This is a genomic window from Moorena sp. SIO4A1, from assembly GCF_010672065.1.
GTDB lineage: Bacteria > Cyanobacteriota > Cyanobacteriia > Cyanobacteriales > Coleofasciculaceae > Moorena.
This window is the reverse complement of the sequence record NZ_JAAHHX010000011.1, coordinates 1-57671: the sequence shown is the minus strand read 5'-3', so window position 1 is coordinate 57671 and position 57671 is coordinate 1. Positions and strand designations below refer to the sequence as shown.

The window sequence follows — 57671 nt, the reverse complement described above, 5'->3', positions numbered from 1 at the left end:
TGACCCACTAGCAACCCTGGAGCAATCAGCGGAGCGGTCGGGTTAGTAAGTAAAGCTACAGGTAATCCCCAACATTAGCCACAAACAGGTGATTGTGGAATCGGTGTTGTGCCCTTCTTCAGGCTTAGAAAACAAGCCTAGATGGGTTGTTTGTTCTCTTAGCTAGGAGCAACACACAACACTAAGAAAAGAAAATCTATTCTAGCGATAGCAACATTCAGTAGTTCCTAAGGAAGCAACGCATGTCTTACTCATCAACCAGTACTCAGACAAAAGCTGGCTACGATGCCGGTGTAAAAGACTATAAATTAACCTATTATACGCCAGATTATACTCCAAAAGATACGGATATTTTGGCAGCGTTTCGCGTAACACCGCAGCCTGGTGTACCTCCGGAAGAAGCCGGTGCAGCGGTTGCAGCTGAGTCTTCTACGGGTACCTGGACAACAGTTTGGACTGACTTGCTGACTGACCTAGACCGTTACAAAGGTCGTTGCTACGACATCGAACCAGTACGTGGGGAAGACAACCAGTTCATCTGCTTTATTGCCTACCCACTGGATCTGTTTGAAGAAGGCTCAGTCACCAACATGCTGACCTCCATCGTGGGTAACGTGTTTGGTTTCAAAGCTCTGCGAGCACTGCGCTTAGAAGACTTGCGGATTCCCATTGCTTACCTCAAGACCTTCCAAGGACCTCCCCACGGAATTGTTGTAGAGCGGGACAAGCTGAATAAGTATGGTCGTCCTTTGCTTGGTTGTACCATTAAGCCCAAGCTAGGTCTATCCGCTAAGAACTACGGTCGTGCAGTATATGAGTGCTTGCGCGGTGGTCTGGACTTCACCAAAGACGACGAAAACATTAACTCCCAGCCCTTCATGCGCTGGCGCGATCGCTTCCTGTTCGTAGCAGAAGCAATCCACAAATCCCAAGCTGAAACTGGGGAAATCAAAGGTCACTACCTCAACGTCACTGCTCCCACCTGTGAGGAGATGATGAAGCGGGCTGAGTTTGCTAAGTCCCTGGACATGCCCATCATCATGCACGACTACCTCACTGGTGGCTTTACCGCCAACACCACTCTGGCTCGTTGGTGCCGTGATAATGGGGTTCTGCTGCACATCCACCGCGCTATGCACGCTGTGATTGACCGTCAGAAACACCACGGTATGCACTTCCGCGTCTTGGCTAAGTGCTTACGCATGTCCGGTGGTGACCACCTCCACTCCGGTACTGTAGTCGGTAAGCTTGAAGGTGAAAAAGGTATCACCATGGGCTTCGTTGACCTGATGCGGGAAGACCACATTGAGCAAGACCGCGAACGGGGTATTTACTTCACTCAAGACTGGGCTTCCATGCCTGGTGTAATGCCAGTAGCTTCTGGTGGTATTCACGTTTGGCACATGCCTGCGCTAGTGGAAATCTTTGGTGATGATTCCTGCCTACAATTCGGTGGTGGTACTCTAGGTCACCCATGGGGTAATGCTCCTGGTGCTACTGCAAACCGGGTAGCTCTAGAAGCTTGTATCCAAGCTCGTAACGAAGGTCGTAACCTGATGCGTGAAGGTGGTGACATTATCCGGGAAGCTGCTAAGTGGAGTCCTGAGTTGGCAGTTGCTTGCGAACTGTGGAAGGAAATCAAGTTCGAGTTCGAGGCAATGGATACCGTCTGATGCAGTTTGAGGTGTGAAGTTTGAAGTATGAAACGTCATACTTTAGACTTCATAACTTTTTCTAAAAGACTGGGTTCAACCATGGATTTAAAACGAGTTGCGAAAGATACAGCCAAGGTGCTGGCTAGCTATATGACCTATCAAGCACTGCGGACAGTGGTAAACCAGTTAAGAGAAACCGACCCTCCCCGAGCGCTTTGGCTACAGTCTTTTTCCTCACAACAAAGTATCCAAGATGGAGACGCTTATCTTGAGGAATTACTGCGGGCTAAACCTGAATTAGCGTTGCGGATTATGACTGTGCGGCAACATATCGCAGACGAAGTGGCCGAGTTCTTACCTGAAATGGTTTGCACCACTATCCAGCAGTCGAATATAGAACATCGGCGTCGGCATCTTGAGCGCATCACGCAATTCACTCTTCCAGATAACCCAACTAATTCTGAGCAGAAAACTGATTCGGACACCTAATTGGTTCAACCGATGAAGTGATCTACTATCCCCCAAATTTCATACCTATACTTCAACAGAGAATCAAACAAAGAATCAAAATCTATGAAAACATTACCAAAAGAGCGTCGTTACGAAACCCTTTCCTACTTACCCCCCCTGAGTGACGCTCAGATTATGCGGCAAGTGGAGTACATCTTAGCGGAAGGTTACATCCCTGCGATTGAGTTCAACGAAACCTCTGAACCAGAGACTTACTACTGGACATTATGGAAACTGCCTTTGTTCAAGGCTACCTCACCTAAAGATGTGCTAGCGGAAGTGGATGAGTGTCGCTCTGAATACCGCGAGTGCTATATCCGAGTTGTAGGTTTTGATAACGTTAAGCAGTGCCAAGTTCTCAGCTTCATCATTCACAAGCCCAATGACGGTGTTAGCCGCAGCCGTTACTACTAAAGGCTAAGGCATTGATGCTTGCCTGAAATATTATTATTAGCCCCCCGAGCTTGATCGGGGGGCTGTTTCATTCTTGACCCTAAAATTCAGGGGTGAGGGAGCCAAATCCCGTTCTGGTTAGGAAATTGCCGTTTTTTTTACAGGGTTTGATTTTAAAAACGTGATTTCGACAGAGTTAAAAAAGGGCAGGAGGTAATCTACACTCGATAGCAATCCTGGTTGAGTTGAGAACTAAATATTAGATTATGAAATTGATGATATAAGCAAAAATAATTATATCATCAATTTCATAATCTTTTCTAAGTAATGCTTCTATAATTTAGATGCATTTGCCCTAGTTTTTATCCCATTCTTCCAAAGCAGCAATAAAAAAACTAGATGTGGGATGATTGAGGAGTTGTGCCAAAGCTTGAAGGCTTCCTGCTTTTAAGGCACTAAGTATCTTCTGGGACAGTTTTGGGTTGCTTTCAATATGTTCTATGGCTTTAGTTGTAATTTTCAACTTTCCACTAATTGTCTCGGTGGAATATGACTTTTCTAGCTGCTCTAGAAGTTGTTGAATCTCGCTTGCAGCTTCAGCAAGATTCCTTTTCTGTTCTGAATTATTATATGTATTACTTGATACATTACCTGATACATTACCTGATACATTACCTGATACATTACCTGATACATTACCTGATAAATTACCTGATACATTAATGGCATTATTCTTATTATTATTATTATCAAGATTTTTAATCGACTTATCTTCCACCTTTGAGCTCCTTAATCCATTGAATAGATTGACAATAATCAGAGTGTGATAATTTTTAAACCCGGCTCACAACATCTCCTTCAACATTACCTGATACATTACCTGATACATTACCTGATACATTACCTGATACATTACCTGATACATTACCTGATACATTACCTGATACTATAGTATAAGCAATATCTCCCATGTCCAAAGTTTCAATTTTATTATTATCAAAGTTATAATTAATAGCTTTGGGTTCATTGCTATTCATCACACCATACAAACTCAAAATAACGTTTTTAATAAATTCTTTATCCCTACTTACTAAAATTTTATTCAGGCCATTATTTGTATAAATAGTCATTCCATATTTTTTTATTTTTTTATTTATAGTTTTCTTAGAGTCATAAATTAACCAAGCTCCAATAGCTATAACTACAATTATGTTTGAAGAAAATCCATACAATACAGTAGCCAAAGCTATTATCATTATAATAAATAAAACAATAGAAAGCTTGGTCATTGGCTTTTTATATGTAGCATTCCTGCTCAAATCAACTAATCCAATACTTGTAATATTATGAATTTGGTACACAACATTACCAAATATTAAACTTTTCCCTCTAATCTTTAAAAAAGATGTTTGAACTTCAGTTTGCTCACTAACGTCATCTGGCAGAAAATTACTCAACATACTTTTTTAATTGAACTCAAAATTATGGCTTGATAAAGATTACTGGCGTTGCTGGATTGAAGTTTTAAAGGGTGCATCTCATTAAACCTGTTTGACCCGTTGGGTGGAACCGGCATCTTGCCGGTTACAATCGGACGCACTGTCCTAACACTGGCTACCGAGAAAATGAGGGCGAACTCGTCCCTAAAGCACCCTACGCAACATTTAGGTGCGACTAGATCCTAGTATTTTTCTAAAGCAACATTTAAGGTGTGCCAGTCCACTACGCAACTACGCACCTTTACAAAAGTGAGATGCACCAAGTTTTAAATGCCTACTAGAGCTGGAATTAATCTGATTTTTGGTTTAGGTATGAATTGGAATTTATTTCTGAGTAAGGCTTTTGTAATTTAGATGCATTGACCCTGTCAATAATTGGTGTACTTTGAAACAAGATTTGCACACTTCAACTACTATAACTATGGAGATTATTTCTTAGTGATTAACTCTATAGACTTCTATTTAGAGTTACCCATACCTATAATCAAATTTTAGGATCATCCAAGACCCTAGACAGTTTCAAGCAGCGTGTTTAACTTGACCACCTGAAAATCAACACCTTTTATAGAATATCAGATCTAACCTTAGCTTGGCAGTACCCTTAAGGGTACTTTTTCTGAGCTGATCATATGATATAATTTATAATTTGTATTACTGGTGCATAAAACTCCTGAAAGTATTACTACGAGAGACATCTCAGTAAAATAGAGCTGACAAGCATAGGGGTGACATGGTATTGCTCAAATTTCCCGTCAACCCCGTACTCGATAGTCAACTGTATACTCAACGGAGCCAATGGATTACCCCCAAGATAAACCCAGGGCTGTTTCATTCTCTATTGTTCGATTCGCTGAACCGACCAAAATGAAACAGCCCTGAGGGTGGTGGCATAATAACAATGGCAATTAATAATCAAAAATTGCCCGTTTTGTAGTGAGTAATAACTTGACACTCCCCGTCCTGGAAGAACGGGGATTCCTAGATCAACGAGCCGCCTTAAACCACTATGTCCCAATCTTTGACGCCGCCAAAAAAGTAGGCAATATCTAAACCAAAAACCCGTCAAGACCAAGAATGTAGTTTAGTTCATAGTAGACCCAGAGGGCGATTCTCACTATAGCGTTTGGCTACTTAATTAGGAAGTGCCTTAAAAAGTCCGTTTCCCTTCCTTTTCGCCTGGTTCCGGTGTGCCCCACCGTACCATTTTTCTCTCAAGTTGTGATTTTCCTGGGTTCACACACCGATTGGTAGTCGTTCGCGTAGCGTGGCCTACGGCCAATGATTGGGTTTTTAAGGAGGATTTTCCCTGCCCTGGGAGCATTACTTCTTTCAGGTCGATAAGTTACGGGTCTCTCTCCCGGCTCAGCCTGCGGTTTTTCAGCCTGTACTCATACTACCTACTAGTATACTCTGGCGCTAGAAAAGTGTCAATTAAAAAGCCGTCCTAGAAGGACGGGGCTTTAAACCCAAAATTTTTGGTAAGCATATGCGCTACGCGCACGCTGCGCGAACAGCCGTCAGCCGTCAGCCAAAGGCTCACGCTACGCGAACAGCTTAAAATAAACCCAGCGTAGCGTGCGCAATGCGCAAACGGTCAAATTTAATAGTTCGAGATTAATGAGAATTGAAAGTCTGGGTAAAAGCTGATCAGGAGACGTAACTCAGCATTATTCGAATGCTTACCTGTTTTATTCTTAACGGTTTCCTCCTCAACCCTGCCCATAGCGCATCAGCTGATAGCTGATAGCTGTTCGCGTAGCGTGCGCGTAGCGCTTAAGCTGATAGCTGATAGCTTACCTAATCACTAATTCTCCGCTTCACAGGACTTAATCAGTTTATTGAAATCTTCAGGAGGTTCCGCACCACCAGTAATTTCCAGACCAATACTTAGAAACTCTTCATAGGGGTATTTTTCTTGTATTTTATCAATGGTACACTGACAAAAAGCCTGAGCCTCTGAGCCCTTAGTGCCAACACATTGCCCCATGTAAAAATTGACAAACTCAGGTGTATAACCAATCTCAGCGTTTTGGAGGATAGTCTCAGCCTCTTCAGGAATAGTCAATGGTTTTTGAGGAATAGTCTCAGCCTCTTCAGGGATAGTTTCAGTTTCTTGGGAATAACCCACCGTTGGGCTGACGAGAGCAAACAAACAGGCACTGATAATTGATAGCTGGTATCGTTTGATGTTCATGCTTTTAACCTCTACAGAAAATAGCAGATTCGGACTATTTTAACAATTGCACACTATTAGGTTTCCCATCTTTTCTCTGAAAGAAACATTAGGCAAAAATATTGCATGCAAAAGGCAAAACAGCTCATTAACAATTAAAAATTAACTGTTTTTAATTAACAATTAACTGTTAGCAATTTTTAAAATACTAAGAGACTAGCCAAGAAACACAATACCAGCTTTTAGCTTGTAGGGTAGGCCAAAAAAGTTTGGTTTTGTTGAGTATTCTAGATTAGATTAACTTAAGTGGCTAGTTATCAGTAGCTAGTTAAAAAAATACCTCAAAATCCCTTCCACACACCAAAGCTTAGTATCACTAGATACTCAATTCTCGATTATTGCTATCAAGAGCTAATCTTTCTAAGAATAACTAGCAACTTTCTTGAGATTACTTCGCCCACCCCACTTTAATTGAATTGGTATTTTTTTTTGACGCAAGTCCCTAATGACTACCAATAATCATCCCCGCCAGTAGCAAAAAGCCAATCCAGACATTTTGGCGAAAAATCTCTCCATAGACAGATGTGGGATGATTGGGCTTTCGTAGTCTAGTATAGTGCCAAATCCAGACTACTGTCGCTATCACTAGGGTTAACCAAAAGCCCAGTTGGAGATCCATCACAACCCCGAGGCCAGCAAGCAAGCTAGCAGTACCAGCAAAGAACACACCTACGGCATCAGCAGCATACTTACCGAAAAACAAGGCACTAGAGCGCACCCCAATCCTCTGGTCATCCTCCCGGTCTGGCATGGCATAGACTGTGTCAAATCCCAATGCCCAAAGTACCGTTGCTCCCCAGAGTAACCAGGTAGCTGGTTCTAGAGTAGTAGTAATGGCACTCCAACTAATCAGTACAGCAAAACCCCAAGCAATTGCCATAACCAGTTGCGGTACAGCAAACACTCGCTTGGCAGATGGGTAAAACACAATTACTGGTACAGCGGCCACGCAAAGCCCAAAGGTGAAAGGATTAAGATACAGAGCAATCACCCCAGCGCAGACCATAGCAACTAAGGCAACTACTACGCCAACTTTGACCGATAGGGCTTTGGATGCCAAAGGGCGTGAGCGAGTTCGCGCCACTTGGGAATCAATATTGTGATCCCAAACGTCATTAATTACACAGCCAGCAGCACTGGTGGCTAAGCTTCCAAGAATAATCACCGCAACCAGGGGAATGGGTGGTTTCCCTTGGGCTGCTAAAAAAACTGCCCACAGTGCTGGCACCATTAAAATGAATCGTCCAGTTGGCTTATCCCATCGCAACAGTCGCATAATGGCTAGCCAGGTGGGTATGGGATTGGGGTTTGGCTGGGTAAGCATAGCAGGAATGGTTACTTGTTTGTTGGTAATTTTGTTTGTAGGTAATTTTCCGCATTGTTCCCTCGAATCAGAGGAATTTCACTATAGGAGATAGTGCCTATTTTTTGTTATTCTCCTTAAAGATATCGTTATTCATAGGTTTCGGGCTGATATATGTAAGCAGGATACATCAATATGGTTAACTCACTGACCCAAGACATTTTCCTACATGTTTCCACTCCTGACAAAGAGCAAGAGCGCATTATTGCTGCAATCGATATTGGTACCAATTCCATTCACATGGTGGTGGTGCGAATTGATCCCAAACTCCCGGCATTCACGATTATTGGTAAAGAAAAGGACACGGTCAGGTTAGGAAATTGCAACCCCCGGACCGGTGAGTTGACCCCCGAAGCCATGGATAGAGCGATCGCAACTCTACAACGCTGCAAGGAAATGGCAGCCAGCCTCAATGCTGAAAACATCGTTGCTGTAGCAACCAGTGCTGTGCGGGAAGCTCCAAATGGCCAGGCTTTTTTACATCAGGTATATACAGAATTGGGTTTATTGGTCAACCTAATTTCTGGTCAGGAGGAAGCACGACGCATCTACCTAGGTGTGTTGTCAGCTATGGAATTCAACAACCAGCCCCATATCATTATTGATATTGGTGGTGGTTCAACGGAATTGATCCTCGGGGATCGTCATAACCCCCGTTCCCTAAGTAGCACAAAGATAGGAGCCGTTCGTCTTACAAAGGAGTTTGTCACTACAGACCCGATCAGCCAAAGTGAGTTTCTCTATTTGCAAGCCTATGTCAGGGGAATGTTAGAGCGAGCTGTTGACGACATCCAGGGTAACTTGAAACTCAGTGAACAGCCTCGTTTAGTGGGGACATCTGGCACTATTGAGACCCTAGCCAAGATGCACGCCTATGAGAATCTGGGTATGTTACCTAATCCCCTAACGGGTTATGAGCTGACTCGTCAAGATTTGGAAAAAATGCTCAAGCGCTTAGCTGCTATGAGTTTGGCTGAACGCTCAACCCTGCCAGAGATGTCCGAGAGGCGTTCAGAAATTATTGTTGCTGGGGCAATCATTTTATTAGAAGCTATGAAGCTTCTGGGAATGGAGTCGATCGTAATTTGTGGACAATCACTCCGGGAAGGCTTAATCGTTGACTGGATGCTCACCCATGGCTTGATTGAAGACCGACTACGCTACCAAGATGAGGTCAGGGAAAGGAGTGTGCTCGCAGTGGCCGGGAAATATCAGGTCAACCTGGACTATAGTCAGCGGGTGGCTAACTTTGCCCTGAGCTTATTTGACCAAACCCAAGGAAAACTGCACAATTGGGGAACACAGGCACGGGAATTACTTTGGGCAGCAGCAATTTTACACAACTGTGGGGTGTATATTAGTCATTCGGCCCACCACAAGCATTCTTATTACTTAATTCGCAATGCTGAACTGTTGGGCTTTCTGGAGCCAGAAATTGAAATCATTGCTAATCTGGCTCGTTACCATCGCAAGAGTCCTCCCAAGAAAAAGCATGAGAATTACAATAATCTGGCCAATCAAGAGCATCGCCTGTTGGTGAGTCAGCTTAGTGCTTTGTTACGGTTAGCTATTGCTTTAGACCGTAGACATATTGGTGCAATTCGGCAAGTTAAGTCGGATTATCGATCCGATGATAAAGCACTTCATCTAGATCTAGTGCCAGCTTTTGCTAATGATGATTGTGCTTTGGAACTGTGGAATTTGGATTATAAAAAATCGGTATTTGAAGAGGAATTTGGAGTTAAAGTGGTGGCGAGTTTGGCATCCAAGACTAGCCTGGCCGCTTATTAAGGCTAAGGCTTCAGCTCTGGGCTCTGAGCTATTGATATAGCTGAAGGATCACAAAAAGATTGACAGATCAAGCCTTCCAGTAGCAAGTTTTCTGTCAATCTTTATCAATTTCAGTTACACGATTTTGCTTTTACCTAATCGTTAGCCAGAAAAATCCGCTGATAAAACTAGCAATTTATCGGCTAACTGTTATCAATCTATCAACGCCGAAAAGGTCTTGGAGTTCGTTTCCCTTCCTAAACCATTAGGATAATTTCCGTACAGATATAAATAATAGATAATTTCAATCTCAACCATATCCCCAATACCTCAGGGGAATTTTAACGAATTTGATTACGATTCTACTTAGTTATCATTCAGATTTTGGTAGCGGGCGCAGGCGTAGAGGTCAAATAATGCTCCGACTAGGCTACAGGTAAAGGCAATCACTAATACTCCCTGAATTGGGGATCCGTTACCAAAAATAGTCAGAAATTTCAATAGCTCAGTTGTGGCAGTAAGACCAAACCCTGTCAAGCCAGGAATGTATCCTATTATACCAAAAACTGCCAGTAAACCAATAACTAGTGCCACTGGAGCCATAAAGCTCAGAAGGATTGTTATTACCAAAGAACGGAGAAAGTTTGGCAAAATGCTCATAAAATTTAACCGCATAAGCAGGTGAGTTAAAAGCCAGAGCCAAAGTATGACTTGGCACTTTCTACCATAGGCGAAATCCCTGTCGATAACCGAAAATGTCAAAAATCTTAAATTTTCATTAAAAATCTTGGTAAAGGTCTGTGAATCTGGATCATAAAGCCGGGTTGTTGGTGGCTTCTCTTTTGGGCTACCGGTAGTCGGTTAAATTGATCGGCCTCAAGGTCCCTGCCTTGATATATCAGTGATTTCGGCTCAGTGGCAGGGGACTTCCAACCCTAAAAGACCCTACCCAATTCCTGAGAAGCTGTGGATCAAAAGTTATCATTCCTGTTAAGATTCTTCGTTGATTGCGGATAGGTTAACTCGTCCCACCACTAAAGTAGGTGGGATGATCTAGTACGTAACTCCCTGTCTTAATAACAAAGCACTAATGACTAACGGCGATCGAATCAGTTACCAATTCCCAGACAACTTCTTATGGGGAGTAGCCACCGCTTCCTATCAGATTGAAGGAGCAGTAAGTGAAGGAGGACGTAAACCTAGTGTGTGGGATACCTTCAGTGCTACCCCTGGAAAAATACTTAACGATGATACCGGTGCGGTCGCTTGTGACCACTACCATCGCTACAAAGAAGATATAGAGCTGATGGTCAAACTAGGGATCAAGGATTATCGCTTTAGCATTGCTTGGCCTCGGATTATTCCTGACGGGCGTGGGAAAGTCAATCAGGAAGGGGTTGATTTCTATAAGCGCTTGGTGGATTGCTTGTTAGATCATGGCATTACTCCCCATGCCACTCTATTTCATTGGGACTCTCCCCAAGCCCTAGAAGACAAATACAAGTCTTGGCTTTCTCGCCAGATGGCCTTTGACTTTGCGGATTATGTTACTGCTGTGGTCACTCAATTAGGCGATCGCATTACTAATTGGATGACCATTAATGAGATCATGTGTTTTACTCACTTAGGCTATGGGTTTGAGCACGACCCGATCCATGCTCCGGGTAGGCGTGTTACATCCATCAAACAGGTATGGCAAACCTCCCATCATGCCCTTTTAGCTCATGGTTTGGGCTGTCAAGCCATCCGTAGTGCTTCCCGGGTTCCCTGTTCTATAGCCTTAGTGGATAACTTGTCCGTCACGGTGCCAATCAATGAGTCACCGTACCATGTGGCAGCAGCAAAAAAGGCATTCCCTTTATGTGGGCAAAATGGCGGTATCATTATCCCTGCTCTGACTGGTGCTTATAGTCCTGAATTACTTGAGGTGTTAGGAGACAATGCCCCAGACATCGGACCATGTGACCTACAAATTATTCATCAGCCTCTGGATGGGATTTGTCTTAATATTTACACTGGTACCTATGTCCGGGCTGCTGACAATCCACAGGGGTACGAGTTCCTTGGTATGCCCAAAGGCTACCCTCGCATGAATCTGCCTTGGCTGAATATCCTACCAGATTCCATTTATTGGGGGATTCGTCATGTCAGTGAAACCCTGGGGCGACAGGATTTGCCGATGTTTATCACTGAGAATGGCTGTGCGGCACAGGATGAATTGAATGGTAGGGGTGAGGTGATTGATACGGACAGGATTATGTACCTCCGAGAGTACCTCAAAGCAGCCCATCGCGCTGTTAGTGAAGGTTATCCTCTTAATGGTTATTTCCTCTGGAGTATGATCGATAACTTTGAGTGGTATTGGGGATATGATCGGCGCTTTGGGATTACTTATATTGATTACCCAACCCAACAGCGTATTCCTAAAGCTAGTTTTGAGTGGTATTCCCAGTGTATTCAAAATAATCGGGTGGTTTGATCATTAATCAAATAAACCTCAAAAAACCCTATCGGTATAGTGGTAATCCGTTAGTGTAACCCTAGGGAGAGGGTTAAGGAGTAAGTCCTAGTAGCGATCGCAAAGGTCACTCTTTGCGATCGCTATTTTTGTATGGCGATTTTTGTTTTACCCATTCACATTACTATCTTTTTGTCAATACTCAGCTAATATAAGTCTTACTTATTTACATTATTTAATAATATTAGGGGTAATTACTCGAAAACCCCTTTACAAAAATAAATATATTGCTTAATATAAATACATGAAGGCGCACACAAGCCGGACGAACCTCGAAAAGTTCATATTCATACCCGCAATCATAAGAACATGACTACTGTATTACAGCAGAGCAACACCTCTGTGTGGTCTCAGTTCTGCAATTGGGTCACCTCCACCAACAACCGCCTCTATGTAGGCTGGTTCGGTGTCTTAATGATCCCAACTTTGCTTGCTGCTACCACCTGCTTCATCATTGCTTTCATCGCTGCTCCTCCTGTGGACATCGATGGTATCCGCGAGCCCGTTGCTGGCTCCCTGATGTATGGAAACAACATCATCTCTGGTGCTGTTGTTCCTTCTTCTAACGCCATTGGCCTACACTTCTACCCGATCTGGGAAGCTGCTTCTCTAGATGAGTGGCTTTACAACGGTGGTCCTTACCAGTTGGTAGTGTTCCACTTCCTGATTGGTGTATTTGCCTACATGGGTCGTGAGTGGGAACTGAGCTACCGCTTAGGTATGCGTCCTTGGATCTGCGTCGCTTACAGCGCACCCGTTGCAGCTGCTAGCGCCGTATTCTTGATCTACCCAATTGGACAAGGTTCTTTCTCCGATGGTATGCCTCTAGGTATCAGCGGAACCTTCAACTTCATGTTCGTGTTCCAAGCTGAGCACAACATCCTGATGCACCCCTTCCACATGCTAGGTGTAGCCGGTGTATTCGGTGGTTCCTTGTTCAGTGCAATGCACGGTTCTTTGGTAACCTCCTCCTTAGTACGTGAGACTACTGAAACTGAGTCTCAGAACTATGGTTACAAGTTCGGTCAAGAGGAAGAAACTTACAACATCGTTGCAGCTCACGGCTACTTCGGTCGTTTAATCTTCCAATACGCTTCCTTCAACAACAGCCGTTCCTTGCACTTCTTCTTGGGTGCATGGCCTGTAATCGGCATCTGGTTTACTGCACTGGGCATCAGCACCATGGCATTTAACCTGAATGGCTTCAACTTCAACCAGAGCATCATTGACTCACAAGGTCACGTGATCAACACCTGGGCTGATGTACTAAACCGCGCCAACCTAGGTTTCGAGGTAATGCACGAGCGTAACGCTCACAACTTCCCTCTAGACCTAGCTGCGGCTGAAGCTACTCCTGTAGCTTTGACTGCTCCAGTGATCAACGGTTAATTTCAACTTGGTTTAATCTACTTGATTAACACAAAGCGCTCTCCAGACGGGGAGCGCTTTTTTGTTTAATTATTGCAATCTAGGGGGAAATGATATTACCTAGTCTTTGGTATCTTTTCCCCTAGGCTTTACCCATTAACAGAGGGGTCTCTCTATTAACAAGATGGATCGATGGGAAAGGTGGTGTTATTGCCTCCCCATTGATGAAGGTGTGTGCAATAAACATCCTCAGGTACGATCCCTCCAGGATTTGGATTTTGCTCGCACCAAGCTTGAGCGTCACCAGATGGATAGGTAGTGTTCGTGCCTATATACTTGTGTAAGTGGACACAGAATGTGGCTTGGACCAGATCGAAATCACTGGGTTGGCAATTCAGGGGATATGTTGTATTCGCTCCTGTAAATTGGTGCAGATGGGAACAGAAACGATTCATGCTCACCTCTGCCGAAGCACTAGAGACAGAAATGGTCAACGTGCATACCAAGAGCAGAGCGCTTAAAACGATGGCTTTCAGGCCGTTGATTGCCCAATTTTTTAAGATATTCATCTTCGGTTTCGTGTCCTTTTATTTACTAACATTGAGAGTGTCTTGATCCACCAGAGGGTGTTTACTCTTGAGTTGCGATCACTATTTAAAGATCCTCTGAAAATCTGTCTTCAAAAGAGCTTTCATGATCATTAACGCCAAAAATGGATAGCTAACTAGCATGTGTCACCCATCGCAGCCTGTTAAAAAAAACTGCTGTCGGGTGTCATGTAACCCTTATTTAGGCTTACAAATTTAAATCTACTACAGATTTTTAGGTAGTCAAGATTTTTCTACCGAAAACGAAAATTCCTTATGGTCCTAGAACTTTGTATCAGACTTTACTAATTGACAAACAGTTTAAAACATGCATTGGTCAGTGACCATGGCATTGACCCTTTTTGTGTCTATCCTTGGCTAGGCTTGGGTTCAACAGGAAATCTCAACAGGGCGAAAGGAAGAAGTTTGTATAGCGTTTATAAATAGGTCATGAACAATCTTACTGATTTTTAAGAAGACCAAAAAATCCTCCAAACTCTTTCCTACTGCTCCGAAGTCCGAAGTCCGAAGTCCCAATTCCTAACAATCCTATGTTCACAACTCAAATATAAACGCTATATCAGAGTTGACAGATTGACAAAGAATTCAAAACATGTATTGGTCAGGGGTGATGGGATAGACCCTTTGGGGTGAGGGGTGTGGGGTCTGAGATTTGAATAAAATAAGCATTCAGCTGTCAGCCTTTGGCTCACGGCTGACAGCTGAACGCGCACGCGTGCGCGTAGCGCATATGCTTACGTTGCCTTTAATAAAACTTAATATAAAATTGTCGATAACTTTATAAAAAATTTAAATTTGTCTGTGGTAACTGGGTTTACTATCAACAGAAAAATACTATCAAGGGCGATAGCATCGATATATAGCACTTCTGATCACAAGTTAGGTGCCCTTGACCTTGGCGAATTAAATTCGCCACGGGTCGCACCTGAGGTACACACAACTTTTTCCCTGTTCCCTACTCCCTACTCCCTACTCCCTACTCCCTACTCCCTACTCCCTACTCCCTACTCCCTACTCCCTACTCCCTACTCCCTACTCCCTACTCCCTACTCCCTACTCCCTACTCCCTACTCCCTACTCCNCTATTCCGTTGGTGATATTGTTGTGTATAACGATTGTGTTGCTATTGACCGAAACCAAGATAGATCTAAACCACTGGTGCAACTGGGCAACAAGGCTAATTTAGTCAATAGCCATAGAGCGCCAATTACCAGAAGGAATAAAACTCGCCCAATAAATGGGATGCTGATACTGTGGACTTCCTAGCATTTGCAACTGAACCCTCCGCAAAGCCTCAGAACGCCCTTGGTTATCCTTCAATCCTTGATAATAAGACACCATTAGATACTTCGTAGCCTCATCATTCACGTTCCACAAACTAATGACTTGGCTTTCTGACCCAGCAATCACTAAAGCTCGACGCAATCCATATATTCCTTCTCCAGCACTGATATTGCCTAAACCTGTATTACATGCTGATAACACCACTAGCTTTGTACCTGATAAATTTAATCCGGTTGCTTCTAAGGCTGTAAAGATGCCATCTTCATGATCATTTTCTCGCTTGTTGTCCTTAATTCCTGCTAATGCTAACCATGACTGAAGTAAAGCATTATCCCCATTAGTAAACTCTTCCTTTTCAGGTCTTTCTTGGAAGAAACCATGGGTAGCGATATGTAGTATTCTGGGACGAGTAACCTGTTTCAATGCTGCTTCATTAGCGTGAGCACCCAACAAGGGCTCTACACCCAGCATCTTTGCGATCGCATTTACTTCCTCAAGAGCACCAGGTAAAGGCGATAAGCCCCACTCGGAAGGATTAAAGTCACGTAAGCTGCGGGTTGCTACTATCTGGTTTTCTTCCCCAAGGGCAGTAGTTTGAGCGGAATTATCAAAGTCTGGTGCTCCCAAAAGTACTGGTTGGGTAAGCTTGGGATTAGGATTGGATAATCTCAGTAAATCCCTACCGGAGGTGAGGTAGGTAAAACCATAGCTTTCTACTAAATACCGGTTGTCTTCATCTACTAAAGCTTCAAAGGGGATGAGGTTGAGGAAGCTGTCTGGAGACAATAAAATCCTGCGGCTATTTCCCAACAAAGGACGAACTTTCGCCATCAGTTTCTCATCCATTTTACGGGCTGCTTCTTTTACCTTAGGGATGGGAAGATATACAGTTTGAAGGGATAATTCAAGTATCTCCCACAGAGGTTTAAAAGCATCTACTTCCCCTAAATCAATGCCTTGGGGTGCGCCTTTAGAAGGGAGTACATAGGCGGCATAACGGGGATTACCAAAACTACCCTTTTGGGGATTTAAGGGTTTGTACTCTACAAATTCTACCAGTGCCGTATCTTCAGGAATCAGTTGTTGAATAGTTTCGATGGTGACTGGTTGATTGATTTGGGCAAATTCACGACTGCGCCTACTAATTTTTACGACTAGTTCCTGTTCCTGATTCCTTAGTTTATTGAGTTGATTACGATATTCTTCAAGGGGAAGATTCTCTGGTCGGTTGTAGGTAAGGTTAGCAAGTTGGGTGCGAGTATTGTTGAGTCGGTCTAGTAATTTTTGGCTTTGGAAATCTAAGCGTTTACGCAACAGTTGCTGACTATGGGTCAAGAAATCGAGTAAGCGACCTTTGCGACGCAGGATAGTTGTTAACGCTAGACCAGCTGCTCTTTCATTATCGGGATCTGAGTTTAGGTGTAGAGAAATGGCTCTATCTCTTGTGCCAGAGATAGTTTTCATGTACTCTCGTTTTTGCTTTTCAGCACCAGCGACGAGATTACGTTCTAGATTAAGTTCTTGGATGTCTAATCCCGCTTCGAGAAACTCTAGGGCTTGCTGAATGTTTCCTTGACTGTGATGTAAACCAGCGAGATTATTGAGGCTGCTTGCCACTAATGGGTGTTCCTCCCCCAGCAACCGTCTCAACATCTCCAAGGATTGGGTATACAAGGGTTCCGCCTGTTGGTATCTTCCCATTAAGTGGTAGAGTAAAGCTAGATTATTGAGGCTTAATGCCACAGATGGGTGTTGGTTCCTCAGCAACCGTCTGTTCATCTCCAAGGCTTGGGTATACAAGGGTTCCGCCTGTTGGTACCTTCCCATGGATTGGTAGAGTAAAGCCAGATTATTGAGGCTTAATGCCACAGATGGGTGGTCGGGTCCCAGCAACCGTCTCGTCATGGCCAAGGCTTGGGTATACAAGGGTTCAGCCTGTTGGTACCTTCCCATGGAAGAGTAGAGCAAAGCCAGATTATTGAGGCTTAATGCCACATTAGGGTGTTCCTCCCCCAGCAACCGTCTCGTCATGGCCAAGGCTTGGGTATACAAGGGTTCAGCCTGTTGGTACCTTCCCATGGAAGAGTAGAGCAAAGCCAGATTATTCAGGCTGGTTGCCACAGATGGGTGTTCCTCTCCCAGCAACTTTCTGTCCATCTGCAAGGCTTGGGTATACAAGGGTTCAGCCTGTTGGTACCTTCCCATGGAATAGTAGAGTGCCGCCAGATTATTCAGGCTGGTTGCCACATCAGGGTGTTGATCTCCCAGCAACCGTCTCCTCATCTCCAAGGCTTCGGTTAACAAGGGTTCCGCCTGTTGGTACCTTCCCATTTCACGATAGAGTGCCGCCAGATGATTGAGGCTGGTTGCCACATCTGCGTGTTCTTCCCCGAGCACTTGCTGTCGAATTCTCAAAGCTTCCTGGGCAAGGGGAATCGCTTCCGAGTATTTCCCTTGCTCATTAAGATCAATAACTTGCTGAGTCAGTTGCTTAGCTTTGGTTAGTTGTGCTTGTGCTGATTCCTGTTGTTGGGCAATGGTAGTTTGTCCCACTGTGGGCTGGGGCGTAACTAGTCCTACTGAGAGCAAACTAACTAGAGCTGTTACCCAAATTGTTGGCCGTTTTGGTTTATTTAAATTCATAGAAGCACCTACACAGAAATTAATTACCTGTTCCCTTTTCCCTATTCCCTTTCCTAAAGTATGAACCTTTCCCAACTAACTATTCCGATCACGATCATTCTTGTTCCTCAAGGAGCAGAATATCAAGCAATTTGTCGAGGAATCAAGCAGATTACTGGTCGTCCATTACCTCTGATTCTATCTATTCCGATGGGAGCAGAGCCTGTAACTCAGTATCTAGAAACATGGTTACAAACTACAACAAATTTGCCCGAGCACTCCCAACCTAAAGTACTGCTGATGGGATTGTGTGGCAGCTTATCTCCTAACTATTCCGTTGGTGATATTGTTGTGTATAACGATTGTGTTGCTATTGACCCAAACCAAAATAGACCTCAACCACTGGTGCAACAGTGCTGCAGCCAACTGACTAGCTTAGTTCACGAGAAACTGGCTGAAAAGACTAATAGCGTTGCTGATTCTGGGTATGATTGTGCCCCCCTAGCCCCCCAATTCTGGGGGGAACAAAACTCTAAAAGTCCCCCAAAGTTGGGGGATTTAGGGGGCTTGAGAAAAACCAAACCTACGCGCATTCATACTTCAATGGGGGAACAAAACTCTCAAAGTCCCCCAGAATTGGGGGATTTAGGGGGCTTGAGCAAAACCAAACCTACGCGCATTCATACTTCAACTCAGCAACGCCAAGCTAATTTAGTGAGGGGATTGAGTAGCGATCGCATAATTTCCTCTAGCGTAGAAAAGCGTCAACTCGGTCAGAGCTACCAAGCTGATGTAGTCGATATGGAAGGATTTGCTACCCTATCGGTACTTAATCCCAAGGGATTTGCTGTAGCAATGGTAAGAGTGATTAGTGATGATAGCTACTACAATATCCCAGACCTTACCCCAGCGATTAGTGCTGATGGATCACTGAAACCCTTGCCCTTAGCCATGGGTATGCTAAAGCAACCAATAGCAGCTACCAGACTAATTCGAGGTTCCCTACAAGGGTTGAAAGTATTACAGCAACTAAGTATTAGACTTTTTGGTGAATAAAATGAAATCAACGATTAGTTGTTTGACCCGGTGGTGCGGTGTGGAACGGGCATCTTGCCCGTGGTGTGTTACTAGCATCTTGCCCGTGGTGTGTTACTAGCATCTTGCCGGTGGGTGGAACGGGCATCTTGCCCGTTACAATTGGCCGCTAATTGGAACAACTCAGAGTAAGATCGAATCGCTGTTAATCAGGACAAAAAGATTCCTCTTCGTATAAGTAATCAGTAACTAGTAAATATGGCATCAAAAGGCTTTCCCATCTTTATTGTAACTATGCTCAAGTCAATAATTGTTCTAGGAGGGCGTCATTGGTGGCTCTCTTTTTTATTGTGGATGGTTCTCATTGCACCAGTTCAGGCAGCGGTAGAACTGCGGATAGCGGTTGAGCAAGGTGTTAAACAGGTAACCTTGGGGAGTTCCACCACAGCCATTGTCCGAGATGGGACAGGTCAAGCCGTGGGAGACTTAAAAGCCATGGCAGGTATGACTGCGGAAACTAACGGTAGTGGAATTAAGTTAGGTCAGTGGCAAGGGAAATCCCTCTGGATTGAACCGAAAGACAATGGTTATGTTTGGATAGGCGATCGCTGGTATCGGGGACGCACTCGACTGGTTAGTTCTGACAATAAGTTAACAGCGGTCAACCATGTTGATTTAGAACACTATCTCTATAGCGTGATTGGCGCAGAAATGAGTCCCAGTTGGCCGATAGAAGCCTTGAAAGCCCAAGCAGTAGCAGCTCGTTCCTATGTGCTCCATCAACGGAACAAATCCAAGAGCGATATCTATGATATAGGGGATACCCAGCGTTGGCAAGTTTACAAAGGTCTAAATAGCGAAACAGCCAGCACTCATCAAGCGGTTAATGCCACAGCGGGACAGATCATGACGTATGGTAATAAAGTGATTCTCGCTGTTTTCCATGCTGCGTCTGGAGGACATACAGAAAATGTAGAAGATATTTGGTGGAGTGAACCCATTCCTTATCTACAGGGTGTACCTGATTACGATCAGGGCACACCAGTCTACCAGTGGACAAAAAGCTTTTCTGCTAGTCAACTGAGCCAGAAGATTCCTGGTGTTGGTAATATTATCGCCATGACCCCAGTGGAAAGGACACCCCGAGGCAGGGTGATCACTCTTAAAGTAGAAGGCAGTAGCAATACAAAGACTATTAAAGGCAAGGAATTACGCAAAATCCTAGGTCTGAAAAGTAGGCTGTTTACCGTGTCTAAAACCGAAAATGGTTTCCAATTCAACGGTCGTGGTTATGGTCACGGATTGGGGTTAAGTCAGTGGGGAGCCTACAACTTATCCCGTCGGGGATTGAATTACCTACAAATTTTGAGTCACTATTACTCTAGTGCTCAACTAGCTCAGATTGATTGATATCAAATAGCAAAGGGAACAGGGAACAGGGAATAGGGAACAGGGAACAGGGAGTAGGGAGTAGGGAGTAGGGAGTAGGGAGTAGGGAGTAGGGAGTAGGGAGTAGGGAGTAGGGCTAGTTTGAAGTAAGTTGTTGTAGCTTTAAATTGCCTATTTCCAAATTAGTAAAAAATCTGAAAACCCTGCTCCCTATCGGGTGCATCTCATGTTTGCTGTTTGACCCGGTGGGTGGAACGGGCATCTTGCCCGTGGGTGGAACGGGGCGGGCTTTACCAACCCTGGCTACGAGGCGGAAAATAACGGCGAGCCCCCCCTGAAGCACCACTAGCAACTGTTCCCTGTTCCCTGTTCCCTGTTCCCTCTTACAGACTGTTTATTTAGCATAACAAGTACGGTAGAGGCAAAGTTGATGACTAACTCGACTTCTAATCCATTAGTTAAGGTATTAAACAACTGGATTTTATCGTTATTCATTATCTTAACTAGTCTTGTCACATTACTCTCTGTAACTAGCTATTTTTTTAGAGATAACGTATACTTAGAATTCACAACTAATTTTAAACATCAATATCTGGTATTAGGGGTATTACCATTAATTTATTTTGCCCTAACTCGCCGCAAATTTTGGGTGATAGTCACGTTATTTTGCTTAATGATTAACTTGACAGAAATCCTTCCTTGGTATATCCCTAAAATCAGCTTTGGGGCTTCCGGTGAACCCATGCGTCTGTTTCTGTTCAATGTCTCGTTTTCCAATAAGCGTGCTGATGCTATTGCCTTGGTGAAAGAAGAAAACCCGACGATTGCCGCTTTTTTAGAAACCAAAGACCCTTGGCCTGAAGAATTAGAAGAGTTAAGAGAGTTTTTACCCTATACTATCAGTATTCCAGAACTTCAGATTGAAGTATACAGTCGTTTACCATTACAAGAATCAGAAATTCTGGAATACGGAAAATATCGTGGTCTGGTCAAATTAGATTTAAAGATTGCTGGTGCCGACGCTTCAGTCATTGTTACTCACTCCTATCCACAATTTTATTTTGGGAAGCCAGGGGATTTTGGCGTTGCTGATTATGGGTATGATTTTGCCCCCCTAGCCCCCCAATTTTGGGGGGAACAAAACTATCAAAGTCCCCCAAAGTTGGGGGATTTAGGGGGCTTGACCAAAACCAAACAATCGCGCATTCATACTTCAATTCAGCAACGCCAGCAAGAGGATTTGGAAAAGCAACGTTGGCAGTGGCGCAATCAAGATTTAGAAGAGGAGATTGGGAATTATATAAAACAAATTGAAAAACCAGTTGTGCTAATTGGTGATTTAAACGTTACGATGTGGTCACCCTATTATAAACGTCTAATTGAAAGTTCGGGATTGCGTGACGCTCGTGCTGGGTTTGGGATTTTACCAACCCTATCACAATTTTCACCAGCCAATCCTTGGTTAGCTATTCCTGTAGACCACTGTTTAGTCAGTCGAGATGTTAAGGTGATCAAGATGAGAACTGGCCCTGATCTTGGTTCATATCATCTCCCGGTCATTACTGATATAGCGCTACGCGCAAGTCAGAAGTCAGAAGTCAGAAGTCAGAAGTCAGAAGTCAGAAGTCAGAAGTCAGAAGTCAGATTTTGAATCAAACAGGTAACCATTTGTTGAATCTGAGTCAAGTGAAAGCGTCGAAGGCTGTTCCACAAAGCTGATAGCTGACCGCTGACCACTGACAGCTGACAGCTGACGGCTAAATGCTTACTAATTAGTTAATCAAGATTGTGAGTAGATCCCAACTCTAAGCGCTGTTCCCACTCGGCATCAATTTGATCTTTCCGTTCTATATCCTGATCCAATAAATCCTTCTCACTGCTATAAACCAAATTGTCTTCCCCAATCACATTTTGATCGGCAAACTGTTGCGCATAGGCAATCTTGTTCTGTAAAGCTTCATCCGGCTGATTAAGTGCGATCGCATTTTCCTGCCGTGCTTGATTCTGAGCTTCAATGTGCTTCTTTTTCCGCTGAACCCAGAAATATCGAAGCAACGGTATAGTCAAGAATCCTACGCCATAAACCAATAACAGAGGGTAAATTAGCTCCACAAATAGTACAAATCCTCCTAGCTGTTCAGCAATCTCACCCCCCTGCAACAGGGAACCCAGGACTAATGCTAAAACAAAGTTTACACTCCCTAACCCAATCGCCAGCATAATCTGGTTACTGCTGGCCTGAGAAAACTGCCACAACTTGGCACGAAGATAAGCTGGCACCGGTTGTTGATTCTGTTTGGCAGCAGTTGTCTGCAATTTAGGGAAGTGATAGACAATATCCCCTGATGGGCTAACTTCCGGGCGTCCGTCGAATCGGATTAGCACGGGTAACATATAGTCTTCCGACTCCCGCTGATAGCTTTCCCCAAGGTCATCAAGATAGGGAGCAATCTGTTGAGCTGCCACAGCCCCTCCGGAATTACGAATTACAGCACCAATGGTTTTCCAGCGACGTTCTTCTAAATCACTATTGGGATTGCCATCACCAAACAGAAAGGAGAAGACAGCCTCTAAAAAATTCATCTCACTGTCTCCTCGGTCCGAACGGGATTTTCGCCGTCTCGAGCGAGCATTACTGTGGGAGTATGATGGGTTGAACCACCAAAACAGATCCGGTCCAATCCATAAACGGGGCAAAAACAGGATTCCGCCGCCACCACCAGAACGACTTCCTCCTCCGCCTCCTCCGTCAGAATCATTGTCACTGCCAGCTTTGAGGCTTAGAACAATAAATGCGATCGCAACAATCATCAACACAATGGAAAGCAGAAGGAAAATCCCGAAGGAAATCCGAATCAGGTAGAATAAAACAGCCCAAACCTTTTCCCACCATGCTTGCAACTGTAGCTTTAAGGACTTGTTGCGGAGAATAGCGCGAAAGTTTTTGGGAAACAGATAAGCAATATCCCCTGACTCGGCCACTTGTAAATGTCCACCTACTTCCGAGGCCAGGACAAGTAAACCTTGCTCGGCTTGATGGATGTTTAAACCCACTTGGGCAGCAACATCCCCAACAGTGACGCGGTAGTCTAGCTGCTCAACAGCTTTCATGATGGTGGGATTGGGAGCCATAATTATGTTTTCTAATACTTAGTTGCGCTCAAAGATAATAGCTTTATAAAACAGAAAGGTCGGATATGTCGGACATCACAGGACCGGAAAACATACTATGTATCCATGGGATACGATGAATGCCATGTGCTAGATCTATGTAAATTTGCCTCCTATCTCAAGTATAATTTTTTTCAGTTTGGCCATTCTGATCAGGTTTTTTTATACTGAAATCCTTATTGATTGTTGATAACCGGTCATATTTGTGCTGCTGTTGTGCCAAGCCGCGATATCGTGCTCTGTTTCCAGCACCTTCGAGGGAAGTTGCCAACAGTCCTTTATAATAGGAGGCTGACAGGAGTTCACAAAACTTAAACCAGAAGCAGAGGTAGCAATGGCACTGATCACCACCGGCAAGTCATTCATCCGGGCACTAGAAAAGTCTGGTGCATTGGCAGTTTATGCACCATTAGAAGGTGGGTTTGAAGGTCGTTATCAGCGGCGTTTGCGAGCTGCTGGCTATACCACCGTTTCCATTACTGCCAAAGGACTAGGAGATCCAGCCGCTTATCTAACTGGAATTCACGGTGTTCGCCCTCCTCATCTGGGCAAGAAAAATATGGGTAAATCATCTGCAGTCGGTGATGTTTACTACCTGCCACCCTTGGTCACCTACCAACTGTCAGCCCTATCTCCCAAATCTAAAGGGTTGGTGCTGTGGATTATTGAAGGAATTATTCTATCTAGTCAAGAAGTTGACTATCTAACCACATTGCCCCAGCAAGAACCACGAGTAAAAGTAATCCTAGAGATGGGAGGAGATCGTGCTTTCCGTTGGCAACCCCTCAAAGAGACTTTGCCGGGACTCGTTTCTGTAGCCAATTTATAGTCTCGGTATAGCTCTGTAAGCATTCAGCGGTCAGCGGTCAGCGGTCAGCTTATTTTATTCAAAAGCGTGGCACAGGCTTCTAGCCTGTGACCTAAGGCATAAGCTAAATACTGATAGCTGATAGCTGATAGCTGATAGCTGATAGCTGATAGCTGATAGCTGATAGCTGATATTTATCGATACCCAACCCTGTTACTAGTCACAAATGATAATTTTGATACCCTAGAGGTGTAGGATGATAGTGGGTAAGACTAGCAATGCTCGAACAACGTGACTACACCTTAATCATCGATAAAAGTGGCAGCATGTCGATTAGGGATCAACTTGCTGGAAAAAGCCGTTGGCAAATGATGCAGGAGTCTACCCTTGCTTTAGCAAGTAAATGTGAAGAATTGGATCCAGATGGCATCACGGTTTATGTATTTTCTGGTCGCTTTAAACGCTACGACAATGTAACCGCAGATAAAGTGCTACAGATATTCCAGGAAAATGAACCATCGGGACGCACGGATTTAGCTGGTGTTTTACTCGATGCCACCAACGACTATTTTAAACGTAAGGCTAGTGGCCAAACCAAAGAAAATGGAGAAACCATCTTAGTCGTCACTGATGGGGAGCCTGATGAACGCAAAGCTGTGATGAAGGTGATCATAGAAGCATCACGGCGTATTGATGTCGATGAAGAACTAGGAATTTCCTTCATCCAAATCGGGAATGATCTCCAGGCAACTAAATTCTTAAAAATATTAGATGATGAGCTGCAAAATGCTGGGGCTAAGTTTGACATCGTAGATACGGTAACTATTGATCAGATGGAGGATATGACTCTCACTGAAGTTTTGATCAATGCTATTATTGACTAAAGCATAGGAGAAGTTAGTGGGATTTATCCCGTCAGGGTTCGAGGCTTGTGACAGTGCTGTAAGTTAACTGTTTAAAAAACATCCCTCAACAGTTAACAATTTAAGAGGAGACCAAAGTCATGGAATCAATGGATGACTTGTTAGCTCAACTCAAAGCTGAATATGAACAAAAAGATGCTGGTGTTCAACCGCAAGAAAAACCTCTGTTTCAGGAAAAACTAGTTGATTTGCCACTAACTGATCCAGCAACTAGTGCATCACCATCCAAAATACCTGATTGGGTATCTACTGCTCAGGATCGGGAGCTGGCTGAGATGAGAACAGAGTTTGATAAAAAAGACCAAGAAGAGGTTCTCAAACAACAGCAGGAACTCGAAGCTGAACAAAAACGAGTTCAGCAGCAAAAGCAAAGAGAACGAGAAGCCCTTAATCAGCAAGCCACTGAGTGGCTAAAAGGCTTAACTCCAAACTCAGCAGAAGGGTTGTGGTTTGAAGAATTTTCTGACTCCTATCCCTCCAAACTAGAGGCAGCAATTGATTATTTGCAAGCCTTGAAAGAAACTCGGTCTTGATTGCCAGACTCGTTAAGTATCATCTGATGGTGAGCAGGTAACACAGCTCCTAAGCAAACTGTCAAGATTTGACGATTAATCTCTAAGATTATTATTTTAATTTATAATAGTAAATAGAGACAACAGTCAATCAAATAAATCCACCATTACCTACCCTGATAAGCAAGTCTAAGGTGCTGCCGTTGAAAGATGCTTTTAATAATGGTTTCATAATGTTGGCATAATCAACTTCTGCTAAGGGTCCTAAGGCTAAAACATCCAGATGAGCTGTGGGAGTATTAGCTAAGCTAGATTAAGAAATCGTGGCAGTAAAGGTAAGGAGGAAATTTTTTCGTGGGAGGTTCACTCGTGGAAGACCGTGACTATACGTTAATCATCGACAAAAGCGGCAGTATGTCTAGCCCAGACTCCCAAGATAGGAGCAAAAGTCGATGGCAGATTGCCCAAGAGTCTACCTTAGCAGTGGCCAGAAAATGTGAACAGCTCGATCCAGATGGGATTACGGTTTACCTGTTTTCTAGTCGCTTTAGACGGTACGACAATGTTACCTCAGATAAAGTAGAACAAATTTTCCAAGAAAATGATCCCATGGGTCGCACCGATCTCGCTGGTGTGCTAAAGGATGCCACCGATGACTACTTTAAGCGCAAAGCGGCTGGGCAAACCAAACCCAATGGGGAAACCTTCTTGGTGATAACCGATGGTGAGCCAGATGACCGCAAAGCCGTAATGCGAGTGATCATTGAAGCATCTCGGCACATAGACCGGGATGAAGAACTAGGCATTTCACTGATCCAAGTGGGTAATGATGCCATGGCAACTCGGTTTCTCAAAGCACTTGATGATGACCTTGAAGGAGCTGGGGCTCAATTTGACATCGTGGACACAGTGACTCTGGAAGACATGGAGAATATGACCTTAGCCGAGGTCCTGCTTAACGCGATTATTGATTAACCGAATAAGCGCCAAGATTCCCAATGCTTAAACTCCATCCCACGACTAATTATCACGTGGGATGGGTTTTAATAAAAATAATTTTGAAATAAAAAAAATTTTCAATTAATTGACACCATTATTTTAGTGAGATCAGCTGTAGAAATTCAACCGCTATATTTGGTGTAAGAATAAAACCAGCTACCCTAAATCTGCATTTTTGGAAAACAATTGAGGGATTTCCCCCCCCGGAAAGGATTGTAAGCGCCTCAAAAAACGCCTTTTTAATTACTCAAATTCTAAAATTAGTCTCCCCATTTTCGCGTTAAAGATTTAGCATATAGGAGTGAATGAACTTTACTATCCCTTACATTCCTTAAGGGAGGGTGATTGGTTCAAGCTCATTTGCGGAGCCAGTTTTCAACACCTCCCTGCTGTTAGAAGCCTAACCTTGGCTTACACCCTCGCCGGTGCCGATTGTATTGATGTGGCAGCTGACCCGGCGGTCATTTCGGCGGCGAAAGATGCCTTACAAGTCGCCAGCACCATGGGAAATGAAGCCAAACAGCGAGGGTTTGGATTCTGTGGCAGACCATGGCTGATGGTGAGCTTGAATGATGGGGAAGACCCCCATTTCCGAAAAGCCGAATTTGACTCAGATTTGTGTCCAGGGGACTGCCCCCGTCCCTGTGAAAAGATTTGCCCAGCACAAGCAATTACTTTCCAGAATGGCAGTGAAGCTTACTCTGGTGTGCTCGACCAACGCTGCTATGGCTGTGGTCGTTGTCTGCCAGTTTGCCCCCATCAGCTGATCACTACTCGCTCATACGTATCAGCTCCTTTTGCGATCGCACCCCTGATTCTAAGCAATGGCGTTGATGCTATAGAAATTCACACCAAAGTCGGGAATTTACCAGACTTTAAAAGACTATGGAATGCGATCGCACCCTGGTGCGCTCAACTCAAACTCCTAGCCATTAGCTGCCCAGATGGTAAAGATTTGATTGACTACCTAAAGGAAATCTACCAACTCATCCAGCCTTTACCCTGTCCTCTAATCTGGCAAACCGATGGACGTCCTATGAGTGGGGATATAGGCATGGGTACAACTCATGCTGCTGTCAAACTCGCTCAGAAAGTCATCGCTGCTGGCTTACCAGGATACGTACAGTTAGCTGGTGGTACCAATAACCACACCGTCAGCAAACTAAGAGCAGCTAGGCTTTTGAAGCTAGCCCAAGTTGATAGGTTGCCGGTTGAACGTTCTTACAACAACCTTGACCAAAAGGCCACCCTAGGCGAACAACCAAATAACCTACCCTACGTTGCCGGTGTGGCTTACGGTAGCTACGCCCGAGTTCTACTCTCACCGATTCTAGAAAAGTTAGAACAAGACTATGACCAAAACGTTGATCACCACCAGGGATTCGTTCCTAATCCCTCTTATAGAAACCTTGAAGATGTACCAGATCTGCTCTGGCAGGCTGTGGCAACTGCCCATGCCCTGGTGGCTCAACTCAAATCAGTCAAAAAAATTCCTCAGAGTATTTAATGTTCTTGACTTTAATCGAGGAATACTGTTGGATTAAATTAGCATAAAAACCTTCAATTATTAGGGAGTAAAATTAGACATGACCTAAATCCAAAACCTGACTAACAACCGAAAGTTAAACAGGGCAAAAGTTAACAGCAGAAATCGCTTTATTTGGTCAAAACAAATGGTGAATTTTCCACTAAACAAGCTTTCAGAGCAACAACTGTCATTCAATCAAGAATCACCAGTGGTTTATGAAAATAACTTGGTTGAGGCGATGACCGTTAGTGGTCACTCCTCAGAGGTAAGTGACAATCTTCAACTAGATTTTGCCACTATACCTACCAAGGAACACCAAGAAACAGTGGACAAAACTCAGGGGATTTCAAACTGTGAAAAAATTACAGATGACCTACCAAAATTACTAGACATATTGCCCGCCGAAATTCGGTCATCATTGGAGCAACATCCTGAAAGGGACAGTTTGATCGAAGTGATTATGGATCTCGGTCGCTTCCCAGAAGTGCGCTTTCGTGATCGGGCAGAGTACCTTTCTGATACACCAGTTACTATCGAACAAATCAATCACTGTGTTGAGCGAGTCGGATCCTTTAGCGGTGATAACCGAGCCGGAATTGAGGGTACCTTGCACCGCATTAGTGCGATTCGGAACCGTCCAGGGGAAATTATTGGCTTAACCTGTCGTGTGGGTCGAGCGGTCTTTGGTACCATCGGCATGATTCGTGACTTAGTCGAAACTGGTAAGTCAATTTTGATGCTTGGGCGTCCTGGTGTAGGCAAAACTACTGCTTTACGGGAAATTGCCCGAGTTCTGGCAGACGAATTAGACAAACGGGTCGTGATTATCGACACCTCTAACGAAATTGCTGGAGATGGCGATATTCCCCACCCAGCTATTGGTCGAGCCCGACGGATGCAGGTCGCTAGCCCAGAACATCAGCATCAGGTGATGATTGAGGCGGTGGAAAACCATATGCCAGAAGTGATCGTTATCGATGAAATTGGCACAGAACTGGAAGCTCAGGCCGCTCGTACCATTGCGGAACGGGGGGTGATGCTGGTGGGAACTGCTCACGGCAATCGGATTGAAAACTTGATTAAAAATCCCACTCTTTCGGATTTAGTAGGCGGTATCCAGGCTGTAACCCTAGGGGATGACGAAGCCAGACGGCGAGGCTCCCAGAAAACCGTTTTGGAGCGAAAAGCCCCCCCAACCTTTGAAATCGCTGTAGAAATGCTAGAGCGTAAGCGTTGGGTAGTACATGAAAGTGTTGCGGACACGGTTGATAATTTACTCAGGGGACGTCAACCAAATCCTCCAGTCAGGACAGAAGATGAAAATGGTAAGGTAACCATTACCCGAGAATTACCTAGCGCTCCAGTTACCACTCCCCTAAATGGTCGGAGCAAGGGTCACCTTACCCTAACGACTCCTAGCCAACCAAAAGGTTGGCGTTCATCTGGGCAGATGAATCCCCTATCCCTTCAAGAACCAAAGCCAGCTCGGGAAAATAGCACCTTTGAACAGCTGCTGGCTGAATCTTGGTCACAGCAAGAGCTCTTGGGTCAAGGGATGGAGATGTTAGGACCTAATGGTGAGGATTTGCCACTACAGGTGTATCCTTACGGCATTAGTCGTCATCAAATCGAGCAAGTGATCCAAATCCTCAATTTGCCTGTGGTCTTGACAAAAAACATGGATACTGCTGATGTGGTTTTAGGATTGCGATCGCATGTCAAAAACCACTCCAAGCTCAAGTCCATTGCTAAATCTCGTCAGATCCCGATTCACGCTATCAAAGCTAGCTCCATCCCCCAGATTACTCGGGCATTAAGGCGTCTGTTGCACATGGATGACCCCACAATTCCCGATGCTGCTGATTTGGAGTTATTTGCCCAAAGCGTTAGCGAGGATGAAATCGAGGCTCTAGAAGAAGCCCGTTTAGCAGTTGAGCAAATTGTGATTCCCAAAGGCCAACCTGTAGAATTGTTGCCCAGATCGCCTAAAGTGCGGAAAATGCAACACGAGTTAGTTGAACACTATCGCCTCAAGTCTTCTAGCTTTGGCGATGAACCCAACCGACGTTTACGGATTTATCCGGCGTGAATATAGGTTGAAAAGGAAGAGGGGGGAAAAAACATGCGGAGGTCAGACAATCAATCTCTCTTTCTCTTCCTTCCGGTGACCATTCCTCCATTACTCCATTACCCTTTCGCCCAAACAAAGAAAAAATAATCAAAAAAAATACTTGACATATTCCCAGTCAAATCTGTTATCATCAAAGAAGTGGAATGAATGGGGTGTAGCCAAGCGGTAAGGCAGCGGGTTTTGGTCCCGCCATTCCTAGGTTCGAATCCTAGCACCCCAGTTACAGTATTTAGGTTATGGTAGTAAATCAAAAACTAACCTGATAATGCAGCAAAATAAGAAGCTTCTAAAGACTTTAGAAGCTTCTTAATGTATTTTAAGGGTATTTTAAGGGGCCTTAAAACTAGCGGCGGCGTCTGAAGGAACGACTACCACCACGACTACTACCAAAGCCAGAAGGCGATCGCTTCGTGCTGCCAAAACCACTGCTTCTTGGTTTGGCTTTCTTAGTACTAGATGGACTAGAGGTGCGTAACTGACTTGAGCCGAAACCACTTCCTGTGGAGCGATTAGCGTTGGGTGAGGCTTTACGAGTAGTGGCTTGATTAGCTGCAGGAGATTTTCTTAAGCTACCAGTCGTGCGGAAAGAGCGAGTATTTTTAACCACGGGTGGCGGTGCTTTGTACCGTGTTTCATATCGCTTCACTGCTTGACTATAGCTGTTACCATACCCACCATAACCATTCAGAACCCCTCCCGGTTGATAAACCGGTGGAACATAGTATTGAGGTCGAAATAGCATACTACCTATAGCTTGACCAGCCAAAGCACCAGCAAAAGGAGCCCAGAAACTGGATTGCTGACGCACGATTACTGTTTCTTGTTGACCAGTTTGAGGATTAGATCTAGTCTCAGTGACATTGTGGACATATTCAATCCGGAAGTCTTCAGTTAGGTACATCACCGGCTGATTGTCATCAATACTCAGATACGTATTTTCCCCAGCAGCAACCTGCTCTTCAGTCAGACGTGCCATCTGCAAATCCCTGCTCCGAAAAACTGGCGGACTACCCGCAGGAGTATTGAGTACCATTAGGGTATATACCCCATTAACATCATCGTAGGTTGCCTGTTGTACGGGATATTTCCCATCACTCAACCGAGTTGGAGTAAAGGATGTACTCCCACCCCGATTCAGCGACACTTGGCTTGAGTTAGGAGAACCACACCCTACTGTGGTCCAACATAAGGTTAGAGATAGAACAAAAATCGCAACTGTACGTAACATATAGTTAAAAAAGTTTTCTTAAATCACTATCGTTCTGTTAAATCACTATTGTCTAATCGCGCTTGTCTAATCGCGCTTGGCTATGGGCTAGTTAATTTGTCAAACAAAAATTTGGGGAAGATTTTTCGTTCGTCTTGCCCATCACCCCATCACCCCATCACTGTTTCTACTGATAGTGATAACTATAACACTATCTATATTTATTTAATTTACTTATGATTAGAGGGGAACCAGTTCCGGGAAATTGAGTAAAATTTGCTCATCAGTCAGTTCGTCACCCAACTGTGCTGGAGAGAAGTGAACCTGGATAGCTTGCAAACTTTCCTGATAGTGGAGATTAATCAATGCCTTTAGACCTGCTTCGAGGTACTCAACACTAGCTAGGTTAGTTTCTAGTTCAGGAACTTCCCCTTCGTAGGCTACTGTGATCATAACAATTACGTTTTGGGTCACAGGTATGGATAAAGGTTCATTGTCAGGTAAGGGTGTAGTGAAATCTGGTTCAGACAGGTAGCGCCCAGCTGAGTCAGTAAACAGTTCATTAACGTAGTCCCCAGCTTCTCCTTCCTTCCAAAAGACATCTCCTTCATTCGCTGCCGATTGCCAGTAGATCTGCAGCTGTAGCAGGTTTTGACAAATTGCTACCAGTTCTTCCCCTAACACCTTCAAATCCCCGTCTGATTCAACGGCCTCCCGTGCCGCACGATTGAGTACCCCCAACAAGGGTGTTACTTCTGAACCAGCTAAGTGTACAAACAAACGAAAAACTACAAATCTAGTTTTGCCACCAAATTTATTTAAGCGATCGCGCCAAGAACTCATCCTTCTGTCGGCTAACTTACGCCGTTAATTAATCTCAATTATCCTATCTATCCTACTCTAGCGCATTGCTCACTACCCATACTGGATCACCGAACACCCGCATTGGTAAGGCAGAGCAAGGGGAGTTATATCAAGTCTGCTATTAAGGGGAGGGTGGGAGGTGTGGGGAGATGGGGAGATGGGGAGATGGGGAGAAACGGGAGAAACGGGAGATTTTTATTAAGGGTAATTATCCTGACAAGATATTAGGTAGGGAAAACCAAGTCAACTGTGTCCGTTTGATCAGAAAAAAAAACAGGAGCAATCGCTTCTGCACCAGTCAACCGCAGCTGACTGAGCAATCACTCCTGAACACACCCCGTTTTTGGAATCTGTAGCGGTTTATACCAATTATCTAACAAAACGACAAGAGGTTTGAGCCATCTGTATCGAACTGGCTTGACTTGAAGGGGATCTCACCATCTTTGTGACGGTTGAGGGTTGACTGTCAACTGTTAACCGTTAACCGTTAAACGTCAGCAATCAACCAGTTGCTTAGTGCCTTGCCAGTTAACTAGGTTAACCTAGTTAACTGGCATCAACTCATCCTACTTTTCTTCTGAACTCAATTAAGTTTGACCTGTGTTTTGTTACTGACAGTGGTTTTGTTTCTGACAGTGCTGTAATATTAATATCGTGATCTTTGGTAAAATCTGGTTTACACAAAGTCATAATACGCTGTTGCCACCATTGCTTTTCTGTAATCTGTTGCTCAAAAAAGTCGGGCATAAACTCATAGGAACTAATCAGGCGACGACCGAGGTATAACACTAGTTGCTCTGCCTTATAATCTTCTGCGTGATAAGTTGACCAATCGTCGATTAGGTTTAAATCCCATACCCCAATCCACTCTTGGTTTTTGAAGGGGTCAATTAGGCTAATACCGATACGATGAGAGACGTTACTAATCGGTAAATTAACAATTTATCTTTTGGTGTTACCTGGTTTTCTTTGGCGATTGCTTCTCTGGAAATATCTATCTAAATCCGCTAGGTTATCTAGAGTAATTAGTAAGTATTGTCTTTGGAGCAGCTCACAGTTAAATCGCCATGTGCTGACAGCTCCCGGTGTGTTTCTTTCCAGAAGCAACAACTTACAGCCTTTTCCTGGCAGCTGTCGCATCACTAGAGGCGTATAGTACTGTTCTATTTTTCTTCCTATAATCCCTTGGATCCATTGTTTAGTGATGTGTAGCCATTGCTTTCTAGAGTCAAGTTTACTATAATAATCTAGGACAGTTATACAATTAATTTTAGAAGTAGTAGTAGATTTAACACCCTTTTTAAAGGTGTTGGCAACCCTGAATAAATGCTATTGACTAATTGCAAACTAGTCAGCAGCGTCTTCTAGTTGAGATAGATAGTTGAGATAGATAGTTGAGATAGATAGCTGAGATAGATAGCTGAGATAGATAATAGATAGCTGAGATAGATAGCTGAGATAGATAGCTGAGATATACAGCTGAGATAGATAATAGATAGCTGATATAGTCTTCCTTATGAAATTAGAACTCAACCGGTGACTAACTAGACAACTAACTAAACCATAAGTCTTGACTAATCAGTACGTTAAGTGATGGTACTAGACATGATATTACTCCTCTTCATCCATAGAGGAATTTACTAGCAGTTGAATTATTCCTTTGCCTTTTGAGAAGATTGTAGATTTATTAATTTCAATACCTAGCCCCAAGCCAATCAAGGTTAACCCACTCACTAAGAGACTAGAAGGAGGCGACTTGGTCGCAAAAGAAATATTTTCCTCACCATTTACCCGTTCATAGGAGGCTTCCAGTGACTGGAATCCCAAAATCATCGCCACAATCAGAGCAAAAATATACCCTCCCCTTACTATCGCCTGTTTGTCATTATGATTTCGAGTTGGATAATTCACCAAACTACTCGTGCTTGCTTCACAGTTCTGATTGCCAGAAGGCACCGAATTAATTGATTGGTTGTGCATAGTTATTTGTTGGCAAACAGTTTTAGGGAAATAAATCGCTGTTGGCTACCTAGCTCAAGTAGACCTAAAGATTCAGCGATGAGTTATTGAATGAGTGTACTTAATTGACCGGTCAAGTAAGTCAGGTAACACGTTATCGTTGGCGTAGGGTGACCATTCGCGTAGCGTGGCCATTAGGCCAAGGTCAATCCTTAAGCGGCAAGCCGCTTACCTAGGTAACAGGATCAAAGATTTTGAGTCTTGGTGGTGAGTGATGGCTGATGGAAAATGGAAACTAACTTGCTAAGGGTTCTGATATTAGTTCCCAAGCATTGACATGGCTGACACCAATGCGCACTGGTACGTTCAGATAATCATCTACCAGGTAATAATCGGTCTCATAGCGGCCTAATGTGCCATCGGGACGCCTCAGTGTGTACTGGAATTTGGGAATGTAACGCTCCCGAGTCAATCGATCAATTAGTTCGTTGTACTCATCCCGACTATCACGCCACAAGTAGCGATAATTAAAGCCAGTCCACTGATGGGGTTGGAGAATACCCCGCTCCGGTGCAAGTAGGTCATTGGTATGTAAGCAAACATCATTCCACATTGACGTAATTACTACAATTAGACCTTCTTCACGCTTTTCTTTGATAAAATCATTAACACGAAGGTAGTTGGCTCCTAGCAAATAGGTTCCGCTTTGGGGTATTGGTCCGGTCATAGTTGTCTGGCTCCTGAGTATGGAGGTGGGAATTTGGTAAGGTCGCTCGCATCCGGGCCAAGATACAATAGCCCGTTGAAGCCTGAGTTTTTGAGCAGATACAGCCAGCTCACTAGCATGTCGCCTTAGAGCATAAGCCGCTAAGCGTGATGGAGCTTCAATATTGAAACTCTCGGTGGTAACTGATAGATGGCACCCTGAGAAAAAGAAATTGTCCATTGTTGAAGACTGAAACCTAAAATGACACGCTGAGTAGTGAGTGTTGCTCTTAAGCAAGTTAAACCGGACCAACGGAGACTATGGCTAACTACTATGGCTAACTACTATGGCTAACTACTATGGCTAACTACTATGGCTAACTATGGTTGTTGATCTATCGTTGTTGATTTATGGTTGTTGATCTAAGTAACCGACGGCTTCCATAGTACAGTAACTGGCAGGATTGATTTTAGCCAAAAATCGATTCAAAAACCGATAATTTCTCTAACAAATCCCCTCTGATAGCAATCACCATTGGCAGCTGTTAGTCCGATCACGGTTATTGAATCCTTGGCGACTCGCTGTTGCTCGACAATTTTGGAACACCGTAAAAACAGCGATCGCGAATCTCGACTAACTCATCGGTTGTCCAAGGTTCACCATTGTTCTTGCATAGCACTACACCCAAACCAATCAGATCATCATCTGTGGGTCGGTTTCCTTCCATGATGGCTTGCAGGTTTTCAACGCTAACTTCACTTAATCGTGATAGTTCTTCCAAGTTCCAGCCATGAATCAGATCAGCAATGGTAGGAGTTTGTGCTGGAACTGCTGATAGTTGGCTGCTGTCTAGGTAGTTAAAAAATTTAGTCAGCGCATCTTCTAGTCCTTCACTGTAGTCAAGTTCGTGTTCGACACAGTAGTTGCGGAAGCGCTTTAGTAGATGTTTGGGAATATGTCCTCGCAGTAATGCATACCGGGGATCTGTCTTTTTGTGAACCAATGTCCTTGTCCTCTAGCTCCAGAGAGAGCAACATCTGATTGTCCTCTTATAAGTTTGGCACATTTTGTCACGATATACTTCTATTGGTATATCGTGATATCATGACAAATGGCTAATACACAGGTTAATACACTTAGGTAGTTACTACACTTAGGGGGTTTATTTAAGTGTTTTACTATAGTGTTTTGTGTGTTCTTTCCTTTTGTCGCGATATATTTATATGATTACATCACTATGTCGCGACGTCAATACCCAAAAAAATATTTTTTTCCCCTTTACCTGTGGCCTAATGCCTGTGGTAATGCCTGTTGCCCTTAAGTCTATTGATGAAACGGTACAACCAATAGGGGTAACAATACGTATAGCAACCAACTCCAATTCCAGGAGTAATTCCAGGAGTTAGTAGCAGTGGCAGACTCTGGCTCTGTCAAGAGTGCATCGATTCTCTCTTGGAAGCGACTGGGAGGCACAGGTCTACTAAAGGGAGCACAGAAATTTTCCTTAGTGATCATCGGACTACTAACCATAGTCAACAGTGATTCTGCCAACAATAGGGCATCGACCTGTTTAGCGGCCCAATGGTCAGCACGGATTTCTCGTAGACTCAATAGTTCTTGCCACAATGACTCTGTATTTGGTAACCAAGCGGTGATTCGATGAATCCAGCCTAGCCAGAAAAACCAGAAGGTATCTCGGTAATGGTGGTGAGCTTGCTCATGGGTAATAACAGCCTCTAGATGTTCGGATGAGAGAGTTTCTAAGAGTCCCTGACTGACCACAAGTTCCGGTTGCCAAAAGCCAATCTGAGCAATAAAGGGTATGGGAGTGTCTAAAAGACGAGCCAATTGACCCTGACTAGCTAGGGATTCAGGGGTTGGAGTTAAGCCAGGACAGTTTTCAACCCTTTCCCATTGCCCATTTTGCCATTTCCCATTTATTAAGCAAATTTGGGGTAAGGAACGAAATTGTTGCAAAGACTGCCAACCAAGCCTTGCTAACTTTAGCCACAACACTACTGCCCAACCCAGAAATCCTAGCGCTAGACAGTAGCTGAGCCAGTCGGTACGTAACCCGATCATTTGTCCCTTTGGCCCCATGGATAGGACAGCTAAAGCAGTGGTTAGGAGGAGTAGGGGTGGAGCCAGAAATTGCACTAGTACCTGTTGCCAGCGCCTGGGCCAACTCCCTGGGAGTTGGTAGCTTGTGTGCCTGTGCCAGCAAGCCAGCCCTAATGCTGCTATAATCATGACCACATGCATTATTTTTCCTCCTTCCGCCTTTGACGTGCTGCTTGCAGTCGTTGTGCGATCGCAGAAATTTGTTCCACACTCGCTGCATCTAAGCTATCGGCAAAGGCAGCAACTACATCTGGATTGCCTACAGCTAAAAAGCGATTGAGCTGGTCATGGGCTGCGAGTACCTGGGCTTCTTGGCGAGACACTAAGGGTCTCCATAAAAAGGTACGCTGTCGTTTATCACAACTCAGCCAACCTTTCTGGGTCAAGCGGCGTAGCACTGTGGTCACTGAAGCATACGCTAATTCCCGATCGGGGTCAGCCAAAATCTGTTCATGGACATCTTTAACAGTAGCGCAACCTAATACCCAGATGATCTCCAAGATTTCTCGTTCCAATGGACCTAGGGAGAGTTGTTTAGGGCGATGATGGGGCAGAGGACTCATAGATTAGTGGTTAATTTTAGGTTAATTTTCAGGTAATTTTGGTGCTAAAACTGATTAATAGTGTATGAAGTGAAGAGCCGCCAGGCTATCCCGATTCATATTTAGTCTGTCTGCTTCCTTTATTTATAGTCTTGCTTAGGTTTGACAGCAGTTCTTCTAAGGTTTACAGTCATTCTAGGGAATAATTATAGGCCACTCTGTAGCCTGCTGTTTGTTTGATCAGAAGGAGAATACCCTTGAAGAAGCTGCTATCAATCCTGTTGACTGCTACGGTATGGTTTACATTTGCTCTATTTCGTCCAGCCCTCGCTGGTGATGCCGTTCAGGGAGCTCAGGTTTTTAGTCAAAATTGTGCTGCTTGTCATATCGGTGGCAATAACGTGATTATGGCCAATAAAACCTTGAAGAAACCTGTCCTAAAACGATATAAGATGTATGACCTGGAAAAAATTAAAACCCAGGTAACTAATGGCAAAAACGCTATGCCCTCCTTCAATAAGAAGCTGACTGAGCAGGAGATTGAAAATGTGGCTATCTATGTTTTATCGCAGGCTGACAATGACTGGCAGTTGGGTAAAGACATTCCTATTCAAAAATCCCCGAAGTCCAAATCTCCAGAATTAGGTGTAGAGGCTTCTGAGAAGCCAGTTAATCAGGACAAGACCGATACCCTTAAACCCAAAAAGCGCTCATTCTGGCGCTCATTCTTTTGATTCCCCTAATGTAATCTAAGTTACTATAGCAGTTCTCAATTGCGTCAGGGACTTTCGTCTTAGGTTAATGGGAGTAGGCAGTAGGGAGTAGCGATGCAACAAGGTAGCGCCTTGATGAGGGGGTTTACCCCATGATCGCACTGGCTCCCCTCATGAATGCCCTGCATAGCTGAGTTATAGATGTGAAGTACCCCAACCTGCTTGACCTTTGGTCACGCTACGCGAACGCTGAGGTTGGGGCTTCCAATTCTCAGGTCAACTCAGGGACGGTTTTATTCGTCTTTCGGGCTTCCCGCTTCATCCGCCGATGCCTCAAACAGCAAGCTGCAATACGGTCTTACTCAGCGTCCACAGGCAGATATCCGCCTTCCGCAGACATATAGTTTACTCGACAGACTCACCTTGGAATTACGACTCTGTGGTCAACCAGCCGGGGCAAGTCTCTTCCCTGAGCTCTGCTAGTACTTTGTACACCTAATGGTCTAAAAACTGATAGGATTTTAAACCATTTGCAAGGTAGCCTTTTAGTCAGTCAGGCGGGTCAGCGACCATCTTTATTCTAACATGAATCGTGATGATTTGTCATTACAAGTTGTCGTCTCGCTATCCATCCCCACCCTGGAAGAGGGTGGGGATGGATAGCGAGTTTTGTTAAAACTTTGAGATGCACCCAATCACCATTGGGTTTCTGGATCTATTTTAAAATGCTATTCTTTTCAAGAAATACTTCAAAAAACACTTCAAAATGGCTTGAAGAGATCAAAACTTAGTATTCCTAGATACTAAGTTAGAAATAATTTGTATGAAAAGCTACAATCAATTGGGATAACTAACACTTTTCGTTAATTACTCGCGATTCGCATTTCCGGGGCTACTAAAACCGGGGATTGGCGATTTTTGCACTTCAGGAGTATGAAGATGCGATCGCTATCTTATCACCAAGCCAAAGCCTATTCACAACAGGTAAAACCCTAACTTCCGCAACCACATCAGGTAGAGCTAAGAGTAGGTTTTAACAATTCCAAGCAATTCTGCAATCCTATTGATGACAGCAAGTCGAGCTATGTCTAGCTAAATGTTGTATTATAACCATCAGATTAGAACTATCTGGGTGGTTTTTGTAAAGTTATGTTAACAACTCGGAAACTGCGGCATAAAAGGTGTGGACTCAACCAGATAAGTAACTGGTGACTCAAAATCAATGGTGCTAGTTAGGTTACCAACAAACCCAAGCTCAAGAGGGTTTACCTAACTCTTGCTGGTGTTATAGAGCAGATTATGCCCAAAGACTAATGCTCATCCTCAGGATTGGTTTCAGTGCTAGCTGTTACGAAGTACCCAAACGGGTACTGCCAATGCCTGAACTTGTTTCCCACAATGGATCAAAAGGGGGTTAAAGCTATGCTGTCAAAGGTACCAGAACAAAGTTGGCACCGAGTGCGTTTGGTGCTAGTGATTAGTTGGCTAATATTAATTTTATCGTTGTTTTATGACCCGATTTCACATAATTTAACTGATCCTGATAATCTATTAAGCCTATTTCGGGATCCCACGCTCACTCAAGACCCATGTGTTCAAGTCCAGGGAGTGTGCCTGGATGAAAAACCCTATGCCCTGGGAGCGCGATTGTTCTGGGGCATGATTGTGCCTAGCGCCATCATGATTGTTTTGGTGTTCGGTCATGAGACTTGGCGACGCATTTGCCCACTTTACTTTCTGTCCCAAATTCCCAGAGCTTTGGGGTTACAGCCACAGGGGGATATCAGCAAAAATCCGTGGCTGGTTCGTAACCATTTATATGTGCAGTTTGCCATTTTCTTTATCGGGTTGAACTGCCGGATTCTATTTGTTAACTCTGACCGCTTGGTTCTGGGTTTGTTTCTGAGCCTGACTATCTTATCCGCCATGATGATGGTATTCCTCTATGGTGGCAGAAGTTGGTGTCATTATGTCTGTCCATTTGGCATGGTTCAGATGGTATTTACTGGACCACGGGGATTGCTTGGCACTGAAGCTCACAACGCACCGCCAAAAACCATTACCCAGTCCATGTGCCGCACCGTAGACAAGACCACAGGTCAAGAAAAAAGTTCCTGTATCAGTTGTAAGTCCCCTTGTATGGATATCGATTCCGAAAAAGCCTACTGGCAACAACTGACTAAGCCTGGTCGGAAATTAGTCCAATACGGTTATTTAGGCCTGGTGATTGGTTATTTCCTCTACTACTGGTTGTATGCAGGAAACTTCGATTATTACCTGTCTGGGGCTTGGACCCATGAAGAGAATCAGTTAGGTGCGCTTTTCAAGCCAGGGTTTTACATCATGAATCACGCAATTGCGATTCCTAAACTGGTGGCAACTCCTCTTACCTTCGTTGTCTTCGTGGCGCTCAGTTGTATAATTTGTACCAAGCTAGAGAAACTATACAAAGCTGCTCTGTGGCGAAAAAACCAATCTATCACTCAGGAGCAAGTATTGCACCGAGTCTTTTCGATTTGTACCTTTATTGCCTTTAACTTCTTCTTCATCTACGGGGGTCGTCCCGAAATTAATCGGTTCCCTGTCCTAGTGCAATTCCTGTTTCAGAGTGTAGTAATTCTGGTGAGCAGCTTATGGCTTTATCAAACTTGGGGTCGTAGTTTTCACCAATATACCCAGGAGAGTTTGGCAGACAAGTTGCGCCGTCAACTGAAGAAGCTACCCCTGGACTTCTCGGAATTTCTCGAAGGTCGTTCCGTGGATGATCTCAAACCTGAGGAATTACACATCCTGGCTAAAACCCTACCGGGTGCTAACCAACAATACCGTTTGGGGGTATACAAAGGGGTGCTAAGAGAAGCGATCCAAGCTGGACATGTGAATTCCTCTAGTAGTCTCGAGGTTCTCCAGCAGATCCGGGATGAACTGGGTATAAACGATCAGCAACATTATCAGGTTTTAGAAGAACTTGGTAAGGAGCAAGAAAACTTACCAATCTTGTATCCCCACTATGGACCGGACCCTTATAAAGTACTGAGCACCATCAAAGAGCGCCAGAAGACTAGTACTTCTAACCAACGCACGATACTTAGGGAATCCCGCAAGCAGAATCGTTCTGATAAGCGCACCAAGCTGCTAAAAGACCGCAAAGATAACAACAATCAACTAGGTGATCAGGACTAGTCCTTGGTTTTCCCAAATAGTACATTCAACAGGGTGAGACGAGGATGAAATACCGGAAAAAAGAGAGCATTTTTCATAAAAAGAAAAAAAAAGGCTGATAACTATATGGCCACTGGTAAAACACTTATAAAACACTTACTTACTTGTGGCTCAGGCCGAGGGTAAGGGTTAGTAGCCAGTGAATAAAAGGGTCACATAGTCTACCAAAATATCAAATTAATTGTTAGACTATATCTATGACACTAATACCACTTCGTAAGGCGGTCGAACTTACGGGACTCTCTAGGAACACTCTTCGGAAGTATGCAGACAATGGCACGATTAAATGCGAGCGAACCCCAAGTGGTTACCGGCTCTTTGATACAGAAAGCCTGCTCAGCCTCGGAAAAAGGGAATCAAGGCAGCCAGCAACTATCTGCTACTGTCGAGTCAGTAGCAGCAAGCAAAAAGACGACCTCGTCAGGCAAGTCGCCTATCTGCACTCCCTCTTTCCGGAAGCGGAAATCATTAAAGACATCGGCTCAGGGCTCAACTACAAAAGGAAGGGGCTTCGAGCCATACTGGAACGAATCGTGCGAGGAGATCAGCTCACAATTGTTGTTGCCTGTCGAGACAGACTTACCCGGTTTGGGTTTGAAATCATTGAGTACTTGGTCGGTCTCAACGGTGGAAAAATCCTGGTTCTCGACAACCCTGAAAGCTGTCCAGAATCAGAACTTACCGCAGATCTTCTCTCCATCATTCACGTCTTCTCTTGCCGCGTCCACGGACTCCGAAAATACGGGAAGAAAATCAAAGAAGATTCGAGTGTTCCTAAGCCCTGAACAACGATTGGCCGTAGGCCACGCTACGCGAACAATGGTTCGTCAATGGTTTGGAGTGTCCCGTTATGTATTTAACAAGACCGTCAAAATCCTTGAAGATGGAGAAACTAAAGCTAACTGGAAAGCTATTAAAACTGCGATATTAAATGACTTACCCGAGTGGTGCAAGACAGTGCCTGATCAAATCAAATCTATAGCGATTAAGGATGCTTGCACCGCTGTCAGGGAAGCCAAAAAGAAATACAACTTGACTGGACAAATTAATCGGGTCAGGTTCAGATATCGCCAGCATCCTGTTCAGTCTTGTTATATCCCAAAATCGGCTGTTTCAAACAAAGGAATCTATCACACCAAACTAGGGTAATTGACTTTTACTGAAGCTCTTCCCGACAAGATATGCGATTGTAGGTTGACTAGCACCAATGGGGATTACTATTTGGTAGTCCCCTATAAGACAACAAAAAACCAAACCGAAAACCAAGGTAGAGTAGTTGCCTTAGATCCTGGTGTTAGAACTTTCCTGACTTTTTTTAGTGAGAATTCTGTAGGCAAAATCGGAGAAGGTGAATTTTCTCGAATTCAGCGGCTGTGTCAGCACCATTATAATCTGATATCTAATAATCAGTAAAGCTAAGGGAAGACAGAAACGCCCCATGATAAAAGCGGCTAGAAGAATGGTTATCAGAATTCAGAATCTGGTAAATGAACTACATCACAAAGCGGTACTACCGATGAAGACAAGTTGAGATGAATTGTGAACTCAAAATAGAGAATCCCTTCATAAATTTCAGCAATTGAAGCAATTGACCCATTAGTTCGGTAATCTGGAGTGACACAAAACATGCTGACGACTACAATCATCAACTACCAAACCAACGAGTTACAGGAAAAAACCCTGAAACCGGAAACTGCAATTCAAGGTGAGTATCTGATTGGCCGCCATCCAAGTTGTGACCTAGTCTTGGATAGTCCTGTCGTAAGTCGTGTACACGGCAGAATCATATGCCTTGGGGGACAGTGTTTCTTTACTGACCTCGGTAGCACAGATGGCTCTCGGATCAATAATGAGGAGGTAGATGTTAACCAAAACTGGCTCCTGAAGGAAGATGACATCATCCGCATCGGTGAATTTGTTTTGTTGGTCAAAGACCTACAGCTCTATGGCTCTAACCAGGAACCAAACCTAGTTGTAGATGGTAATAGCACTGGCATAAAGCAGTGGACTAAGGGTGAGATTACTGTCCGCTGTGTACAGGTCATTGATGAGACCGATGATGTGAAAACATTCCGCTTCGTGGCCGAACCACCAATACTGTTCAGCTACAAGCCAGGTCAGTTTGTCACTCTGGATTTGGAGATTGATGGCAAAGCAGTAAAGCGTTCCTACTCCATCTCTTCGGCCCCCTCACGTCCTCATACCTTGGAAATTACTGTCAAGAGAGTTCCAGCACCACCAGACGCTCCTGATCGGCCAGCGGGTTTGGTGTCTAACTGGTTGCACGACAACATTAAAGTCGGATCCGAGGTGAGATTAAATGGTCCAATGGGGAAATTTACCTGTGCTGACCATAGGGCTGATAAACTGCTGTTGATCTCAGCAGGTAGTGGCATTACCCCGATGATGTCCATGTCCAAATGGCTTTGTGATACCGGTGCTGATGTCGATGTTGTATTTGTCCACAGTGCTCGTAGCCCACAAGACATCATCTTCCGTCAGAAATTAGAGTTGATGGCGGCTTGGCACCCTAATTTTAAGCTGGCGATTACCACGACTCGCCCAGAACTCGATCAAGGTTGGTCGGGTTATACCGGAAGACTCAATCAAGCCATGCTGCAACAGATGGCTCCAGATTTTCGCGATCGCATTGTTTATGTCTGTGGTCCGAATCCCTTTATGGCAGGGGTGAAAGGGATGCTAGCCGGTCTAGACTTCCCGATGGAAAACTACCATGAAGAGAGCTTTGGCGGCAAAAAGCCCTCAAAACAGAATAAACAGAAAGCAGCAGCAACAAATCCTGAACCAGTCAAAGGGGAAGATCGTCCTAGACTACACCTAGTAGAATCACCATCAACCTCTAATGAACCCACTGTGGTTTTTGCTGAGTCTGGAAAAGAGGTTACCTGTGATGCGGAGGATGTCATCCTAGATGTGGCTGAACAAGAAGGGGTGCCATTACCAAGCGGTTGCCGCATGGGAGCCTGTGGTGCTTGTAAGCGAAAGCTTATAGAAGGGAAGGTAGAGTATGATGAACAGCCTGACGCTCTGGAAGACGAGGAACGGCAGCAAGGGATGATTTTGACTTGTGTGGCTCGTCCTGTAGGACGAGTAGTGGTTAGCGCCTAAACATGTCTTGTCAAGGGTTCAATGATCAATGTAGCTTGTTACTGATTAAGCTTAATAAAGCTAAAAGAGAAAAGGGAAAAGGTTTCATAACAGTTCAGATTTCGCCAAATACCTTTTCCCTAGCTGAAATTATCCCAAAATTGATCCTGTTGGCTAAATATAAGTTAACATCCAAAACACTGATTCTGCCGTTGATTACGTTACACAACTATAAAATAGTTTGCGACCATGATACCGAATATCAAGGCTTTAATCCTGTTAAGAAATGCTTCGCCAGCCGGATCAAAATGGGGGAGTTATTAATATAGCTAATATATAAAGATTGTAAAAGTTCTGTAAATTAAACCTAAGAATTTGTGAAGACTACTGGGAGTCATCAGTAGCTCTGATTATGACCAGGTATTTTTCTTGTGAAAATACTAGACTAATTTGTGAAGATCATGACCATGAGGTTGCCCAAATCTAATCAATCAGAAAAACGTGATTAATAATTGCTACCAACTTAAGGCTGTAAACCTTATCTATCAATGGTTATAGCATCTGGGTAATTGAGCTAATCATGGTCGGCATTCTGCCCCCGTTTACCATATTTTAGCTTTTTTTGATAATCATAATTATTTTAAGTTAACTAACTTGTGAAAATACGGATATCTTTTGTGAAACTTTTTTAAAGTTATCAATAATTTTACGGATGACGATTGACATTGTAAGTGAATAGACGGATGATAAATGAGGGATTTTACTCCAGGCACAGATTTTGACCTATGGATCAAGTACGGATAACTCCCAGAGACTCTAATTAATCAAACAGATCTAAGGAGTTTATGGCCAGAGTCCCTAGTCTGTTTTGGTACTTGATTCAACGGCAAGACGTCCGTGTTTTTACCTGTAGTGTTCTCGGGAGACTATTTATCCTAAATTTTCTCCTAAATTGGTGAGACGACCTGATATCATCATTGCTTTTTCCCAGGTAATCAATCCGATCGGAACGTTTTGCTACCTTCCAATTTACCGTCCAATCTAACGTCCAATCTTTAGAGCTCTTGCATAAAAAGCCAACAACAGGGTGATAACTACTGTAGTTGCCTTGTAGACATTGACTTTTGCAAAAGGTCTTTTGAAGAACAACCAGTCACGGGTGTAAATATGAAAAATTTATTTTCGGCTCACCATCAACAGCGGAAAAAACGACAGCATCTCTCGTCACTCCTAACCATTGGAGTAACAACCGCAGGTCTATCCCTGGGCTTACCAGCACAAGCCATAGACCTGACACTAGACAACAGCGCTAATCTGTGGGTGGATCAAGCCTTGAGGGCAGTAGAAAATAACCCGCAATTGGGTCCGACAGGAGCCTCCCGGGCTTATGGCATCTTGGGTACTGCCATGTACGATGCCTGGTCAGCTTATGAAGGAACGCCGATTAGCACCACTCTTGGGGATACTCTGCAACGTCCTGATATTGAGAACACCCTGGAAAATAAGTCCCTAGCCATTAGCTATGCGGCTCATAGCGTCCTCTCAGACCTTTTCCCTTCTGAAGTTGCTTCCTTTGATGCCCTTCTGACTGATCTGCGATCGCTTGCTAGCGACTCTGCTTCTATCTCTACTGCTACCAACGTTGGTAACACAGTAGCCAACAGTTTATTACAGTTCCGACGTCAGGATGGTTCTAACCAGTTAGGGGATGACCCGAGGGGTACACTTGGTGTTCCTTACTCCGACACCACTGGCTATCAGCCCTTGAACAGTTCCGATAATGTCGTTGATATCACTCGCTGGACACCAGAGCGGGTACCAATTGACAGCCCGGATGCCAGACTGCAACGGTTTCTTACTCCCCAGTGGGGCAACGTTACTCCCTTTGCCTTGAGCTCTGGGTCTGAATTTAGACCACCAGCACCAGAACCTTTTCTGCTTGTAGAGGGTACTCTGAATCGGGAGGAACGTACTGTCACTCTTGAGGATGGCACAGAGGTTAGTCTGGTTAACGAAGACGGGGAGGTTAATACTGACGTTGTTAACCCTGGATTTATCGAGCAAGCTGAACGGCTCATTGAGGTTAGCGCTAATCTCACCGATGAGCAAAAACTAGTAGCTGAGTTTTGGGAAGACCCCTCTGGCACTCCCTACCCTCCTGGAACTTGGATGGGTTTTGGTTCATTCATCTCGGAACGGGATGACCAAACCCTAGATGAAGATATCCAACTTTACTTTGGTCTGGGGAATGCGGTTTTGGATGCGGGTATTGCTACTTGGGAAGCAAAAGTTTTCTACGACTATACTCGTCCCGTCCGAGCCATTCGCGAACTCGGTGAGCTGGGCTTAATTGGTGAATTCGATGAGGATTTGGGAGGCTTTGCCATCGAATCCTATGGTGGACCAGGAGTAGGAACGATCAGGCTATTAGCCAGTGATTTCATTACCTACCAAACTCCTGGTGCCGATCCATCCCCTCCCTTTGCGGAATTCACCTCAGGACATAGTGCTTTCAGTGCTTCTGCGGCTGAAATTTTCAAGCTATTTACCGGTAGTGATGAGTTCGGCAATTCAGTAACCTTTGCCCCTGGTGCCTCTCGTTTTGAACCTGGTTTGACTCCTACGGATGAAGTCACCCTATTTTGGGAGACATTTTCCGATGCTTCTGATGAAGCTGGTATTTCTCGCATCTACGGTGGCATTCACTTCGATGATGGAGATTTACTCGGCAGACAGTTAGGCCGAGACGTTGGTGGCAAGGTCTATGACCGGACCTTATTCTTCATCAATGGTGGTGTGAAAGTTCCCGAGCCTACTTCTGTATTGGGTATGTTAGTATTTGGTGCGTTTGGTGCTGCTTCCATGCTCAAAGGAAAACGGGGAAATTAATCTCACCATCAATCTCACTAACATTATCTAAAAATCTTCCCAAGGGAAGTTTAGAAACCCTTGGTTTCCGATTAACCTAAAAAAAGAAAAGGGAAAAGGTTTCATAACAGTTCAGGTTTCGCCAAATACCTTTTCCCTAGCTGAAATCCCCCCAATTTTGGGGGGTATTTAGTTAGGATACAAAACAAATCTGGCTCTGGCAACTGAATTCTCTAATACAATCACCACGATACACAACGATGACATCAGTTGAGGATTCAACCGAGGATTCCAGTATAACTCTCGACAACTTACCCGATGATTGCGGACTGCCCAAGGGTAAATTATCGTAATCCATCAGAATTCTTGCCTAGTAACCAATAATACTGAATGATGATAAATAGTGTCATGGCAAGATCACGTTCATAAATGGGATTAGTCATTAGTACAGTCAATATGAAAGGTGGTGTGGGCAAGACCACCCTCACCGTCAACTTGGCCACTTGCTTAGCCAAAAATCATAATAAGCGGGTTTTGGTGGTCGATTTAGATAGCCAAATTAGTGGAACCTTGAGCTTAATGCAGCCCCAAGCATTTGCTAAAGCTAGAAAAGGAAGGCGGACATTAAGTCGATTAATCGACAAAGTCACTAAACCTAGCTATCGCAGTCGCTTAACAATTGAGGATATTATTCAAACTGATAATTGTGATATCAAAGGATTGGATTTATTGCCAGGAGATATTGAGCTTTATGATGAATATGTAGTTTCTGATCTACTCCATAAGCAATCTGTTCAGGAAGGGGAGGTGGAATTTAGTAAGGTTTGGAGCCGCTTTGAAAGTCTATTAATCAAAGGGATATTAGAGCCGATTATCCCTAACTATGACTTTATTATTTTAGATTGCGCTCCTGGCTACAATCTTTTGACTCGCAGTGGCATTGTGGCTAGTGATTTCTATCTGCTACCAGCTAGACCAGAACCTTTATCTATTGTAGGGATTCAACTCCTAGAAAGACGGATTGCCAGGCTCAAAGAAAGTCATCAGCAGGATAGTCCTCTTAACTTGCAGCTGTTGGGGATTATCTTTATTTTGTCAGGCGGTGGACTAATGGGTAGGTACTATAAGCAAGTGATGAGGCGAGTTGATAACGATTTCGATAGCAACCAAATTTTTAAAATTCGCATTCCCATGGATGTTAATGTTGCTAAAGCCGTAGATAGTTTTAGTCCTGTCGTTATCGCTCATCCTAATTCTGCTGGCTCTAAAGCGTTCTTCAAGTTGACAGAAGAATTTTTACTTAAGCTTGAGGGGATTAAAACTACCGAAAAAATCAGGGATGTATAAATCAGGGATTAGTGTTGAATCTCCAATCCCTGATCTGGCTAATAGTGCTAACCGTCCTTAGCAATCTTTAAATCACCAATAACTTACAAGTTAGTTCACAACCCACCTCAGAAGTTACCAGCTAAGGCAGCATTACACCGTTCGCAGATGGTAGGATGCTCAGCAATTGTACCAACTTTAGATCCGTAGTTCCAACAGCGATCGCATTTTAAGCCTTCTGCATTGACTACCCCTAGCGCTATAGTTTCTGATTCAGCCCTATAGGCTGCTGTTTGTATAGCTTCTAGGGAATCTACTAATTCTACTTGAGAGGCTAAGAGCAGATAGCGCAATTCATCCACTTGATTGCCACTCAGGCTATCGGAAGGATTCATGGCTTCCAGGCGCTGCTTTAATTGTTGATCTTTAACATAAAGCAAGACCTTAGCATCTAGAGATGAGCCAATCATCTTTTCCGCTCTGGCTTGTTCAAGTACTTTATTGACTTCTGTGCGGATGGTGCGCAAGGTTGACCAGGACGCTGCTAGTTCAGGGTTTTTCCATTGTTCGTCTAATTTGACCCAACCTGACTCAAACACGGATTCATGGGATTTCTGGTAAGGCAGGTATTGCCAGATATCTTCTGCCATGTGACAGAGTACAGGTGCGATCGCTTTAGCTAAATTTTCTAGTGCTATTTGTAGCACTGTCTGACAACTGCGCCGCCGTGGTGAGTTGCGAGCACTGATATAGAGTCGATCCTTAGCAATATCCAGATAAAAGTTAGACAGGTCTACTACACAGAAGTTCTGTACGCTCTGGAAGAAGCGGAAGAATTGATAACTCTCAAAGGCATCAGTTACATCTTCAAATACCTCTGTGATCCGGTGTAGCATGTAGCGGTCTAATTCCGGTAATTCCTGAACAGGCACCCTATGCTTAGCTGGGTCAAAGTCATGAAGGTTGCCTAGTAGGAAACGGGCTGTATTGCGAATTTTGCGATAGACATCGGCTAGCTGCTTAAGAATACTCTGAGATATTGGAACATCTGAGGAATAGTCTACAGAAGATACCCACAATCGCAGCACATCAGCGCCGTAGGGTGGTTCTTTTTTCTGGTTTTTTCCACCCTCGATGATTATAGCTGGTTCCAAGATATTCCCCAAAGACTTACTCATCTTGCGCCCTTGGTCATCTAGAACAAAGCCGTGGGTTAAAACAGTTTTGTAGGGGGCATAGCCATTGCTGGCTACACTGGTGAGTAAGCTGGACTGGAACCAACCCCGGTGTTGGTCTGAGCCTTCCAAGTAAATATCCACGGGATAGCGTAATTCTTCCCGTTGCTCGGCCACAGCTGCCCAAGAGGACCCGGAGTCAAACCAGACATCCATGGTATCGTTACCCTTGCGGTAGGTCTTACCATTACTACGATAGGATTCTGGTAACAATTCCTCTACGGATAGTTCCCACCAGGCATCGGAACCTTTCTCAGCAATAATGCCTTGGACATAAGCAATGGTTTCTTCATTGAGCAAGGGTTCGTTAGTTTCTTCGTCGTAGAATACCGGAATTGGTACACCCCAGCTCCGTTGGCGGGAAATGCACCAATCGGAACGATCCGCCACCATCGGGGTAATCCGGTTTTGTCCTTGGGCAGGGATCCATTTTACGGATGCGATCGCATTTATTGCTTCATCCCGGAATCCCTCTACTGAAGCAAACCATTGTTCTGTGGCTCTAAAGATAGTTGGTTTTTTAGTACGCCAATCGTAAGGATATTTATGAACATAGGGTACCTCTTTGAGCAATGACCCAGCTGTGTTCAGTGCCTCAATGATGGCTGGATTGGCATCCTTGAGCACATTCAACCCAGCAAACTGTCCCGCCTCTGCCGTAAACTTACCATCCGCATCTACTGGGGAAAGGATAGGTAAGCCATAACGCTGACCCACACCATAGTCTTCTTGACCATGACCAGGAGCCGTGTGGACTAAACCTGTACCCGATTCAGTGGTGATGTAATCCCCACCAATCACAATGTTGCTTTCCCGCTCAAATAGGGGATGCTGGTAAGTACAATTTTCCAACGCCTCACCCTTAACAGTCGTTTTGACCGTAAGTGGAGTTTCCAGAGTAGCTGATAGTCTTTCTACCAAATCCGCTGCTACTAATAAGAATTGGGATTGGTTAGTCTCGCAACCACCTTCCACTACCGCATAGGTCAGTTCTGGATTAACCGCTACTGCCAAATTTCCAGGGATTGTCCACGGAGTCGTCGTCCAGATCGCAACACCCAGATTTGGCAAAAATGGGTCTAAGATCTCCTTTATCCCTGGCGCTGCCTTAGTCATTGGGAAAGCAGCATAGATACTTGGGGAGGTATGACCTTCCGGATATTCTAACTCCGCTTCCGCTAGGGCTGTTTTAGAACTGGGACTCCAGTGAACTGGCTTCAGTCCCCTGTAGATGTAGCCCTTCAATACCATCTGACCAAAGACCCCAATTTGAGCCGCTTCGTACTCTGGGTTTAGAGTCAGGTAAGGATGTTCCCAGTCGCCCCATACTCCATACCGCTGGAAACCTTTGCTTTGTTGCTCTACTGTTTTCAGGGCAAATTTCTTCGCTTTCCGGCGCAGTTTGATCGGAGTGAGCTGTTGACGCTCCTCTAGCTTCATGGCTTGCAAGACTTTCAGCTCAATCGGCAAGCCATGACAATCCCAACCAGGTACATAACGAACTTTGCGACCTTGCAGCAGTTGGTACTTATTAATGATGTCCTTGAGAACTTTATTAAGGGCGTGACCCATGTGCAGAGAGCCGTTGGCGTAGGGGGGGCCATCATGCAACACGAAAATCTCGCCAGGATTAGTTTGTGACAGGCGCTCGTAAATAGTTTGCTCTGCCCAAAACTGTTGGAGTTCTGGTTCTCGCTTGATAGCGTTTGCCCGCATATTAAACTCGGTTTTGGGCAGATTGACCGTATCTTTATAGCTTTTGGATGCTGTCACAGTTTCAAGGCGAAATTATACTAGTAGAGCCGTTTATTAAGAGTTGATTAGAGCCATCTAACCCACTTTAACCTGCTGACCGCTGACTGTGTATTGCTGAGTAGTTAGATTCAACCTTACAGCAATATTAAACAATCAACGGTCAACAAAGGATGTTAACAAAGGATGTCAACAAAGGATATATGTCTATATATATCTCTTATTATTATGAGCAACAATCTCCCCAACCTTCAACTTTCCTTGGAAGGATTGTTGGATTTTTTAGCAATCGGTTTTTTCGGAGTTGGGGCTGGTGACGGCTTTTGTGTTGCGCTCGACTTTTTTTATACCTTGGGATTAGGAGGTGGTGGTGCTTTTGCTTCTGGTGCGATCGCTTCTGGTGCTTTTGCTTCTGGTGCGATCGCTTCTGGTTTCTGGTCTGGCTCCTGACTTGACTCTGGCTGTGGGGGGGGTGAGTCTTCCTTAGCCACTGCTACTGGTTGGGGGGTTTCTGTCTTAGGGGGAGTCGTTTCAGCGGAATCTGAGGTTTTAGTGTCATCTGTTTCTAAAACCGCTTCTTGGGTAGTGGATGGTACCGTAGTTGCTTGATCCGCTGCAGGGCTTGGTTGGGCAGTTTTAGGATTAGTTTCCTGGGTGGGCGACGCCATGGTGGTATCTGCCGGTACAGCAGGAGTTCGGCCTGAGTCTTGGCGTTTGCCCAAAAGATTGCCAAAAAAGCCAGTTATTTTAGCTAGTAGCCCTTTTAATGACTCAAGTGGCAGTATTTCTTGAATCTTGGTGATAAATTCAGCTTGACTTGGGATAGGGGTTTGTTGGTCGGTCGGTATCAAGGCTCGTCGCAAGGTCAAGGTTTGCCAACCCAACCAGCCTACCAACGATACACCCGCTATTTGACCGATTAAGACGCCGCCAGTAATGCGTCCAGCACAAATCCATAACACTAGAGCGTAGAATAATCCCACTCCACTCCAGATAAAGTCATATTTACGATGGACCTCTGGTAAAAAGAAGGCAGCTAGGTAAAAGACTAAGCTACCAAGAGCAATAACCAACGCCAAGAGGTATGCCAGCATTTTCGGAGTACTCCTTACGTGCTTCTTTACTCATCATGAAGCAAAATGTTGCCTCATATACAAATTATCTATCACTTAATCACTCATGTAAGCTTCACCACACTCACTTTACCCAGTATATTCTGGGGTTTGAGTACTCCTACTTTAAAGAATTGCGATTAGTACCGAATACGGGGGTCAATCAAAGCATTAACAATATCAATGGCAATACTTGCAATTACCACAATAGTGGCGAAGAATACCATAATCCCTTGCACCGTCGGGTAATCCCGTCCAGAAATTGCCTCATACAACCGATTCCCTAACCCTGGCCAAGAGAACGTCACCTCTGTCAACACTGCTCCACCTAATAAAGCAGCTAAGGTCAACCCGAGCACTGTAATCACAGGAATCATGGCATTTTTCAGGGCATGGGCAAAAACAATCCGCCTTTCGTGAATACCTCTAGCTCTGGCCGCTTCTACATAATCAGCCTTGAGAGTTTGCTTCAAGTTTACCCGCACAATCCGTTCAAAGATGCCACTCAACAGCAGCCCTAAGGTAATACTGGGTAAGGCTAAATAATAGATAGCAGTGAAAAACTGAACTAAATTACCACTAAAGAGACTATCTATTGTATATAGACCAGTAAATCCTTCTGGTGTTGCTAAGCTAATGGGATAGCGAGTACCGATGGGAAACCAACCCAGCTGAACAGAGAAAATTAACTGCACCACCATCCCCATCCAAAACAGAGGGATGGAGTAAGTAATAATGCCAAATAATCTACCCCCTACATCCCAAACTGTTCCGCTGCGGGATGCCGCTAAAGTACCTACTCCTATACCAACTAAGAATGCTATGGCCATGCCGCATACTGATAGTTCAACAGTGGCGGGGAAATGTTGTTGAATAATCTCCCAGACTTTTTGACCTTGGCTGGTGATTGAGGTACCTAGGTCTAAACGTAGCAAGGATCCTAGGTAGCGAATATACTGCAACCACAACGGGTCGGCTAATCCTAATTGTTGTCGGTATTCTTCCTTAACGCTATCTGGAGCACGATTCCCTAACACAGCATCTACCGGATCTCCTGGGGTAGCTCTGAGCAGAAGAAATACTAGGGTGGTAATGGTCCATAGCATCAGGGGCGCTAGGAGAAGACGGATTATTATGTAGTATTTTAGGGCTTTAGCACGGGACATAAGCAATCGGGAATCGGGAATCGGGAATCGGGAATCGGGAATCGGGAATCGGGAATCGGGAATCGGGAACTTTGGATAAAGTAGTTTTCGATTAAGTTAGTCTATTTCAAGACATTTTTGATTAACAAAAAGCTGTTTTGATGAAAATTGCTTTTTTATTTATAATCCTTGTTTAACCAGGCTTGTATAGATGATTTGATGGTAATTTATCACAACTAATCTGGGATAGTCATAATTTTTTTATAAATTCTAAATTCTAAATTCTAAATTCTAAATTCTAAATTCTAAATTCTAAATTCTAAATTCTAAATTCTAAATTCTAAATTCTAAATTCTAAATCCCTTTCTTTCGCAAAATTGATGACTCTTGCAATAGATATAATTAACAATTATCCCAAGCAACGGTATAAATGTTCTTTCCATCGGGGTGCATCGATAGACCAGATTACAGTCATGTTTGGTGTTTGGTTGAGTACTCCCAGCTCATCCACTACAGTTTGACCACGGGTGAGTTCGCTTACTGTTTCTACCTCCACGTAGTATTTACCTTGCCTGGTTACGATGGCTGGGTCGAGAGCCACTGCCATCGCGACAGGATCAGCAAGGGTTAAGCCAGGGGAATCTTGAATCTTAACACTGGCTTCTAAGGCGCTAGTATTGCAGTCTACAGCAAAACGTGCTAAGTCTGTGCCTAAGTTTTTGATTTGTGCGATCTCAGCGGGGAGCAATGCTGCTTCACCACGGCTTAATTCCCAACCGACCATTTCCATGGGCATGCCACTGTGAAAGACAATTTTAGCGGCATCTGGGTCTACCCAAATGTTATATTCCGCAGCTGGGGTGACGTTGCCCACCACATTAGCGGCTCCACCCATGATTACGCAACGCTTTACTAGGTAGGCTATTTCTGGGGCACGAAGTAATGCGATCGCAATATTAGTCAGTGGTGCTAGAGTAACTAAGGTGATTTGCCCGGGATTGCTCTTAATAGTATCAATGATGACATCCACACCATGAGCTAGCTGGGGTTTAGCCTGGGGATCAGGGTAGTGCATGTTACCCATACCATCTTCACCATGGAATCGGTAAGCATATTTGCATGGGCGGAGCATCGGTTTAGGGCAGCCAAGGTAGACAGGGGTGGATGCGCCGCACATCTCGAGGGTATAGAGGGCGTTTTTTGCTCCCTGTTCCACAGGCACATTTCCACTAACTATAGTGATCGCTTCAACCTGGACATCCGGCCAACTATGTGCCATCAGGAGTGCAACCGCATCATCGGAAGCCGTATCCGTGTCAATCAGGAATTTCCGCATATCTGAATCTAGCATTTCTCAATGGTATTACTACCAGAACTCTTAATGTCTTCTTTAGGCAACAACCCAAAATATCGGGCTAACCTGGGAGTAAATCCACCCTAGACAACTACTACAGCAAAACTGGCGGAGATTTTTATGACACAACGGACCTTTGGGGTAATTGGTTTGGCTGTAATGGGGGAAAACCTCGCGCTTAATGTAGAAAGTCGTGGTTTCCCAATCGCAGTATACAATCGGACTGCTGCCAAAACCGAGAAATTTATGGCTGAGCGAGCTCAGGGCAAGGATGTGAAAGCCGCTTATTCCTTGGAAGAGTTTGTTCAAGCTCTAGAGCGACCCCGCAAAATCCTAGTGATGGTGAAAGCAGGGAAGCCAGTTGATGCAGTTATTGAGCAACTCAAACCTCTCCTAGAGCCAGGAGATATGATCATTGATGGTGGCAATTCTCTGTACCAAGATACCGAGCGGCGGACCAAGGATTTAGAAGCCACAGGATTGGGATTTGTTGGCATGGGCGTCAGTGGTGGTGAAGAAGGAGCGCTCAATGGTCCGAGTTTAATGCCTGGTGGTACTTCATCGGCATACCAGGATTTAGAACCAATTTTGACCAAAATTGCGGCTCAGGTTGATGATGGTCCCTGTGTGACCTACATTGGTCCGGGTGGTGCTGGTCACTACGTTAAGATGGCACACAATGGCATTGAGTATGGCGACATGCAACTAATTGCTGAAGCCTACGATGTACTGAAAAATGCTTTGGGATTAGATCACAAGCAGCTACATGAGGTATTTGCTGAATGGAACACCACTGATGAGCTAAATTCCTTTTTGATTGAAATTACAGCGGATATCTTCAAATACATTGATCCAGAAACGAATGGACCGTTAGTGGAGATGATTCTTGATGCTGCTGGACAAAAGGGCACTGGACGGTGGACTGTAGTTAGTTCCCTAGAACTAGGGGTGTCAATTCCTACCATCTACGCTGCAGTCAATGCTCGTGTCATTTCCTCTTTTAAGGATCAGCGGGTAGCAGCAGCTAAGGAAATCACTGGTCCTGTGGGCAAGTATGATGGCGATGTCAAAGCATTTATTACCAAAGTCCGCGATGCTCTCTATTGCTCTAAGATGTGTTCCTATGCTCAGGGCATGGCACTCTTGAGTCGGGCATCGGAAGAGTTTAACTATAATCTGAACTTGAGTGAAGTTGCCCGGATTTGGAAAGGAGGTTGTATCATTCGAGCTGGCTTCTTGGATAAGATTAAGAATGCCTTCAACCAAAATCCCCAACTCCCCAATCTGTTGTTAGCTCCTGAATTTAAGCAAACAATTTTGGATCGTCAGGATGGTTGGCGAGAAGTGCTAGCGGTATCAAACAAATTAGGGATTCCAGTCCCTGCTTTTAGTGCATCCCTAGATTATTTCGACAGTTACCGACGCGATCGCTTACCCCAAAACCTGACCCAAGCACAGCGCGACTACTTTGGTGCTCATACCTACGAGCGCCTGGATAAACCCAGGGGTGAGTTCTTCCACACCGATTGGATGGGATTGAGTTCATAAGGGTAGTATAGCGTTTTTAAGTTTTGTGAGGTACAGATTTCCTGGTTTTAGGGAACAGGGAAAAAATTCTGTGTAGCTCATTAGGCTAAAAACCGCTAAAAAACCTTATTAATGATTGAGGGGCAAAGCATTTGGGCGACCATGATTTCTTTTGATTTTATTAGATCATAGACCCGATGCTTTGCCCTTGCAACTAGAGGAAAGATAACAGGGAGCAGGGAACAGCGGATCATCGGAACAGGGAACAAAAATTATCACAATTCCTACAGAAATTTCTCTAATCAAAAAATAGTTTATTAGAGCAGTATTGATAGGGCGACATCGCTTCATTACTTTACTTTAATTTAAAAATACCATTACATCCATTCCAACAGAAAAAAAATATACAATTTTTCAATCTAATCTAATTTAGATCCGTTTACCCTGATTACCAATCATTAATCTATCCCTCTTCTGTCACTCTCCGGAATCAATGAGTAACAAATAAGCCATATTATCCAGAATACAAAAAGGTTTGACATTGATTAATTTCCCTAATGAGCTGATTTAATCCCAGCAATAACTTGGTAT

General features: G+C 44.2%; 49 protein-coding genes, 1 tRNA gene and 1 pseudogene. 27 read left to right on the top strand and 24 right to left on the bottom strand.

What is annotated here, in order from left to right; all coding sequences use genetic code 11:
• Positions 1-242: 242 nt before the first annotated feature.
• From F6K53_RS11125 to F6K53_RS11115, 3 genes are all read left to right on the top strand, one after another.
• Positions 243-1673: a form I ribulose bisphosphate carboxylase large subunit gene (locus F6K53_RS11125; protein WP_075902873.1), complete on the top strand. Its 1431-nt coding sequence runs from the start codon at positions 243-245 to the stop codon at positions 1671-1673.
• 81 nt (positions 1674-1754) lie between these two features.
• Positions 1755-2144, top strand: coding sequence for a chaperonin family protein RbcX (locus F6K53_RS11120; protein WP_293066830.1), 390 nt, complete (start codon positions 1755-1757; stop codon positions 2142-2144).
• A gap of 84 nt (positions 2145-2228) precedes the next feature.
• Positions 2229-2579 (top strand): ribulose bisphosphate carboxylase small subunit, encoded by a 351-nt coding sequence (locus tag F6K53_RS11115; protein ID WP_293019099.1) that lies wholly within the window; start codon positions 2229-2231, stop codon positions 2577-2579.
• Positions 2580-2913: 334 nt separating this feature from the next.
• Here F6K53_RS11115 and F6K53_RS11110 read toward each other — a convergent pair whose 3' ends face one another.
• The 5 genes from F6K53_RS11110 to F6K53_RS11090 all read right to left on the bottom strand — a co-directional run bounded on the left by F6K53_RS11110 (position 2914) and on the right by F6K53_RS11090 (position 7614).
• Positions 2914-3336 (bottom strand): hypothetical protein, encoded by a 423-nt coding sequence (locus F6K53_RS11110; protein ID WP_293066782.1) that lies wholly within the window; start codon positions 3334-3336, stop codon positions 2914-2916.
• Between the two features lie 55 nt (positions 3337-3391).
• Positions 3392-4018, bottom strand: coding sequence for a DUF6232 family protein (locus F6K53_RS11105; protein ID WP_293066785.1), 627 nt, complete (start codon positions 4016-4018; stop codon positions 3392-3394).
• Positions 4019-5204: 1186 nt separating this feature from the next.
• Positions 5205-5378: a hypothetical protein gene (locus tag F6K53_RS11100; protein WP_293066788.1), complete on the bottom strand. Its 174-nt coding sequence runs from the start codon at positions 5376-5378 to the stop codon at positions 5205-5207.
• A 483-nt stretch (positions 5379-5861) separates the two neighbouring features.
• Positions 5862-6251, bottom strand: a complete 390-nt coding sequence (locus F6K53_RS11095; RefSeq protein ID WP_293066791.1) for a hypothetical protein — start codon at positions 6249-6251, stop codon at positions 5862-5864.
• A gap of 481 nt (positions 6252-6732) precedes the next feature.
• Positions 6733-7614 (bottom strand): 4-hydroxybenzoate solanesyltransferase, encoded by an 882-nt coding sequence (locus F6K53_RS11090; protein WP_293066794.1) that lies wholly within the window; start codon positions 7612-7614, stop codon positions 6733-6735.
• Between the two features lie 174 nt (positions 7615-7788).
• Here F6K53_RS11090 and F6K53_RS11085 point away from each other — a divergent pair, with 174 nt between their 5' ends.
• Positions 7789-9444 (top strand): Ppx/GppA phosphatase family protein, encoded by a 1656-nt coding sequence (locus tag F6K53_RS11085; protein ID WP_293066797.1) that lies wholly within the window; start codon positions 7789-7791, stop codon positions 9442-9444.
• Between the two features lie 345 nt (positions 9445-9789).
• Here F6K53_RS11085 and F6K53_RS11080 read toward each other — a convergent pair whose 3' ends face one another.
• Positions 9790-10026 (bottom strand): hypothetical protein, encoded by a 237-nt coding sequence (locus F6K53_RS11080; RefSeq protein ID WP_293051407.1) that lies wholly within the window; start codon positions 10024-10026, stop codon positions 9790-9792.
• A 487-nt stretch (positions 10027-10513) separates the two neighbouring features.
• On the opposite strand from F6K53_RS11080, the gene F6K53_RS11075 reads away from it, so the two are divergent.
• Positions 10514-11902 carry a GH1 family beta-glucosidase gene (locus F6K53_RS11075; protein WP_293066802.1) on the top strand — a complete coding sequence of 463 codons (1389 nt, stop codon included), beginning with the start codon at positions 10514-10516 and terminating at the stop codon, positions 11900-11902.
• A 348-nt stretch (positions 11903-12250) separates the two neighbouring features.
• The gene (psbA, locus tag F6K53_RS11070; protein ID WP_271968296.1) at positions 12251-13330 is read left to right on the top strand and encodes a photosystem II q(b) protein; all 1080 of its coding nucleotides are present in this window, start codon (positions 12251-12253) and stop codon (positions 13328-13330) included.
• A 155-nt stretch (positions 13331-13485) separates the two neighbouring features.
• On the opposite strand, the gene F6K53_RS11065 is transcribed toward psbA, so the two are convergent.
• Positions 13486-13878 (bottom strand): hypothetical protein, encoded by a 393-nt coding sequence (locus F6K53_RS11065; RefSeq protein WP_293028711.1) that lies wholly within the window; start codon positions 13876-13878, stop codon positions 13486-13488.
• A gap of 1221 nt (positions 13879-15099) precedes the next feature.
• Complete coding sequence (locus tag F6K53_RS11060; RefSeq protein WP_293066194.1) at positions 15100-17844, bottom strand: tetratricopeptide repeat protein; 2745 nt, start codon at positions 17842-17844, stop codon at positions 15100-15102.
• Between the two features lie 60 nt (positions 17845-17904).
• On the opposite strand from F6K53_RS11060, the gene F6K53_RS11055 reads away from it, so the two are divergent.
• From F6K53_RS11055 to F6K53_RS11045, 3 genes are all read left to right on the top strand, one after another.
• Complete coding sequence (locus tag F6K53_RS11055; RefSeq protein WP_293066197.1) at positions 17905-18879, top strand: phosphorylase; 975 nt, start codon at positions 17905-17907, stop codon at positions 18877-18879.
• A 273-nt stretch (positions 18880-19152) separates the two neighbouring features.
• On the top strand, positions 19153-20268 hold the full coding sequence (locus F6K53_RS11050) for a SpoIID/LytB domain-containing protein (protein ID WP_293066200.1): 1116 nt from the start codon (positions 19153-19155) through the stop codon (positions 20266-20268).
• A 409-nt stretch (positions 20269-20677) separates the two neighbouring features.
• A complete protein-coding gene (locus tag F6K53_RS11045; RefSeq protein ID WP_293066203.1) occupies positions 20678-21898 on the top strand; it encodes an endonuclease/exonuclease/phosphatase family protein in 1221 nt (406 codons plus the stop codon).
• Between the two features lie 125 nt (positions 21899-22023).
• On the opposite strand, the gene F6K53_RS11040 is transcribed toward F6K53_RS11045, so the two are convergent.
• Positions 22024-23379: a hypothetical protein gene (locus tag F6K53_RS11040; protein WP_293066206.1), complete on the bottom strand. Its 1356-nt coding sequence runs from the start codon at positions 23377-23379 to the stop codon at positions 22024-22026.
• A gap of 373 nt (positions 23380-23752) precedes the next feature.
• On the opposite strand from F6K53_RS11040, the gene F6K53_RS11035 reads away from it, so the two are divergent.
• The 7 genes from F6K53_RS11035 to F6K53_RS11005 all read left to right on the top strand — a co-directional run bounded on the left by F6K53_RS11035 (position 23753) and on the right by F6K53_RS11005 (position 30539).
• Positions 23753-24247 (top strand): NAD(P)H-quinone oxidoreductase subunit N, encoded by a 495-nt coding sequence (locus F6K53_RS11035; RefSeq protein ID WP_075904547.1) that lies wholly within the window; start codon positions 23753-23755, stop codon positions 24245-24247.
• A 257-nt stretch (positions 24248-24504) separates the two neighbouring features.
• The gene (locus F6K53_RS11030; protein ID WP_293066209.1) at positions 24505-25110 is read left to right on the top strand and encodes a VWA domain-containing protein; all 606 of its coding nucleotides are present in this window, start codon (positions 24505-24507) and stop codon (positions 25108-25110) included.
• A 119-nt stretch (positions 25111-25229) separates the two neighbouring features.
• Positions 25230-25682 carry a hypothetical protein gene (locus F6K53_RS11025; RefSeq protein ID WP_293019125.1) on the top strand — a complete coding sequence of 151 codons (453 nt, stop codon included), beginning with the start codon at positions 25230-25232 and terminating at the stop codon, positions 25680-25682.
• Between the two features lie 333 nt (positions 25683-26015).
• Complete coding sequence (locus F6K53_RS11020; RefSeq protein ID WP_293019126.1) at positions 26016-26636, top strand: VWA domain-containing protein; 621 nt, start codon at positions 26016-26018, stop codon at positions 26634-26636.
• A gap of 325 nt (positions 26637-26961) precedes the next feature.
• Positions 26962-28167, top strand: a complete 1206-nt coding sequence (gene ldpA, locus F6K53_RS11015) for a circadian clock protein LdpA (RefSeq protein WP_293080742.1) — start codon at positions 26962-26964, stop codon at positions 28165-28167.
• A 166-nt stretch (positions 28168-28333) separates the two neighbouring features.
• On the top strand, positions 28334-30277 hold the full coding sequence (locus F6K53_RS11010) for a R3H domain-containing nucleic acid-binding protein (protein WP_293019128.1): 1944 nt from the start codon (positions 28334-28336) through the stop codon (positions 30275-30277).
• Between the two features lie 190 nt (positions 30278-30467).
• A tRNA-Gln gene (locus tag F6K53_RS11005) sits at positions 30468-30539 on the top strand.
• 123 nt (positions 30540-30662) lie between these two features.
• On the opposite strand, the gene F6K53_RS11000 is transcribed toward F6K53_RS11005, so the two are convergent.
• Entirely contained in the window at positions 30663-31547 is an 885-nt protein-coding gene (locus F6K53_RS11000; RefSeq protein ID WP_293080739.1) for a hypothetical protein, read from the bottom strand.
• A 219-nt stretch (positions 31548-31766) separates the two neighbouring features.
• Positions 31767-32369, bottom strand: a complete 603-nt coding sequence (locus tag F6K53_RS10995) for a DUF1517 domain-containing protein (protein ID WP_293019131.1) — start codon at positions 32367-32369, stop codon at positions 31767-31769.
• 170 nt (positions 32370-32539) lie between these two features.
• On the opposite strand from F6K53_RS10995, the gene F6K53_RS10990 reads away from it, so the two are divergent.
• Positions 32540-32746, top strand: a complete 207-nt coding sequence (locus F6K53_RS10990; RefSeq protein ID WP_293019133.1) for a hypothetical protein — start codon at positions 32540-32542, stop codon at positions 32744-32746.
• Positions 32747-32951: 205 nt separating this feature from the next.
• On the opposite strand, the gene F6K53_RS10985 is transcribed toward F6K53_RS10990, so the two are convergent.
• From F6K53_RS10985 to F6K53_RS10955, 7 genes are all read right to left on the bottom strand, one after another.
• The gene (locus F6K53_RS10985) at positions 32952-33179 is read right to left on the bottom strand and encodes a hypothetical protein (protein WP_293019135.1); all 228 of its coding nucleotides are present in this window, start codon (positions 33177-33179) and stop codon (positions 32952-32954) included.
• A 153-nt stretch (positions 33180-33332) separates the two neighbouring features.
• On the bottom strand, positions 33333-33530 hold the full coding sequence (locus F6K53_RS10980) for a hypothetical protein (protein ID WP_293080736.1): 198 nt from the start codon (positions 33528-33530) through the stop codon (positions 33333-33335).
• Between the two features lie 471 nt (positions 33531-34001).
• Entirely contained in the window at positions 34002-34370 is a 369-nt protein-coding gene (locus tag F6K53_RS10975; protein WP_293019137.1) for a hypothetical protein, read from the bottom strand.
• 274 nt (positions 34371-34644) lie between these two features.
• The gene (locus F6K53_RS10970; protein ID WP_293080733.1) at positions 34645-35295 is read right to left on the bottom strand and encodes a hypothetical protein; all 651 of its coding nucleotides are present in this window, start codon (positions 35293-35295) and stop codon (positions 34645-34647) included.
• A gap of 319 nt (positions 35296-35614) precedes the next feature.
• Entirely contained in the window at positions 35615-36058 is a 444-nt protein-coding gene (locus tag F6K53_RS10965) for a hypothetical protein (RefSeq protein WP_293019141.1), read from the bottom strand.
• A 320-nt stretch (positions 36059-36378) separates the two neighbouring features.
• Positions 36379-37317, bottom strand: coding sequence for a M56 family metallopeptidase (locus F6K53_RS10960; RefSeq protein WP_293019143.1), 939 nt, complete (start codon positions 37315-37317; stop codon positions 36379-36381).
• Positions 37317-37739 carry a BlaI/MecI/CopY family transcriptional regulator gene (locus F6K53_RS10955; protein ID WP_293019145.1) on the bottom strand — a complete coding sequence of 141 codons (423 nt, stop codon included), beginning with the start codon at positions 37737-37739 and terminating at the stop codon, positions 37317-37319. Before F6K53_RS10955 ends, F6K53_RS10960 begins: the two co-directional genes overlap by 1 nt.
• A gap of 236 nt (positions 37740-37975) precedes the next feature.
• Here F6K53_RS10955 and petJ point away from each other — a divergent pair, with 236 nt between their 5' ends.
• Positions 37976-38452 (top strand): cytochrome c6 PetJ, encoded by a 477-nt coding sequence (petJ, locus tag F6K53_RS10950; protein WP_364301753.1) that lies wholly within the window; start codon positions 37976-37978, stop codon positions 38450-38452.
• 15 nt (positions 38453-38467) lie between these two features.
• Here the strand turns inward: petJ and F6K53_RS10945 are convergent, their stop codons facing one another.
• Positions 38468-38593, bottom strand: a complete 126-nt coding sequence (locus F6K53_RS10945) for a hypothetical protein (RefSeq protein ID WP_293019147.1) — start codon at positions 38591-38593, stop codon at positions 38468-38470.
• A 41-nt stretch (positions 38594-38634) separates the two neighbouring features.
• Between F6K53_RS10945 and F6K53_RS10940 the strand changes: the two genes are divergently transcribed.
• From F6K53_RS10940 to F6K53_RS10905, 8 genes and pseudogenes are all read left to right on the top strand, one after another.
• Entirely contained in the window at positions 38635-38835 is a 201-nt protein-coding gene (locus F6K53_RS10940) for a hypothetical protein (RefSeq protein WP_293019149.1), read from the top strand.
• Between the two features lie 504 nt (positions 38836-39339).
• Positions 39340-39468 (top strand): hypothetical protein, encoded by a 129-nt coding sequence (locus F6K53_RS10935; protein ID WP_293019151.1) that lies wholly within the window; start codon positions 39340-39342, stop codon positions 39466-39468.
• A 361-nt stretch (positions 39469-39829) separates the two neighbouring features.
• A complete protein-coding gene (locus F6K53_RS10930) occupies positions 39830-41614 on the top strand; it encodes a 4Fe-4S binding protein (RefSeq protein ID WP_293019153.1) in 1785 nt (594 codons plus the stop codon).
• 236 nt (positions 41615-41850) lie between these two features.
• Complete coding sequence (locus F6K53_RS10925; protein ID WP_293066223.1) at positions 41851-42438, top strand: IS607 family transposase; 588 nt, start codon at positions 41851-41853, stop codon at positions 42436-42438.
• A 34-nt stretch (positions 42439-42472) separates the two neighbouring features.
• A pseudogene (locus F6K53_RS10920) lies at positions 42473-43160 on the top strand (RNA-guided endonuclease TnpB family protein); the annotation flags it as partial.
• A gap of 107 nt (positions 43161-43267) precedes the next feature.
• Positions 43268-44782 carry a 2Fe-2S iron-sulfur cluster-binding protein gene (locus F6K53_RS10915; RefSeq protein WP_293019156.1) on the top strand — a complete coding sequence of 505 codons (1515 nt, stop codon included), beginning with the start codon at positions 43268-43270 and terminating at the stop codon, positions 44780-44782.
• A 1146-nt stretch (positions 44783-45928) separates the two neighbouring features.
• A complete protein-coding gene (locus tag F6K53_RS10910; protein ID WP_293019157.1) occupies positions 45929-47650 on the top strand; it encodes a vanadium-dependent haloperoxidase in 1722 nt (573 codons plus the stop codon).
• A 408-nt stretch (positions 47651-48058) separates the two neighbouring features.
• Positions 48059-48976 (top strand): ParA family protein, encoded by a 918-nt coding sequence (locus F6K53_RS10905; protein ID WP_293019158.1) that lies wholly within the window; start codon positions 48059-48061, stop codon positions 48974-48976.
• Positions 48977-49083: 107 nt separating this feature from the next.
• Here the strand turns inward: F6K53_RS10905 and ileS are convergent, their stop codons facing one another.
• The 4 genes from ileS to F6K53_RS10885 all read right to left on the bottom strand — a co-directional run bounded on the left by ileS (position 49084) and on the right by F6K53_RS10885 (position 55550).
• The gene (gene ileS / locus F6K53_RS10900) at positions 49084-51963 is read right to left on the bottom strand and encodes an isoleucine--tRNA ligase (RefSeq protein WP_293066228.1); all 2880 of its coding nucleotides are present in this window, start codon (positions 51961-51963) and stop codon (positions 49084-49086) included.
• A gap of 323 nt (positions 51964-52286) precedes the next feature.
• Positions 52287-53036 carry a Ycf66 family protein gene (locus F6K53_RS10895; RefSeq protein WP_293064706.1) on the bottom strand — a complete coding sequence of 250 codons (750 nt, stop codon included), beginning with the start codon at positions 53034-53036 and terminating at the stop codon, positions 52287-52289.
• 158 nt (positions 53037-53194) lie between these two features.
• Positions 53195-54220 carry an ABC transporter permease gene (locus F6K53_RS10890; protein ID WP_070393866.1) on the bottom strand — a complete coding sequence of 342 codons (1026 nt, stop codon included), beginning with the start codon at positions 54218-54220 and terminating at the stop codon, positions 53195-53197.
• Positions 54221-54608: 388 nt separating this feature from the next.
• Positions 54609-55550: a nucleoside hydrolase gene (locus tag F6K53_RS10885; RefSeq protein ID WP_293069885.1), complete on the bottom strand. Its 942-nt coding sequence runs from the start codon at positions 55548-55550 to the stop codon at positions 54609-54611.
• A 123-nt stretch (positions 55551-55673) separates the two neighbouring features.
• Between F6K53_RS10885 and gnd the strand changes: the two genes are divergently transcribed.
• Complete coding sequence (gene gnd, locus F6K53_RS10880) at positions 55674-57101, top strand: decarboxylating NADP(+)-dependent phosphogluconate dehydrogenase (protein WP_293069883.1); 1428 nt, start codon at positions 55674-55676, stop codon at positions 57099-57101.
• 165 nt (positions 57102-57266) lie between these two features.
• Here gnd and F6K53_RS10875 read toward each other — a convergent pair whose 3' ends face one another.
• Complete coding sequence (locus F6K53_RS10875) at positions 57267-57431, bottom strand: hypothetical protein (RefSeq protein ID WP_293019167.1); 165 nt, start codon at positions 57429-57431, stop codon at positions 57267-57269.
• Between the last annotated feature and the right edge of the window lie 240 nt (positions 57432-57671).

Excerpts from the sequence above, each read along its gene's own strand:
- F6K53_RS11040 (WP_293066206.1), bottom strand. The coding sequence starts at position 23,379 with ATGGCTCCCAATCCCACCATCATGAAAGCTGTTGAGCAGCTAGACTAC.
- F6K53_RS11100 (WP_293066788.1), bottom strand. The coding sequence starts at position 5,378 with ATGCTCCCAGGGCAGGGAAAATCCTCCTTAAAAACCCAATCATTGGCC.
- F6K53_RS10995 (WP_293019131.1), bottom strand. The coding sequence starts at position 32,369 with ATGAGTTCTTGGCGCGATCGCTTAAATAAATTTGGTGGCAAAACTAGA.
- F6K53_RS11055 (WP_293066197.1), top strand. The coding sequence starts at position 17,905 with ATGAACCTTTCCCAACTAACTATTCCGATCACGATCATTCTTGTTCCT.
- F6K53_RS11085 (WP_293066797.1), top strand. The coding sequence starts at position 7,789 with ATGGTTAACTCACTGACCCAAGACATTTTCCTACATGTTTCCACTCCT.
- F6K53_RS11090 (WP_293066794.1), bottom strand. The coding sequence starts at position 7,614 with ATGCTTACCCAGCCAAACCCCAATCCCATACCCACCTGGCTAGCCATT.
- F6K53_RS10930 (WP_293019153.1), top strand. The coding sequence starts at position 39,830 with ATGGATCAAAAGGGGGTTAAAGCTATGCTGTCAAAGGTACCAGAACAA.
- F6K53_RS10960 (WP_293019143.1), bottom strand. The coding sequence starts at position 37,317 with ATGCATGTGGTCATGATTATAGCAGCATTAGGGCTGGCTTGCTGGCAC.
- F6K53_RS10910 (WP_293019157.1), top strand. The coding sequence starts at position 45,929 with ATGAAAAATTTATTTTCGGCTCACCATCAACAGCGGAAAAAACGACAG.
- F6K53_RS11050 (WP_293066200.1), top strand. The coding sequence starts at position 19,153 with ATGCTCAAGTCAATAATTGTTCTAGGAGGGCGTCATTGGTGGCTCTCT.
- F6K53_RS10980 (WP_293080736.1), bottom strand. The coding sequence starts at position 33,530 with ATGCGACAGCTGCCAGGAAAAGGCTGTAAGTTGTTGCTTCTGGAAAGA.
- F6K53_RS11025 (WP_293019125.1), top strand. The coding sequence starts at position 25,230 with ATGGAATCAATGGATGACTTGTTAGCTCAACTCAAAGCTGAATATGAA.
- F6K53_RS10905 (WP_293019158.1), top strand. The coding sequence starts at position 48,059 with ATGGGATTAGTCATTAGTACAGTCAATATGAAAGGTGGTGTGGGCAAG.
- gnd (WP_293069883.1), top strand. The coding sequence starts at position 55,674 with ATGACACAACGGACCTTTGGGGTAATTGGTTTGGCTGTAATGGGGGAA.
- F6K53_RS11075 (WP_293066802.1), top strand. The coding sequence starts at position 10,514 with ATGACTAACGGCGATCGAATCAGTTACCAATTCCCAGACAACTTCTTA.
- F6K53_RS11000 (WP_293080739.1), bottom strand. The coding sequence starts at position 31,547 with ATGTTACGTACAGTTGCGATTTTTGTTCTATCTCTAACCTTATGTTGG.
- F6K53_RS10955 (WP_293019145.1), bottom strand. The coding sequence starts at position 37,739 with ATGAGTCCTCTGCCCCATCATCGCCCTAAACAACTCTCCCTAGGTCCA.
- F6K53_RS10990 (WP_293019133.1), top strand. The coding sequence starts at position 32,540 with ATGGGGAGATGGGGAGATGGGGAGAAACGGGAGAAACGGGAGATTTTT.
- F6K53_RS10890 (WP_070393866.1), bottom strand. The coding sequence starts at position 54,220 with ATGTCCCGTGCTAAAGCCCTAAAATACTACATAATAATCCGTCTTCTC.
- psbA (WP_271968296.1), top strand. The coding sequence starts at position 12,251 with ATGACTACTGTATTACAGCAGAGCAACACCTCTGTGTGGTCTCAGTTC.
- F6K53_RS11065 (WP_293028711.1), bottom strand. The coding sequence starts at position 13,878 with ATGAATATCTTAAAAAATTGGGCAATCAACGGCCTGAAAGCCATCGTT.
- F6K53_RS11105 (WP_293066785.1), bottom strand. The coding sequence starts at position 4,018 with ATGTTGAGTAATTTTCTGCCAGATGACGTTAGTGAGCAAACTGAAGTT.
- F6K53_RS11125 (WP_075902873.1), top strand. The coding sequence starts at position 243 with ATGTCTTACTCATCAACCAGTACTCAGACAAAAGCTGGCTACGATGCC.
- F6K53_RS11095 (WP_293066791.1), bottom strand. The coding sequence starts at position 6,251 with ATGAACATCAAACGATACCAGCTATCAATTATCAGTGCCTGTTTGTTT.
- F6K53_RS10975 (WP_293019137.1), bottom strand. The coding sequence starts at position 34,370 with ATGCACAACCAATCAATTAATTCGGTGCCTTCTGGCAATCAGAACTGT.
- F6K53_RS11045 (WP_293066203.1), top strand. The coding sequence starts at position 20,678 with ATGACTAACTCGACTTCTAATCCATTAGTTAAGGTATTAAACAACTGG.
- F6K53_RS10875 (WP_293019167.1), bottom strand. The coding sequence starts at position 57,431 with ATGAAGCGATGTCGCCCTATCAATACTGCTCTAATAAACTATTTTTTG.
- F6K53_RS10970 (WP_293080733.1), bottom strand. The coding sequence starts at position 35,295 with ATGGACAATTTCTTTTTCTCAGGGTGCCATCTATCAGTTACCACCGAG.
- F6K53_RS11035 (WP_075904547.1), top strand. The coding sequence starts at position 23,753 with ATGGCACTGATCACCACCGGCAAGTCATTCATCCGGGCACTAGAAAAG.
- F6K53_RS11030 (WP_293066209.1), top strand. The coding sequence starts at position 24,505 with ATGCTCGAACAACGTGACTACACCTTAATCATCGATAAAAGTGGCAGC.
- F6K53_RS11060 (WP_293066194.1), bottom strand. The coding sequence starts at position 17,844 with ATGAATTTAAATAAACCAAAACGGCCAACAATTTGGGTAACAGCTCTA.
- F6K53_RS10925 (WP_293066223.1), top strand. The coding sequence starts at position 41,851 with ATGACACTAATACCACTTCGTAAGGCGGTCGAACTTACGGGACTCTCT.
- F6K53_RS10895 (WP_293064706.1), bottom strand. The coding sequence starts at position 53,036 with ATGCTGGCATACCTCTTGGCGTTGGTTATTGCTCTTGGTAGCTTAGTC.
- F6K53_RS11120 (WP_293066830.1), top strand. The coding sequence starts at position 1,755 with ATGGATTTAAAACGAGTTGCGAAAGATACAGCCAAGGTGCTGGCTAGC.
- F6K53_RS11010 (WP_293019128.1), top strand. The coding sequence starts at position 28,334 with ATGGTGAATTTTCCACTAAACAAGCTTTCAGAGCAACAACTGTCATTC.
- F6K53_RS11080 (WP_293051407.1), bottom strand. The coding sequence starts at position 10,026 with ATGGCTCCAGTGGCACTAGTTATTGGTTTACTGGCAGTTTTTGGTATA.
- F6K53_RS11115 (WP_293019099.1), top strand. The coding sequence starts at position 2,229 with ATGAAAACATTACCAAAAGAGCGTCGTTACGAAACCCTTTCCTACTTA.
- F6K53_RS10885 (WP_293069885.1), bottom strand. The coding sequence starts at position 55,550 with ATGCTAGATTCAGATATGCGGAAATTCCTGATTGACACGGATACGGCT.